Below are 55,890 nucleotides of genomic sequence, written 5' to 3' on the forward strand. Positions count from 1 at the left end.
ACGGCACGACATCCTCCGATGCGCTTTCGTCAAACGCTACAAGGACGGCGACCTGATCGCCGCACGCGGCGACCCACCAGAACACTGGATTGCCTGCGCCAGGGGCGCGGTGCGGGTCAGCTCGACGGCCGTCTCGGGCAAGCAGGTGACACTGACCTACGTGGAGCCGGGCATCTGGTTCGGCGACGTGGCGATGTTCGACGGGGACCGGCGCACGCACGACGCCTATGCGCATGGGGACAGCACCATCCTTTGCGTGGCGCGAGCCGACTTCCAGAAGATTCTTGCCGCGCACGTGGAGTTGTACGAAGCGCTCATGCGGCTGCAGGCGCGCCGCATCCGCACGCTGTTCGGGCTGGTGGAAGACCTCAACACCCTGCCCTTGCGCGCACGCCTTGCCAAGCAACTGATTCACCTCGTGCGCAGCTACGGCGTGCCCAACCTGGACGATGGCAGCCAGATGCGCATCGGCCTGCAACTGGCGCAGGAAGAGCTGGCGCAACTGCTCGGTGCATCGCGCCAGCGCGTGAACCAGGAACTCAAGACCATGGAACGCGAGGGCAGCATCCGGATCGAGCCGGGCGGCCTGGTGGTCCTCGACCGTGCGGCGCTGCGGCGCATTTCCGAAGCGGATATCTGACATGAGCCAGGACTTCTCCAACTTCGTCGGCACCCGCGCGGTGTCGCAGCAGCACGCCTTCGACATCGAGGTGCTCGCCGCCTGGCTCGAGAAGAACCTCGAGGGTTTCAAGGGTCCGTTGACGGTGGAGATGTTCAAGGGCGGGCAGTCGAACCCGACCTACAAGCTCGTCACGCCCACGCAAAGCTACGTGATGCGCGCCAAGCCCGGCCCGGTTGCCAAGCTGCTGCCCTCCGCCCATGCGGTGGAGCGCGAGTTCAAGGTCATGAGTGGCCTGCAAGGCACCGACGTGCCCGTGCCGCGCATGCACTGCCTCTGCGAGGACGAGTCCGTCATCGGCCGCGCCTTCTACGTGATGGAGTTCATGCAGGGCCGCGTGCTCTGGGACCAGTCGCTGCCCGGCTTCAGCAACGCCGAACGCGCGGCCTACTACGACGAGATGAACCGCGTCATTGCGGCGCTGCACACGGTCGACTTCGCCGCCCGGGGCCTGGCCGACTACGGCAAGCCCGGCAATTACTTCGAGCGCCAGATCGGCCGCTGGAGCAAGCAGTACAAGGCCTCGACCGATGGCGCGGGCGAACTGTCGCAGCCGATCGAGGCGATGGAGCGCCTCATCGACTGGTTCCCCGCCCACATGCCGGCGAGCGCGCGCGACGAGAGCAAGGTTTCCATCGTGCACGGCGACTACCGCCTGGATAACGTGATGTTCCACCCCACCGAGGCGCGGATCATCGCGGTGCTCGACTGGGAGCTCTCCACGCTGGGCCATCCGCTGGCGGACTTCAGCTACCACTGCATGTCGTGGCACATGCCGCCCACCACCGGCCGCGGCATAGGCGGCGTAGATGTCGCGGCGCTGGGCATTCCCACCGAGAGCGAATACATCCGCCGTTATTGCGAGCGCACGCGCATCAGCACACCCGAGGCGCTGGCGCCCGACTGGAACTTCTATCAGGCCTACAACCTGTTCCGCATGGCCGCGATTCTTCAAGGCATTGCGAAGCGGGTCGAGGCCGGTACCGCATCGAGCGAGCAAGCCGTGGCATCGGCCCGCGGCGCGCGGCCGATGGCCGAGATGGCCTGGCAGTTCGCCCAAAAGGCGTAACCGGCCCTCCCCCAAAAACCCACCAGGAGACGACATGGATTTCGAATATTCGGCCAAGACCAAGGAACTGCAGAAGCGCGTCAAGGCGTTCATGGATGAAAACATCTACCCGGCAGAGGCCGAGTACAGCGCCGAGCTGGCTGCGAACACGGCGGCCGGCAAGCGCTGGACCGCATTGAAGACGGTGGAAAAGGTCAAGGAAAAAGCCAAGGCCCAGGGCCTGTGGAACCTCTTCCTTCCGGTCGACAGCGCCTCGGCCTCCGGCTACGCAGGTGCCGGCCTCACGAACCAGGAATACGCGCCGCTGGCCGAAATCATGGGTGCGGTGCCTTGGGCAAGCGAAGCCTTCAACTGCTCGGCGCCTGACACCGGCAACATGGAAACCATCGCCCGCTACGGCTCGGAAGAGATCAAGGCGCGCTGGCTCAAGCCGCTGCTCGAAGGTCAGATCCGCTCGGCCTTCGCGATGACCGAGCCCGACGTGGCATCGAGCGACGCCACCAACATCTCGACCCGCATCGAACGCCAGGGCGACGAGTACGTGATCAACGGCCACAAGTGGTGGATTTCGGGCGCGGCCGATCCGCGCTGCGCCGTCTTCATCACCATGGGCAAGAGCGATCCGGACGCACCGCGCCACTCGCAGCAGAGCATGGTGATCGTGCCGGCCGATGCCAAGGGCATCCGCATCGTGCGCCCGCTCAACGTGATGGGTTACGACGACGCGCCGCACGGCCACGTCGAGATGTATTTCGAGAACGTGCGCGTGCCTGTCGACAACATCCTGCTTGGCGAAGGCCGCGGTTTCGAAATCGCCCAAGGCCGCCTTGGCCCGGGACGCATCCACCACTGCATGCGCCTGATCGGCTTGGCCGAGCGCGCGCTCGAGCTGATGTGCAAGCGCGCCTCCTCGCGCGTCGCCTTCGGCAAGACCGTCGCGTCGCAGACCGTGACGCAGGAACGCATCGCCGAAGCGCGCTGCAAGATCGACATGGCCCGCCTGCTCACGCTGAAGGCCGCATGGCTCATGGACGTGGCGGGCAACAAGGTCGCCAAGAACGAGATCGCGATGATCAAGGTGGTCGCGCCGAGCATGGCCTGCCAGGTGATCGACTGGGCCATGCAGGTCCACGGCGGCGGCGGCATGTGCGACGACTTCCCCCTCGCCTACGCCTATGCCGGCGCGCGCACGCTGCGCTTTGCGGACGGCCCGGACGAAGTGCACCGCAATGCGATCGCGAAGTGGGAACTGGGCAAGTACGCGCCCAGCAAGACCGACGCCGAGGCGCCCGTCACGCGCTTCTGATTCTGTTGTCTTGCGCCCTTTCCCCTCGGGGAGGGGGTTGGGTAAGGGCCGACGGCGATCCAATCGCCCCGGCCCTTTTCCTTTTCAGAGCTTCTTCTGCAAAAAGATCGCGTGCCCGAAGGCCGGATCGAGCTGGTAGCCGATGAAGCCTTCGCGCTCATACGAGCGCAGCGCCGGCACATTGCCCGACAGCACTTCGAGCGTGAGCTTGCAGGCGCCGCGCTTGCGTGCCTCCCGCTCCACCAGCGCGAACATCTGCTGCGCAACGCGCTGGCCGCGGTGGCTGGGCAGCACGACCACGTCGTGCACGTTGACCAGCGGCTTGCAGGCAAAGGTCGAAAAGCCCTCGATGCAATTGATCAGGCCTACGGGCGTGTCGCCATCGAAGGCCAGCACGCTGAAGGCCTGCGGACGCGCTGCCAGCGCCGCAGGCAAGCCTTCGCGCACGGCGGCGTCGAGCGGCGTGCCGCCACCGGCCGGATCGCGGGCGTAAGCGTCGAGCAGATCGACCAGCGCCGCGGCCTGCGCGGCGTCGTGGTAATCCGCGACGAAGGTCCGGATGCTCATTGCGCCGGCTGCAGCGTCGCTGCCAAGCGCTGTGCGCACGAGCGCGACTGCTTGGCATCGCGCGCCTCGACCATCACCCGCACCAGCGGCTCGGTGCCGCTCGCGCGGATCAGTACGCGGCCGCCGTCGCCCAGTTCGGCCTCGATGCGCTGCGTTTCGCTGGCCAGCGCCTGGTTGTCCTTCCAGTTCTGTCCAGGCGCCAAGCGCACGTTGATCAGCGTCTGCGGGAAAAGCGTGACGCCTTCGAGCAACTGCGCCACCGTCTTGCCGCTGCGGACGCACGCCTGCAGCACCTGCAGCGCGCTCACGATGCCGTCGCCGGTGGTGTGGCGGTCGAGTGCCAGCAGGTGGCCCGAGCCCTCGCCGCCCAGAAGCCAGCCGCGCTTGTCGAGCTCTTCGAGCACGTAGCGGTCGCCGACCTTGGCACGCACGAATTCAATGTCCTGCCCGCGCAGCGCGACTTCCACCGCCTTGTTGGTCATGAGTGTGCCGACCACGCCCACCGGCTTCTCGCCGCGTGCGATGCGCTCGGCCACCATCAGGTAAAGCAGTTCGTCGCCGTTGAAGAGGCGCCCGCTGGCGTCGACCAACTGCAGGCGGTCGGCATCGCCGTCGAGCGCGATGCCGTAGTCGGCCTTCTGCGCCGTCACCGTGGCGACCAATGCCTCGGGATGTGTGGCGCCGAAGTCCTTGTTGATGTTGAGCCCGTCGGGCGCGCAGCCGATGCTGGTCACTTCCGCGCCCAGTTCGTGGAACACGTTGGGCGCCACCTGGTAGGCCGCACCGTGCGCTGCATCGACCACGAGCTTCATGCCGCGCAGCGTGAGGTCGTTGGCGAAGGTGCTCTTGCAGAACTCGATGTAGCGGCCGGACGCATCATCGAGGCGGCGGGCCTTGCCGAGGTTGACGGAATCCACCCAGACCGGCGCTTCTTCCAGAGCAGCCTCGACGGCCAGCTCCCATGCATCGTCGAGCTTGGTGCCCTGCGCGCTGAAGAACTTGATGCCGTTGTCGGGAAAGGCGTTGTGGCTGGCGCTGATCACCACGCCGAGGCTCGCGCGCTGGGCACGCGTGAGATACGCCACGCCGGGCGTGGGCAGCGGGCCCAGCAGCACGACGTCGACGCCGGCCGAATTGAAGCCCGACTCAAGTGCCGATTCGAGCATGTAGCCCGAAATGCGGGTGTCCTTGCCGATCAGCACACGGGGGCGGGCTTCGGTTTTCTTGAGCACACGGCCCACGGCGTGCGCGAGACGCAACACGAAGTCGGGTGTGATGGGTGCCTGGCCAACGGTGCCGCGGATGCCGTCGGTGCCGAAATATTTGCGGGTCATGCGAGTTCCTCTTTTGTTTGTCTTTGTTGTGCTGCTGCCTTCATGGCGCGCCACACCGCGAGGGCGGCCACTGTGTCGCGCACATCGTGCACGCGCACGATGGCGGCGCCGCGGTCCACGGCCAGCACCGCGGCCGCGACGCTGGGCACGATGCGCTCGCCCGCCGCCTCGATGCCAGTGGCGGTGCCGATCGACGACTTGCGCGACCAGCCCAGGAGCAGCGGGTAGCCGGCACCGAGCAATTCGCGCTGCCGGCCCAGCAGGGCGAAATTCTGCGTCACGGTTTTCCCGAAGCCAACGCCCGGGTCGAGCGTGATGCGCGACGGATCGATCTGCAGCGCGTGGAGTTGCGCCAGCTGCGCGGCCCAGAACGACAGCACCTCGGGGATCACGTCGCCCTGCATCGGCACGACCTGCATGGTCTGCGGATCGCGGTGCATGTGCATCAGGCAGATGCCGCACGACGGATGCGCCGCCACGGCTTCACGCGCACCCGGCTGGCGCAGCGCCCAGATGTCGTTGACGATGTCCGCGCCCAGGTCGAGCACAGCGCGCATGACCTCGGGCTTGTAGGTGTCGATGGAGAGCGGCACGTTCAGCTTCACCGCCTCGCGCACAACCGGCAGCACGCGCGCCAGTTCGGCGTCGAGCGGAACGGCCGGGCTGCCCGGGCGGGTGGATTCCCCGCCGATGTCCAGGATGTCCGCGCCCTCCTTCAACAACTGCTCGCAGTGCCGCAGCGCGGTGTCGGTGGACGCGTGCGCGCCGCCATCGGAGAAGGAATCGGGCGTGACGTTGACGATGCCCATGACGCGCGGCTGCGCGAGGTCGATCCTGAAACGCGAGGTCTGCCAGACCGAGCCGCCCGGCTCACCATGGAAAACGGGGCCAGAGGCCCCGTTGTTGCTTGATTTCAAGCCCACCTCAAGCGGCGGTCGGCGCCGGGTCAGTGTTGACCGCCGGCGTGCCGCCGCTACCGCCGCTGCCCGAAGGAGGGGTTCGCGGCGTCCAGTCCTTGGGCGGACGCGGTGCACGGCCGGCCATGATGTCGTCGAGCTGCTCGGAATCGATGGTTTCCCATTCGAGCAACGCCTTCGCCATCGCGTGCATCTTGTCGCTGTTCTCTTCGATCAAGTGGCGCGCAAGGGCGTACTGCTCGTCGATGATGCGGCGCACTTCGCCGTCGACCTTTTCCATGGTCTGCTCGCTCATGTTCGTGGTCTTGGTGACCGAGCGGCCGAGGAACACTTCGCCTTCGTTTTCGGCATAGACCATCGGGCCCAGCGCATCGGTCATGCCGTAGCGCGTGACCATGTCGCGGGCAATGGAGGTCGCACGCTCGAAGTCGTTGCTGGCACCCGTCGTCATCTGGTGCATGAAGACTTCTTCAGCGATGCGGCCACCGAACAGCATGCTGATCTGGTTCAGCATGTATTCGCGGTCGTAGCTGTAGCGGTCTTGCGCCGGCAGGCTCATGGTCACGCCCAGGGCGCGGCCACGCGGAATGATCGTGACCTTGTGGACCGGGTCGCACTTGGGCAGCAGCTTGCCGATGAGGGCGTGGCCGGACTCGTGGTAGGCCGTGTTGCGGCGCTCTTCCTCGGGCATGACCATGCTCTTGCGCTCGGGGCCCATGAAGATCTTGTCCTTGGCCTTCTCGAAGTCCTGCATCTCGACGACGCGCGCATTGCGGCGAGCGGCCATGAGAGCGGCTTCATTGCAGAGGTTGGCCAGGTCGGCGCCGGACATGCCGGGCGTACCGCGGGCGATGACGCTCGGGTTTACATCCTGGCCCAGCGGAACCTTGCGCATGTGCACGCCGAGGATCTGTTCGCGGCCGCGAATGTCGGGCAGCGTCACGTACACCTGGCGGTCGAAACGACCCGGGCGCAGCAGCGCGGCGTCCAGGATGTCCGGGCGGTTGGTGGCAGCCACCACGATCACCCCGAGGTTGGTTTCGAAGCCGTCCATCTCGACCAGCATCTGGTTCAGGGTTTGTTCGCGCTCGTCGTTGCCGCCGCCGAGGCCGGCGCCGCGTTGACGACCCACCGCATCGATTTCGTCGATGAAGATGATGCAGGGGGCATTCTTCTTGGCGTTCTCGAACATGTCGCGGACACGGGCAGCGCCCACGCCGACGAACATTTCAACGAAGTCGGAGCCGGAGATCGAGAAGAAAGGGACCTTGGCTTCGCCGGCGATCGACTTGGCCAGGAGGGTCTTGCCGGTGCCGGGAGGGCCAACCAGCAGCAGACCGCGCGGAATGCGGCCGCCGAGTTTCTGGAAGCGCTGCGGGTCTTTGAGGAAGTCGACGACTTCGCGGACTTCTTCCTTGGCCTCATCGCAGCCTGCGACGTCGGCGAAGGTGACCGTGTTGTTGTTCTCGTCCATCATGCGGGCCTTGCTCTTGCCGAAGCTGAACGCCCCGCCCTTGCCGCCGCCCTGCATCTGTCGCATGAAGTAGATCCAGACGCCGATCAGCAGGAGCATCGGGCCCCAACTCACCAGGAGCGTCATGAGGAGCGAGCCCTCTTCGCGCGGCTTGACGTCGAACTTGACGTTGTGGTCGATCAGGTCGCCCACGAGGCCGCGGTCGAGGACCGTGGCGGTCGTGCGGATCTTGCGATCGTCGTTGGTGACTGCGACGATTTCGCCACCGCCGGCACCTTCAGGGATGACGGCGCTCTTGATCTGGTTGCCGCGAACCTGGTCGAGAAACTCGGAGTAACTCACTGCGCCAGAGCCGACGCCGCCGCGGGTGTCGAACTGCTTGAACACAGTGAACAACACCATGGCAATGACGAGCCATACGGCAACTTTGGAAAACCACTGATTGTTCAAACGAAGCTCCAGTCGAAAGCGCGTGACGAGGATGTGAAAAAACGCGCTATGGGTACGCAATTGCGCCCCATTTTAGGCTTTTCAAGCTGCGAAAAGCGGGCATTTCCCTAAAGCAGCCATAGCCTGACAAGGGTTTGCGCCCCCTGACCACCCGCAGCGGCAAGGTATCAAGGCGTATCCAGGGCCTTCAAGCCCATCCCAACCAGGAAAGTCTCGGCAGATTTATCCCGCGAAGCCTTGGGCTTGAACGGCTTGACGGTACGGAAACTGGCCTTGAACAGCTTGACCGATTCGTCATAGCCGCCTCCGTGGAAAAGCTTGGCCACCAGAGCGCCTTCGGGCTTCAGGTGGTGCTGCGCGAAGTCGACGGCAAGCTCGATCAGATGCGCAATGCGGGCGCCATCGGCCGAATGGATGCCCGAAATGTTGGGCGCCATGTCCGAGACCACCAGGTCGGCCTTGCGGCCAGCCAGCACACCCAGCACCTGCTCCAGCAGCTCCACCTCGCGGAAGTCTCCCTGGATGAAAGTGACGCCTTCGATGGGCTCCATGGCCAGCATGTCGAGCGCAATGATGGTGCCGTTCAGCGTGCCGATCGCGGCGCCCTCGGGCGACATGCGCCGCCGCAGGTACTGGCTCCAGGCCCCGGGCGTGGAGCCCAGGTCGACCACCAGTTGGCCCGGTTTGACCAATCCCAGCGATTCGTCGATCTCTTTGAGCTTGTAGGCGGCGCGTGCGCGATACCCCTCTCGCGTGGCCAATTTCACGTACGGATCATTGATGTGATCGTGAAGCCAGGCTTTGTTGACTTTTTTGCTTTTTGCTTTGGTGCTCATTGGGAACCTCCGTGCTCCGCACTGCGGTATTCGCCTTGGGAACAGCCCGGCGGCTCAGGAGGTGCTTTCTACCCTCGATAATACGGGGATGCCCGCCATTCAACTTACCCCTGCCGAGCGCAAGGTGCACCGCGCCGAAGCTCACCACCTGGATCCGATCGTCATGGTCGGTGGAGACGGGCTCACCCCTGCCGTGAAAAAAGAGGCGGACTCCGCCCTGAAGGCCCATGGCCTGATCAAGGTCCGCGTCTTCTCCGACGACCGCCTCGCCCGCGACGCCATGCTGCAAGAACTCGCCAACGAGCTCAACGCCGCCCCCATTCAGCACATCGGCAAGCTGCTGGTGCTCTGGCGCCCGATTCCCGAAAAAGAAAAAGTGGTCGATGAAGATCGCATGCCCGGCCCGCGCGACGTCAAGGTCCTGAAGTACAGCAAGCGCGGCGGCCAGCGCCCCGAAATCAAGACGCTGCGCGTGCTCGGCAACCAACGCCTCACCCCCGGCGGCACCATCAAGCGCGCCAAGGCCAAGCGGCCGCTGTCGGCCAAGAAGCGCAACCAGTCGGATTGAGCCGGGTGGGACGCCATATCCTCTGCATGAAGTGGGGCACGAAATACGGCCCTGAATACGTCAACCGCCTCTACGCGATGGTGCGCCGCAACCTGAGCGGCGACTTCAAGTTCGTCTGCTTGACCGATGACGGCACCGGCATCCGCCCCGAGGTGACCTGCCTTCCGATCCCCCCGCTGAACCTGCAACTGGCCCCCGGCCAGCGCGACGGCGCCTGGAAGAAGCTCACTACGCTCGAAGGCGACCTGCACGGCCTGCGCGGCACCGCCCTCTTCCTGGACGTCGACGTGGTCGTCGTGGGCAGCCTCGATGCCTTCTTCGAGCAGCCTGGCGAGTTCCTGATCATTCACGACTACGCCCGCCCTTGGCGCGGTCGGCGGATCACCGGGAATTCATCGGTCTACCGGTTCGAGCTGGGCGCCCATGCCGACGTGCTGGCGTATTTCCGGAACAACATGGACAAGGTCCAGGCCGAATACCGCAACGAGCAGACCTACCTGTCCGCCATGCTGCACAAGCAAGGCAAGCTCTCCTACTGGCCCGACGCCTGGTGCCCGAGCTTCAAGTACCACGGCATCCCGACCTGGCCAACGAACTACTGGGAAGCGCCCTTCGTCCCCGAAGGCGCACGCATCATGATTTTTCATGGCGAGTGCAATCCGCCCGATGCGCTGGCGGGCCGACGCAATCGGGCCTTCCGGTACATCCGGCCAGCGAACTGGGTCGCTGAGTTCTGGAAAGAGTGAGTGTGTAGATGGCGGCGAAAGCCGCCATCGCCGCTTTACCGGCGATAGGTCAGCGACCGGGCTGAGCGCCCATGCGCCAAAGCAGCACCAACGTGCACAGCCATTGCACGACGTACATGCCACTGCCGACGGTGTGCCAGAGCTTCAGGTTGTCCCGCGCCAGGATGCGCGGCGCCACGGCGTATTGCTGGAGCAGCGCCAGCAACAGCGCGCCGAGGACGAGACCGATGGAGGTCATCGTGGCCGCATCCATGCGCTCATCGGCCTTGCTCCGGAAATGAATCAGCAGGATCAGGCCGCACCCGATGGCAACCCAGCTCTGCGCCCCGAAAAGCTGGCCGGCGAAATTGCCCGCGACCGCCGGGTTGCCGAGCTTGGCGAACAGCATCGGAACGACGAGGAAGCCGATCGTCGTGAGGCTGCCCCACCAGAAGGCGGCGAGCAGCAGGGCCAGGCGGTCTTTCATCGAAGGCTCTATCGGCTGGACGATCAGAGGTAGCGAACAGCCACGATCTCGTAGCGCTTCAGGCCACCTGGGGCCTGCACTTCGGCGGTGTCGCCCTCTTCCTTGCCGATCAGCGCGCGAGCGATCGGACTGGAGATGTTGATGAGGCCCAGCTTCAGATCGGCTTCGTCTTCGCCCACGATCTGGTACTTGACGGCTTCGCCCGACTCTTCTTCCTCGAGCTCCACGGTCGAGCCGAACACCACCTTGCCGCCGGCGTCGAGCTCGGACGGATCGATGATCTGCGCGGCCGAAAGCTTGCCCTCGACCTCCTGGATGCGGCCTTCGATGAAGCCCTGGCGGTCCTTGGCGACCTCGTATTCGGCGTTCTCGCTCAGGTCGCCCTGCGCGCGGGCTTCGGAAATCGCGTTGATGACCCAGGGGCGCTCAACGGTCTTGAGTTGATGCAATTCGGCGCGCAGCTTTTCGGCACCGCGCTTGGTGATTGGAATGGTGGCCATGTTTGGTTCTCCATAAAGCGAAACCGCCGAACGATGCCGTTCGGCGGTCGATTGGGGGGACAGATCAGACGAGATTGCGTCCGGTCAGCCGGCTCAGGATGGCGAGCGGGCTCGAGTCGGGATTGTATTGCTTCGAAGCAGCCAGATGAAGGGTCTGCTCGAGCATGTACTGGCCCGCCATCACAGCGTGCGAGGTCTGGTCGGAAAAGCACACCCACACCGAGCCCGGCGGGAACTCGGCCTTCTCCTGGGGAGAGGTTTCCTGGTACGCCATGTCCGACTTCATGCCGTCGTGCAGCTGAAGCATCAGGTGGTCGTATTCGCTGCGGAACGACTTGGTCACGTGCAGCGCCTGCAGCAGCTTGGCCTGCCAGCGCACGTAGGGCTTGGCCCGAGGCAGGAAACGCCTGGCGATGTCCTCGAAAGGCTCGCCTACGCGCCACACGCGCGGCGCGCCTTCGGGATTCACGTTGGTGAACACGCGCAGGATGCGCTCGCCATAGTTGGGACGCGACGGAAACGCATCGACGTGCAGCCGACGGTCATCCGCGCGCCACGACTGCACGCGCGTCTCGACCTGCGCCGGCCGGTAGCTCGTGGGCGCGAGGCGCAGTGCCGGCGTGTAGTGCGGCAGCAGGCCATGAATAAGCTGCTGCGCCTGCGCGCGAAACCGCCCCACCATCGCCGCCGCCGTGCGCTGCACCGCCTCGTCGCCGACAGCGCCCTTGAGCTTGCCGTTGGCATCGAGACTGATGTTGCGCACATCAGGCGACAGCAGGCTGGGCGTGAGCAGGCTGCGCTCTTCGGGTAGCAGTTCGAAGCCCAGTCGCGGGAAATACAGCACCTTGCCCGCTTCCAGCGCCGCGATCCACGCCTCGTTGGGCGTGGCCGCATTCCAGTCCGTCAGGTCCAGTTCGACGAGCTGCGTTCCCATGATGTCGCTCAGGCCGCAGCCAGTTGCGCGTGCATCTCCTGCACCGAGATCACGCCCAGCTCGTCCATGAAGCCCATGCCCTCGACCGCGGCTTCGGCGCCGAAGATCGTGGTGAAGGTGGTCACGCGAGCCAGCAGCGCCGAGGTGCGGATCTGCCGCGAATCGGTGATCGCGTTGCGGCGCTCTTCCACCGTGTTGATGACCAGCGCAATCTCGTTGTTCTTGATCATGTCCACGATGTGCGGGCGGCCTTCGGTCACCTTGTTCACCGTCGCGCATTCGATGCCCGCGGTGGCGATGGCGGCGGCCGTGCCCTTGGTCGCGATCAATTCGAAGCCCAGCTTCGCCAAGCCGCGCGCCACTTCCACGGCACGCGCCTTGTCGTTGTTCTTCACCGAGATGAAGACCTTGCCCGACTTCGGCAGGTGCGTGCCGGCACCGATCTGCGACTTCACGAAGGCTTCGCCGAAGGTCTTGCCCACGCCCATCACTTCACCGGTCGACTTCATCTCGGGGCCGAGGATGGTGTCCACGCCCGGGAACTTGACGAACGGGAACACGGCTTCCTTCACGCTGAAGTACGGCGGCGTCACTTCCTTGGTCACGCCCTGCGATGCGAGCGACTGGCCGGCCATGCAGCGTGCGGCCACCTTGGCGAGCTGGATGCCGGTGGCCTTGCTCACGTAAGGCACGGTGCGCGACGCACGCGGGTTCACTTCGAGCACGTAGATGACGTCCTTGCCATCCTTCTGCTGGATTGCGAACTGCACGTTCATGAGGCCGACCACGTTCAGTGCCGCCGCCATGGCAGCGCTCTGGCGCTTGAGCTCGGCGATCGTTTCGGCGCTCAGGCTGTAGGGCGGCAGCGAGCAGGCGGAGTCGCCCGAGTGCACGCCGGCCTGTTCGATGTGCTCCATCACGCCGCCGATCAGCGTGCCGCCTTCGGCGTCGCGGATGCAGTCGACGTCGCACTCGACGGCGTCGTTCAGGAAGCGGTCGAGCAGCACCGGCGAGTCGTTGCTCACCTTGACCGCTTCACGCATGTAGCGCTCGAGGTCGCGCTGCTCGTGCACGATTTCCATCGCGCGGCCACCGAGCACATAGCTCGGACGCACCACCAGCGGATAACTGAGGGCCGCAGCCTTTTCGAGCGCTTCAGGTTCGGTGCGCGCGGTGGCGTTCGGCGGCTGGCGCAGGCCCAGCTCGTGCAGCAGCTTCTGAAAGCGCTCGCGGTCTTCGGCCGCGTCGATCATGTCGGGCGAGGTGCCGATGATCGGCACGCCGTTGGCTTCGAGGTCCAGCGCGAGCTTCAACGGCGTCTGGCCGCCGTACTGCACGATCACGCCGAGCGGCTTTTCCTTGTCGACGATCTCCAGCACGTCTTCGAGCGTGAGCGGCTCGAAGTACAGGCGGTCGGAGGTGTCGTAGTCGGTCGACACGGTCTCGGGATTGCAGTTGACCATGATGGTCTCGTAGCCGTCCTCGCGCATCGCGAGCGCGGCGTGCACGCAGCAGTAGTCGAACTCGATGCCCTGGCCGATGCGGTTGGGACCGCCGCCGAGCACCATGATCTTCTTCTTGTCCGTGGGGTCGGCTTCGCACTCGTCTTCATAGGTCGAATACATGTAGGCCGTGTTGGTCGCGAACTCGGCCGCGCAGGTGTCCACGCGCTTGTAGACCGGGCGTACACCGAGAGCCCGGCGCTTCTCGCGGATAGCCGTGTCAGTGGTCTTCAGTTGCTTGGCCAGGCGCCGATCGGAGAAGCCCTTCTTCTTGAGCGCGAGCAGCGTGTCCTTGTCGATGTCGTCCAGCGACTTGGTTTCCAGCTCGAGTTCGATCTTCACGATCTCCTCGATCTGCACCAGGAACCACGGGTCGATCTTGGTCAGCGCGAACACTTCATCCACGCTCAGGCCCATGGCGAAGGCATCGCCCACGTACCAGATGCGCTCGGGACCGGGCTCGCCCAATTCCTTTTCGAGCACTTCGCGGTCCTGCGTCTTCTCGTTCAGGCCATCGACGCCCACTTCGAGGCCGCGCAGGGCCTTCTGGAACGATTCCTGGAAGGTGCGGCCCATGGCCATCACCTCGCCCACCGACTTCATCTGCGTCGTGAGACGCGAATCAGCCTGCGGAAATTTCTCGAACGCGAAGCGCGGAATCTTGGTGACCACGTAATCGATCGACGGTTCGAACGACGCGGGCGTCGCGCCGCCGGTGATCTCGTTGCGCAGTTCGTCGAGCGTGTAGCCCACGGCCAGCTTGGCTGCGACCTTGGCGATCGGGAAGCCCGTGGCCTTGGAGGCCAGCGCCGAAGAACGCGAGACCCGCGGGTTCATCTCGATGACGACCATGCGGCCGTCCTTCGGATTGATGGAGAACTGCACGTTCGAGCCGCCGGTATCGACGCCGATCTCACGCAGCACGGCCAGTGAGGCGTTGCGCAGGATCTGGTATTCCTTGTCGGAGAGCGTCTGCGCGGGGGCCACGGTGATCGAGTCGCCGGTGTGCACGCCCATCGGGTCGAGGTTCTCGATCGAGCAGACGATGATGCAGTTGTCGGCCTTGTCGCGCACGACCTCCATCTCGTACTCTTTCCAGCCGAGCAGCGATTCTTCGATCAGCAGCTCGTTGGTGGGCGAGGCTTCGATGCCGCGCTTGCAGATGGTCTCGAATTCGTCGGGGTTGTAGGCGATGCCGCCGCCCGTGCCGCCGAGCGTGAAGCTGGGGCGGATCACGGTCGGAAAGCCCAGCGTCTTCTGCACGGCCCAGGCTTCGTCCATCGTGTGCGCGATGCCCGAGCGGGCCGAACCGAGACCGATCTTGGTCATCGCGTCCTTGAACTTCAAGCGGTCTTCGGCCTTGTCGATGGCTTCGGGCGTGGCGCCGATGAGCTCGACCGGCTTGTGGGTGGACGCGCCCGTGTACTTGTCGAGCACGCCGTTGCGCCACAGGTCGAGCGCGCAGTTCAGCGCGGTCTGGCCGCCCATGGTCGGCAGGATCGCGTCGGGGCGTTCCTTGGCGATGATCTTCTCAACCGTCTGCCAGGTGATCGGCTCGATGTAGGTGACGTCGGCGGTGGCCGGGTCGGTCATGATCGTCGCGGGGTTGCTGTTGATCAGGATGACCTTGTAGCCCTCTTCGCGCAGCGCCTTGCAGGCCTGCACGCCGGAGTAGTCGAACTCGCAGGCCTGGCCGATGATGATCGGGCCGGCGCCGATGATGAGGATCGATTTGAGGTCTGTGCGCTTAGGCATTCTTGCTCTCCGTCTTTTCTGTCTTGTTCTTTTCCATGAGTGCCGTGAAGCGGTCGAACAAATAGCCGATGTCGTGCGGGCCGGGCGAGGCTTCCGGGTGGCCCTGGAAGCAGAACGCCGGCTTGTCGGTGCGTGCCAGGCCCTGAAGCGTGTTGTCGAACAGGCTGATGTGGGTGGGACGCAGGTTGGCCGGCAGCGACTTCTCGTCGACTGCGAAACCGTGGTTCTGGCTGGTGATGCTCACGCGGCCGTTGTCCAGGTCCTTCACCGGATGATTCGCGCCGTGGTGGCCGAACTTCATCTTGAAGGTCTTGGCGCCCGAGGCGAGCGCCATGATCTGGTGGCCGAGGCAAATGCCGAAGGTGGGAATGCCGGTCTCGATCAGCTCCTTGACGGCGCTGATGGCGTAGTCGCAAGGCTCCGGGTCGCCGGGGCCGTTGGCCAGGAAGATGCCGTCGGGCTTGAGCTTGAGCACGTCGGCTGCGGGCGTCTGTGCCGGCACCACGGTGATGCGCGCGCCGCGCTGCGCGATCATGCGCAGGATGTTCTTCTTGACGCCGTAGTCGAAGGCGACAACGTGGAACTTGGGCGTGATCTGCACGCCGTAGCCCGGCTTGCCGTTCAGGTTCACGAGCTTCCACTCGGTCTCGGTCCACTCGTAGGTCTCGGTGACCGATACAACCTTGGCGAGGTCCAGACCCGCCATGCTCGGCGCGCCCTTGGCGGCGGCGATGGCCTTGTCGATCAGCGCCTGCGTCACCGCTTCTCCTTCGGCCAAGCCCAGGATGCAGCCGTTCTGCGCGCCATGGGTGCGCAGGTGCCGCGTGAGCTTGCGGGTGTCGATGTTCGCGATCGCGACCGTCTTGCCGGCCACGAGATATTCGCTCAGCGTGGCGGTCTGGCGGAAGTTGGAGGCGACGAGGGGCAGGTCCTTGATGATCAGGCCCGCGGCATGGATCTTGTCGGCTTCGATGTCTTCCCCGTTGACGCCGTAGTTGCCGATGTGCGGATACGTCAAGGTGACGATCTGCTGGCAGTAGCTCGGGTCGGTGAGGATTTCCTGGTAACCGGTCATGGCGGTGTTGAACACCACTTCACCGGTCGTGGAGCCGGCGGCTCCGATCGAATTGCCTTGAAAGACCGTGCCGTCTGCGAGCGCCAGGATGGCGGGCGGGAAATTTCCCTTGAGAGACAAAAGCACTGGGTTCTCCGGATGGTTACGGTCGCCCGGAGCCCCAGGCGCGTTGCCTGCGGACTTGCTTCAAGGGGATTTTGGCGTTAAAGGCGGCCGGGCGACGCTATTGCGAGTAAGCCCCCGATTGTAGCCCGGACTGAGGGCTTATCCGGCCTGAAGGGCCGCTCCGCTTGCGTGCAGGCAGATCGCGGCGGCGGCGGCCACGTTCAGCGATTCCTCGCCGCCGGGCTGTGCGATGCGGATATGGTGCGTCGCGCGGGCTTCCAATGCGGCGGAAACGCCCTGCCCTTCGTGGCCCATCAGCCAGGCGCAGGGGTGGGGCAGTCGGGCTTGGTGGAGCCATTCCCCACGGTGCGAACTGGTAGCGACAAGCGGAATCTTCAATGCGTCGAGCGCATCGGCCTCCACGCCTTCGATCAGCCGCAGCCCGAAATGAGCGCCCATGCCGGCGCGCAACACCTTCGGCGCCCAAAGCGCGGCCGTGCCCTTGAGGGCGATCACCTGGGTGAAACCAAAAGCCGCCGCGCTACGCAGGATGGACCCGGCATTGCCGGCGTCTTGTAGTCGGTCGAGCACCACGCTCGGGGCATCGGGGATCAACTCCGGCCGCACCGGCTGATCGAGCACGAAGCCCATCGGCGCCGGCGATTCAAGCCCGCTGACGCCACGCAGCAGATCGTCGGCGACGACTACAGTTTTGATAGCACTCGCACCCCATTCGGCTGGGGCAGTCGGCCAGAACGATTCGGCAAACACCGCGATCGCAGGCTTTACGCCGCGCGCCAAAGCAGCCCGGCAAAGGTGATCGCCTTCGAGCCAGATGCGTCCCAGCTTGCGATAGGCACCCGGATCCTGGGCAAGCTTGCGCAGGTCCTTGAGCAGCGGGTTGTCGCGCGAGCTGATGTGGCTCGCGCCGGCCTCGGTGGTCATCGGCGGATCAAAGCGCGGCGCGCAGGTCAAGGTGAACGGTCTCGACCGTTGCGATCACCATCGGCATCGGCGCTTCCGTTTCGATGACCAGGGCGCCAGCCGCCGTCCGCGTCAACGCCGCGGCTACCGGACTGAACGACCTGCGGTGATGCACGCAGGCACCGTGTTTCTGCAGCGCCTCGAGGTGCTCGGGCGTGCCATAGCCCTTGTGGCCGGCAAAGCCGTAATGCGGGAATTCGGTATGCAGTTGCTCGCACAGCCGGTCGCGATGGACCTTCGCCAGGATGGACGCGGCCGAAATCGCCTTGACCAGCGCATCGCCCTTGACCACGGCTTCGGCCAGCACGTCCAGCGTTGGCAGCCGGTTGCCGTCGACCAGCACCTTGGCTGGCTTCAGCCGCAGGCCCTCGACGGCGCGGCGCATGGCGATCATCGTGGCCTGCAGGATGTTGTGCGTGTCGATTTCCTCGACGCTCGCCTGGGCGATGGAGCAACACAGAGCCTTGGCCAGGATCTGGTCGTGCAGGCGTTCGCGCTGCAGAGCAGTGAGGGTCTTGGAATCGGCAAGGCCACGGATCGGCCGCGTGTCGTCGAGGATCACCGCCGCGGCTACCACGGGGCCCGCCAGCGGGCCGCGGCCGGCCTCGTCGACGCCCGCAAGCAGGCCCGGCGCGTCCCACACCAGGCGGGCCTGCTCAGCCTTCAAGAACTTTCTGGATCGCATCGGCGCAAAGTGTCGGCGTATCGCGCTGCAATTGCACGTGCAGCTCGGAAAATCTTTGTTGCAGGGCCTGCGTCTTTTCGGGTGCATCGAGCCAGGCCAGCGTGGCCTGGGCCAGCGCCTCGGGCGTGGCGGCTTCCTGCAGCAATTCGGGCACCACGAACTCGCGGCGCAGGATATTGGGCAATCCCACCCACGGCTGGAGTTGCTTGCGCTGCATCAGGCGCCATGACAGTCCGTTCATGTTGTAGGCGATGACCATCGGCCGCTTGAAGAGCGCCGCCTCGAGCGTGGCGGTTCCGCTCGCGATCAACGTGACGTCGCAAGCGGCGAGCGCGGCGTGCGACTGGCCATCGAGCAGCTTCACCCGACCGGCCATGCCACTGGCCTGGAGCAAGGCGTCGATCTCGGCGCGCAGGCTCGGGATGATGGGCGCCACGAACTGGAGGGGAGGCCGTGCCTTCTGCATCAGCGCGGCGGCGGCGAAAAATCGGGCGGCCAGGTAGCGGATTTCGGAGCGACGGCTGCCCGGCAGCAAGGCGACGACCTGCGCATCGGGCGCCAGGCCCAGCGAGGTGCGCGCTGCGGCGCGGTCAGGCGTCATCGGGATCACATTGGCAATCGGGTGGCCCACATAGCTCGCGGCAACGCCCTGCTTTTCGAGCAACTCGGGCTCGAACGGAAAGATACACAGCACATGGTCGGCGGCAGCACGGATCTTCTCGATACGCTTCGGTCGCCACGCCCAAATCGAGGGGCAGACAAAGTGAACCGTCTTGATGCCCTGGCTGCGCAGGCCCGCTTCGAGATCGAGGTTGAAATCCGGGGCGTCGACGCCGATGAAGAGCTCGGGACGCTCCTGCAGCAGCCGAGCCTTCAGTTGGCGGCGAATACCTGCGATTTCCGAGTAATGCCGCAGCACTTCGATGTAGCCCCGCACCGCGAGCTTTTCCTGCGGCCACCAGCTCTGGAACCCGTGCGCGAGCATGCGAGGACCGCCGATGCCGGCGGTCTCTAGGTCGGGCCAGCGGGCCTGAAGGCCATCGAGAAGAAGCCCCGCGAGCAAGTCGCCGGACGCTTCGCCCGCGACCAGCGCGAAGCGTCGCTGTTCGGTTGACTGCATCGCCGTCACTTCAACGCGCAATGCCGCGCGTGGAACTGGCGAGGAAGGATTCCATCAAGGCGACGTCATCCGCCGCCTCGGGCATTTCGGCGGTCAGCGCGGCGATGCCTGCACGCGCCTCTTCGAGCGTCTTGCCCTGGCGATAAAGAAGCTTGTGCATCTGCTTGACCGCAGCGAGCCGCTGCGCCGAGAAATCGCGCCGGCGCAGGCCCACGACATTGAAGCCGCGAACCGCCAGCGGATTGCCGTCGACCAGCATGAATGGGGGCACGTCCTGCGACACCGCGCTCGCAAAGCCGACCATGGCATGTGCGCCGATTGAGACGAACTGGTGGATGCCGGTGAGGCCGCCGACCGTGACCCAGTCCGCCAGATGCACGTGGCCTGCCAGCGTCGTCTGGTTGGCCAACGTGGTGTGGTTGTCGACATGGCAGTCGTGCGCGATGTGCGTGTACGCCATGATCCAGTTGTCGTTGCCGACAGTTGTCACGCCCCCTGCCCCCGGCACGCCGAGGTTGAAGGTGCAGAACTCGCGAATGACGTTCCGGTCGCCGATGACGAGCTTGGTCGGCTCGCCGGCGTATTTCTTGTCCTGCGGGATCGCGCCGAGCGAGGAGAACTGGAAGATCCGGTTGTCGCGCCCGATGGTCGTGCGCCCCTCGATCACGCAATGCGCGCCGATGGTGGTACCCGCCCCGATCTGCACGTGCGGGCCGATGACGGTATAAGGCCCGACCGACACCGAGGCGTCGAGTTGTGCCTGGGGGTCGACGAGCGCTGTCGAATGAACCTGAGTCATGCCTTGCTGATGACGAAGGCCGAGATCAGCTGATCTGGCGCATGGCGCACATCAGCGTGGCTTCGCAGGCGAGCTCGCTGCCCACCAATGCGCGGCCCTTGAACTTGGAGATGCCAGCCTTCATGCGCTCGATCTCGACTTCGAGCGTGAGCTGGTCGCCCGGCTCCACGGGACGCTTGAAGCGCGCGCCGTCGATGGCTGCAAAGTAGTAGACGGTGTTGTCGTCCGGCACGATGTCGAGCGAATGGAACGACAAGAGCGCCGCGGCCTGCGCCATGGCTTCGAGCATCAGCACGCCCGGCATCACCGGACGGTGCGGGAAGTGGCCGTTGAAGAATGGCTCATTCATCGTCACGTTCTTGAGCGCCGTGATGCGCTTGCCCTTTTCCATGTCCAGCACGCGGTCCACCAGCAGGAACGGGTAGCGGTGGGGAAGCAGCTTGAGGATTTGATGGATATCGAGCGTCGTCGTCATGATTTTCTGTTCCTGCATCGTCGTCATTTTTTCGGGAGGGCTTTCTCCAGCGCCTTCAGTCGTTCGCGCAGGCTGTGCAACTGCTTGAGCGTTGCCGCATTTTTTTCCCAGCTCGCATTGTCATCGATGGGAAACATGCCGGTGTACTGGCCGGCCTTGTGAATGGATCGTGTCACCACCGTCGCGGCGGAAACGTGCACGCCGTCGACCACCGTCAGATGGCCCAGCACGATGGCACCGCCGCCAAAGGTGCAGTTCGCACCGATGGTCGCGCTGCCGGCCACGCCGACGCAGCCCGCCATGGCGGTGTTCTTGCCGACGCGCACGTTGTGGCCGATCTGGATCAGGTTGTCGAGCTTCACGCCATCCTCGATGACGGTGTCGTCGAGCGCGCCGCGGTCGATGCAGGTGTTGGCGCCAATCTCCACGTCGTTGCCGATGCGCACCGCACCGAGTTGCTCGATCTTGACCCAGGCACCCTGGTGCAGCGCGAGGCCGAAGCCATCGGCACCGATCACCACGCCCGGGTGCAGCAGGCAGCGATCACCGATCGTGCAGTCTTCGCTGACCGTCACGCGCGACTTCAGCACGCTGCCCGCGCCGATGCGCGCACCTCGCTCCACGACACAGAGCGCACCAATGCGTGCCGTGGCGTCGACATGGGCTTCCGGGTGGATCAAGGCGGATCGATGAACAAGGTCAGCCTCCGGGCGCGCATGGTGCGACTTCCAGAGTTGCGTCAGGCGCGCAAAGTAGAGATATGGATCGGGCGTGACGATGAACGCCCCGCGCGCGGCGGCCGCGTCCTGCATGGCAGGCGACACGATCACGCAGGCGGCTTTCGACGCGGCGAGTTCCTGTTGGTACTTGGGATGGCTCAGGAAGCTGAGCGCATCGGGCTGTGCATTCTGAAGCGGCGAGAGCCGCTCGATGGACAGCGTGGCATCTCCATGAAGCTCGCCCCCGAGGGCGTCAACGATGGCTCCGAGCTGCAGAGACACGCCGGTTCGCGGCGTTACTTGCCGGCCGCGGGCGCTGTGGAGCCGACCGACGCGTTCAGCGCCTTGATCACCTTGTCGGTGATGTCGTGCTTCGGATTGATGTAGATCGCTTCCTGCAGGATGGCGTCGTACTTTTCAGCTTCAGCCACCTGCTTCACGACGCGGTTGGCGCGCTCGTAGACCTGCTGGAGCTCTTCGTTCTTGCGCGCATTCAGGTCCTCCTGGAATTCGCGGCGGCGGCGCTGGAACTCGCGATCTTGATCGATCAGCGCCTTCTGGCGCGTCGCCCGCTGGCTTTCGGAGATGGTCGGTGCTTCGCGCTCGAACTTCTCCGAGGCCGTCTTCAGTGCGTCGCCCTGCGAGGTCAGGTCCTTCTCGCGCTTGAGAAACTCCGCTTCGAGCTTCGCCTGCGCCGCCTTGGCTGGCTGCGCTTCGCGCAGCACGCGGTCCGGATTCACGAAGCCGATGCGAAAGGCCTCCTGCGCCTGGGCAGGCGCAGCGACGATCGCGAAAGCGGGAATCAACAACGCACCAACTGCGGCGCGAATCAAATGCTTCATTTAGAAAGACGTTCCGATCTGGAATTGCAAGCGCTGAATTCTATCCTTCGGGATCACGACGAAGCCGGTGGCCGGATCGAGCACTTCCTTTTGGGACTTGATGGGGAAGGCATAGGCAAGACGCAGCGGACCCAGCGGCGAGATCCAGCTGACCCCGAGGCCGACCGAGGCGCGCAACTTCTTCTGCGCCTTGTACTGCTCGTCAGTCAGGCCGGCAGCCCGCGAACCAAACACATTGCCCACATCGAAGAAGCCGTACAGGCGCAGCGTGCGATCGTTGCCTGCCCCAGGAAATGGCGTGCTGAGTTCGGCGTTGAAGACAGCTTTCTTGGTGCCACCCAGCGCGGCGCCTTCGGTCTGGCCGATCAGAGGCACGTCGCGAGGACCTAGCGAATTCTGCTCGAAGCCGCGGATCGAGCCCAAGCCGCCGGCATAGAAATTCTTGAAGATCGGATAGACCTTGCCGCCAAGCGGCTTGGCATAGCCCACATCGGCGTTGATCGCAAAGGTGTACTGCTTGTTGATCGCGAAGAACTGCTGATACTGATAGTTCGTCTTGAAGTACTTCATGTCGCCGGCGGCGCCGACTTCGAGGTTGGCACGCTGCAGGCGGCCGGTCGTCGGGACCAGCGCGCTGTCGCGGCTGTCGCGGCCCCAGCCCACGGTGAGCGGCACTCCCCAGACGCTCTTCTGGTCGCAGCCCGTCACGAACAGGCCCGTCGCATCCTTCTCGCACTGGAAGTAGCGCAGGTAGGACGCCGGCGTGAAGAGACCGGAGAACGAGGTCGAGGTGTTCGGATCGAAGGCGTAGCGCTCCAGGCCCACGCCGAAGAACACGGTATCGAGTTCGCTGAACGGGACGCCGAAACGGATGGACGCCCCCTGGTTCACCAGCTTGTAGTCGCCATCGATGTTGGTCGAGTAAGGGCGCGTGGTCGTGTGATAGACGCTGATCGTGCGCGAGATGCCGTCCTTCGTGAAGTACGGATCGGTAGTGGTCAGCGACAGGGTGCGGTTGTACTTGCTGGTATTGACCTGCACGCCCAGGAAATTGCCGGAGCCGAACACGTTTTCCTGCGAGATGCCAAAGGTCAGCGCAACCTTCTCGGCGCTCGAATAGCCAGCGCCCAGTTGCAGACTGCCAGTGGGCTTTTCGGCCACGTTGACGGTCAGGTCCACCTGGTCGGGCGAACCCGGCACCTCTTGGGTCTCGACGTTCACTTCGGTGAAGAAGCCCAGGCGGTCCACACGGTCGCGCGAGACCTTGATCTTGTCGCCGTCGTACCAGGAGGCTTCGAACTGGCGGAACTCGCGGCGAATGACTTCGTCGCGCGTCTTGTTGTTGCCGCCGACCGACACACGGCGCACGTACACACGGCGCGAAGGCTCTGCCTGCAGCGTGAGCGTGACGCGGTTGTTGACCCGGTCGATGTCCGGGACGGCCTGCACACGGGCGAAGGCGTAGCCGAAGGTGCCGAAATAGTCGCTGAAAGCCTTTGTGGTTTCGGTGACCAGTTCGCCGTTGTAGGGCTCGCCGGGCTTGATGGTGATCAGCGACTTGAACTCGTCGTCGCGGCCCAGGTAGTTGCCGTTGAGCTTCACGCCCGCCACCACGAACTTCTCGCCTTCGGTGATGTTGACCGTGACCGTCAGGTCCTTGCGGTCCGGCGAGATGGCGACCTGGGTCGAATCGATGCGGAACTCGAGGTAGCCGCGCGTGATGTAGTACGAGCGAAGCGTTTCGAGATCGGCGTTGAGCTTGGCACGCGAATACTGGTTGGACTTGGTGTACCAGCTCATGAAGCCGCCGCTGTCCTGGTCGAACAGGCTCAACAGCGTCGATTCGCTGAAGGCCTTGCTGCCGACGATGTGGACTTCGCGGATGCGTGCGGAATCGCCTTCGGTGACGGTGAACGTCAGGTTGACGCGATTGCGCTCGATGGGCGTGACGGTGGTCACGACCTGCGCGTTGTAGAGGCTGCGGCTCACGTACTGGCGCTTGAGCTCCTGCTCCGCGCGATCGGCCAGCGCCTTGTCATAGGGACGGCCATCGGTCAGGCCGATTTCGCGCAATGCTTTCTGCAGCGCCGCCTTGTCGAACTCCTTGGTGCCGACGAAGTCGACGTCTGCAATGGTCGGGCGCTCTTCGACGATCACCACCAGCACATTGCCGTTGACGTCGATGCGCACGTCCTTGAACAACCCCAGGTCGAACAGCGCACGAATGGCGGCCGAACCGCGTTCGTCACTGTAGGTATCGCCCACGCGCAACGGCAACGACGCGAAGATCGTGCCGGCCTCGACGCGTTGCAGGCCTTCGACGCGAATGTCGCGCACCGTGAAAGGCTCGACGGCCCAGGCTGCCGTGGCTGCAAGCGCACTGGCAACTACCGCGACAACGCTACGCAGGCGAAAGCGATTGGAGTTTTTGTTCATCTGTGAATTGAGCCGGCACGGAAAGGGCCGGCAGAAAGTTAACCAAAGAGCCGCGTGACGTCGTTGAAGAGTGCGACCGACATCATGACCAGCAGCAAGGCGACACCGCCGCGCTGAAGCCGTTCCATCCAGGCGTCAGAGACGCTTTTGCCGGTCAGGCCCTCCCAAAGATAATACATCAGGTGTCCTCCATCGAGGACCGGGAGCGGCATGAGATTGAGCACGCCCAGGCTCACGCTGATGACCGCGAGGAAGATCAGGTACTGGGTCAGGCCGAGGCTCGCGGACTTGCCTGCATAGTCGGCAATGGTCAGCGGACCGCTCAGGTTCTTCAGCGATGCTTGGCCGGTCACCATCTTGACCATCATGCGCACCGTCAATGCGGACATCTCCCACGTGCGCACCACGCCGCGCCAGACACCGTCGACCGGGCCCTGGCGCACCGTCACCATGTCGGGCGGCGCACCAACGTAAGCGCCGATACGGCCGACCTTGACGGCGCCCTCCTCGCGCACCTCGGGCTTCACCTCGAGCATGAGCGACTGGCCACCGCGTTGAATCTGCCAGGCTTGGCTGCGCGGCTGGTCGCCGTCGACCGAAGCGCGGATCACCTCGCGCAGCTGTTGTCCGTCGTAGATGGGCGTCTCGCCGATGGCGCGCACCAGATCGCCTTTTTTCAAGCCCGACTGCTCGCCGGCGCCGCCGGCCATGACATCGCCGATCTCCGGCCGGGTCAGGGGGGCGAGCACGCCGATCTTGCGGAACATCTGCGGATCGGCGTCCTTTGCCTCCATCTGGCTCAGTGGCAGCACCAACTGGCGTGCGGGCTTGCCGTCCTCGCCGGCCACTTCGAGCGTGAGGTCCCGGGCGTCGAGCGCGCCCTGCGTCATGCGCCAGCGCAGATCTTCAAAGGACTGGACCGGCGTCAGATCGCCGTCAAAGCCGGCGCGCGTGACATGCTCCCCACCGCGCAGGCCCGTGGCCTCCGCCAGCGAAGCTGCCACCGGTCGCGCCAGCTTGGCAACCGGCTCTTCGACGCCGATCCAATTGACGGCCGTGTAAAGCGCGATCGCCAGCAACAGGTTGGCGATGGGTCCGGCCGCCACGATGGCCGCGCGCGAACGCAGGGGCTGGGTGTTGAAGGCCCGATGCCGCTCCTCGGGCGCCACGGGGCCCTCGCGCTCGTCGAGCATCTTGACGTAGCCGCCCAGCGGGAAGGCGGCGATGACGAATTCGGTCTGCTGCCCCGGATGCTGGCGCTGGGGCTGCCAGCGGAACAGTGCCTTGCCGAACCCGACCGAGAAGCGCTCCACCTTGACGCCGCAGGCAACAGCGACGCGGTAGTGGCCGTATTCATGCACCGCGATCAGGACGCCGAGTGCAACCACGAAGGCTATGACAGTGAGCATCGGATCCTCAACGATTGGGGGAATCAGGCTGCGAAGCGCAGCGCTGCGGCCTTGGCCGCCGCACGGGCGCTGGCATCGAGCGCCAGCAGATCGGCCAGCGACGCCGGCTTGGAGGGGGCAACGGCTTCCAAAGTTTCCATGTTGACCGCATGAATGCGATCGAAACGCAGGCGCCGGTCCAGAAAGGCCTCGACGGCGACCTCGTTGGCCGCGTTGAGCACTGCCGTAGTGCCGGGCGCCGCACGCAATGCGTGCCACGCAAGACCCAGGCCGGGGAAGAGCGCCGCGTCGGGCGCATCGAAAGTCAGCGAAGCCATCTGCCGGAAATCGAGCCGTGCCGCCCCGCTCTCGATGCGCTCGGGCCAAGCCAGGCCGACCGCGATCGGCACCCGCATGTCGGGCGTGCCGAGCTGGGCGATGACCGAGGCATCGGTGAACTGCACCATCGAATGCACCACGCTCTGCGGGTGGATGACGACCTCGATCTGCTCGGGCAACACGCCGAACAGGTGGCGCGCCTCGATCACCTCCAGCGCCTTGTTCATCATCGTGGCCGAATCGACCGAGATCTTGCGGCCCATGACCCAGTTGGGATGGGCGCAGGCCTGCTCGGGCGTGACGGTGCCCAGGGTCTCAGGCGCGCGGGTACGGAACGGGCCGCCCGACGCGGTCAGGATGATCTTGTCGATGCGCCGCGCCCAGGTGGATGGATCCTCTGGCAGCGACTGGAAGATCGCCGAATGCTCGCTGTCGATCGGCAGCAGCGTCGCGCCGCCCTCGCGCACCGTGCGCATGAACAGTTCGCCGCCGACGACCAGGGCTTCCTTATTGGCCAGCAGCAGGCGCTTGCCGGCGCGCGCGGCGGCCAAGCACGGGCCGAGCCCGGCGGCGCCGACGATGGCAGCCATGACGGCGTCTACCTCTTCGTGCGAGGCTATCTTTTCAATAGCATCCTCGCCTGTCAGTACATGGGTGCTCAGGCTGTTTTGCTTGAGCTTCTCGGCCAGTAACGCCGCATGCGGCGGGCTCGCCATGACGGCGAACCGGGGCGAGAACTGCGCGCACTGCGCCAGCATCTCATCGACCTTGGTGGCCGCGGACAGCGCAAACACCTCGTAGCGCTCAGGATGCCGCGCAATGACGTCGAGCGTGCTCACGCCGACCGACCCGGTCGACCCCAGCACTGTGACGCGTTGTTTGGGAGTGTTCACAGGAAGGCCAGCATCATGGCAATGGGAAGTGCGGGCAAGAGGGCATCCACGCGATCGAGCACGCCGCCGTGGCCGGGGAGCAGGCGGCTACTGTCCTTGGCGCCGGCGCTGCGCTTGATCAGCGATTCGACCAGGTCGCCCACGACGCTCATCGCGGCGAGAAATACAGCGCCGATCAGGAGCAGCCACCAGCCGCGCTCGAACAGGCGGGTGTAGAGGCTCGGCACCGTGGCGCCGAAATAGCTGTCGGCCCAGACCCATGCAAAGGCCAGCACGATGACACCGATCATTCCGCCCCAGACACCTTCCCAGCTCTTGCCGGGGCTGATCGCCGGGGCAAGCTTGCCGCGGGTGAACTTCAGGCCGAAGGCGCGGCCCGCGAAATAGGCGAACACGTCTGCCACCCAGACCAGCACGAGGATCGACAGCAGAAAGTTGATGCCGACCATGCGCGCCTGCACAGCGGCGAGCCACGCGACCCAGAGTGCCAGCAAGCCGCCGACAAGGCGCAGCCCGCGCGGAATGCGGGGCCAGCCCGGCACCGCCACGCGCAGCAGCGCCGCGCCGCCGAGTACCCAGGCCGCGCTGGCCAGCATCCACATCAGAACCAGCGGTTGTTCGAGCAGGCCGAGCCACCACGAGAGCCCGCAGAGCACGACCATCTCGGCACCTAGGAACAGCGACATGCCCTGGCCATAGCCGTTCAGGCGCCCCCACTCCCACGCGGCCGCGCCGATCAGCACAAGCATCACGCAGGCAAATGGAATGTAGTTTCGGTAGAACAGCGCCGGCAGCAGGATCGCGAGCAGCACGATCGCCGTGAGGATGCGTTGTTTGAGCATGCGGGAGGTTGTGAGGCCTTCTCAGGCCGCAGCCGTCGAGACCTGTGCCGAGGTTTGGCCGAAGCGGCGCTCGCGACCCTGGAACGCGGCGATGGCCTCGTCCAGCGCGGCCTCGTCGAATTCGGGCCAGAGCTTGTCGCTGAAGAAGAGCTCGGCGTATGCGCTTTGCCAGAGCAGGAAATTCGACAACCGCTGCTCGCCGCCGGTGCGGATGAACAGGTCGGGGTCAGGCACATGGGCCAGCGCCATGGCGCGGTCCATGTTCATCTCGGTCATCGGAAGGCCCTGCTCGGCGAGCTTGGCTGCGGCCTGGGCGATGTCCCAGCGCCCACCGTAGTTGAAGCAGATGTTGAGCACGAGCCGCGTGTTGTGCGCGGTCGCCTCTTCGGCACTGACCAACCCGGCCACCAACTTGGCGGAGAGGCCGCCGCGTTCGCCGACGAAATGCAGCCGAACGCCGTCGCGGCTCAGGCGCGGCACCTCGCGCGCCAGCGCACCCACCATCAGCGACATCAGGCCGGAGACCTCGTCGGGAGGACGATTCCAGTTCTCCGAGGAGAACGCGAACACGGTGAGAACACCCACCCCGCGGTCGGCGCAAGCCTTGACGCAGCGACGCAGCGATTCGACGCCCTGCTTGTGCCCCGCCACGCGGGGAAGGAATCGCTTCGTCGCCCAACGACCGTTGCCATCCATGACGACGGCAACGTGGTGGGGAATGGGCGGCGGCGAAGAGGCCATGGCGGGCCTCAAACGGCCATGATCTCCGCTTCTTTCGCTGCGACCAGGCGATCGATTTCAGCGATATGGCGGTCGGTGACCTTCTGGATCTCGGCTTCGGCGCGCTTCTGGTCGTCCTCGGACGCCAGCTTGTCCTTGACCAGCTTCTTGACCGACTCGTTCGCGTCACGGCGCAGGTTGCGCGTGGCGACCTTGGCGGTTTCGCCTTCGTTGCGGACCAGCTTGGTCATTTCCTTGCGGCGCTCTTCGCTCATGGCGGGCAGCGGCACGCGGATCAGGTCGCCCATCGACGCGGGGTTCAGGCCCAAGTCGCTTTCGCGGATGGCCTTCTCGATCTTGGCGCCCATGCCCTTTTCCCAGGGCTGGACGCTGATCGTGCGCGAGTCGAGCACCGACACGTTGGCCACCTGGCTCAGCGGCACTTGGGAGCCGTAGTACTCGACATGGATCGAGTCGAGCAGCGCCGAGTTGGCGCGACCCGTGCGGATCTTGGTGAGGTTGTTCTGGAATGCGGCGAGCGATTGATTCATCTTCGCGTCGGTCGCACTGCGGATATCTGCAATGGTCATCTCAAATACTCCTAGGCATGCACCAGCGTGCCCTCGTCCTCGCCCATCACGACGCGCTTGAGCGCGCCGCTCTTGAGGATCGAGAACACCTTGATCGGCAGCTTCTGGTCGCGGCACAGCGCGAAGGCCGTGGCGTCCATGATGCCGAGATTCTTTGCGATCGCCTCGTCGAAACTGAGCGAGACGTAACGCGTTGCGTGGGGGTCGAGCTTGGGGTCGGCGGAATACACACCGTCCACCTTCGTGGCCTTGAGCACCAGCTCGGCACCGATCTCGGCACCGCGCAGCGCAGCCGCCGTGTCGGTGGTGAAGAACGGGTTGCCGGTACCGGCCGCGAACACGACGACCTTGCCCTCTTCGAGGTACTGCAGGGCCTTGGGGCGCACATAGGGCTCGACCACCTGCTCGATCGCAATAGCGGACATCACGCGGGCCACGAGGCCCTGCTTGTCCATCGCGTCGGCCAGTGCCAGCGAGTTCATGACGGTGGCCAGCATGCCCATGTAGTCGGCGGTAGCGCGGTCCATGCCGACCGAGCCGCCGGCGACGCCGCGGAAGATGTTGCCGCCGCCGATCACGACCGCGACCTGCACGCCCATGTTCACGACCTCTGCCACGTCCTGCACCATGCGCACGATGGTCGCGCGGTTGATGCCGAAGGCGTCATCGCCCATCAGTGCCTCTCCCGACAGCTTCAACAAGATTCGCTTGTGGGCTGGGCGGGCATCAGACATGGGCAATTTCCTTTGAGTTGGCGGTGACGAGTGTAAAACGTAGCGATGAAAAAACGACGGCACGCGAGCACGCGCCGTCGTTGGAAGCCTTATGGCTTAAGCAGCGGCCTTGGCTGCTGCAACTTGCGCGGCCACTTCGGCAGCGAAGTCGTCGACCTTCTTTTCGATGCCTTCGCCGACCACGTACAGGGTGAAGCCCTTGATCGACGTGTTGGCGGCCTTGAGCATCTGCTCGACGGTCTGCTTGTCGTTCTTCACGAACGGCTGGTTGTGCAGCGAGACTTCCTTGAGGTACTTCTGCACGCCGCCTTCGATACGCTTGGCAACGATGTCGGCCGGCTGCGGCTTCTTGCCTTCGGCTTCGGCCGTCTTGCGGTCTTCTTCAGCCTTGCCAGCAGCAACAGCGCGCTCTTTTTCGATCAGGTCGGCGGGCACGTCCGATGCCTGAATGGCGACCGGCTTCATGGCGGCGATGTGCATCGCGACGTCCTTGGCCGACGTGTCGTCGCCCTCGAACTCGACCATCACGCCGATGCGCGTGCCGTGCAGGTACGAAGCCAGTTTGCCGTTGCCGGCGAAGTGCTTGAAGCGGCGGAAGCTCATGTTCTCGCCGATCTTGCCGATCAGACCCTTGCGCACGTCTTCGAGCGTGGGGCCGAAGCCGTCCTGCTCGTAGGGCAGCGAGCCCAGCGCGGCGATGTCGGCGGGGTTGTTCTTGGCGACCAGCATCGCGGCAGCGTTGGCTAGGGCCAGGAAGCTGTCGTTCTTGGTGACGAAGTCGGTTTCGCAGTTGATCTCGATCATGCCGCCGGCAGCGCCGTCGACGAAAGCCGTGACCACGCCTTCAGCCGTGATGCGGCCCGATGCCTTGCCGGCCTTGTTGCCGAGCTTAATGCGCAGCAACTCTTCGGCCTTTTCCATGTTGCCTTCGGCCTCGGTGAGGGCCTTCTTGCATTCCATCATCGGCGCGTCGGTCTTTGCGCGCAGTTCGCCGACCATGCTTGCGGTGATTGCAGCCATTTGTGTATCTCCGTAAATCCAAAAATCAGGTTAAAAAAAAGGGGCACCAAAGCCCCTTCTTCAGGCTCGCGAGAGCACCAATCAGGCCGAAGCGCTTTCTTCGACTTCGACGAATTCGTCGCTGCTGCCTTCGGCGATGGCCTTGACCACGTCACCGCCGGCGCTGTTGCGGCCTTCGATGATCGCGTCGGCGATGCCGCGTGCATACAGCGTGACGGCCTTGGACGAGTCGTCGTTGCCGGGGATCACGTAGTCGATGCCTTCGGGCGAGTGGTTGGAGTCCACCACGCCGATCAGCGGAATGCCGAGCTTCTTGGCTTCGGCCACGGCGATCTTGTGGAAGCCCACGTCGATCACGAAGATGGCGTCAGGCAATGCAGCCATGTCCTGGATGCCGCCAATGTCCTTTTCGAGCTTCGCGATTTCGCGCGAGAAGGTCAGCTGCTCCTTCTTGCTCAGGCTGTCGAGGCCGGCTTCTTGCTGGGCCTTCATGTCCTTCAGACGCTTGATCGAGGTCTTGACGGTCTTGAAGTTGGTCAGCATGCCGCCGAGCCAGCGGGTGTCGACGAAAGGCACGCCGGCGCGGCGAGCTTCTGCAGCGACGATTTCACGGGCCTGGCGCTTCGTGCCGACCATCAGGATCGTGCCGCGGTTGGCCGTGAGTTGCTTGGCGTACTTCATCGCGTCCTGGAACATCGGGAGCGACTTTTCCAGGTTGATGATGTGAATCTTGTTGCGATGGCCGAAGATGAACGGAGCCATCTTGGGGTTCCAGAAGCGGGTTTGGTGACCGAAATGGACACCGGCTTCCAGCATTTCGCGCATGGTGGTAGACATTAGAAATTACTCCAAAGGTTGGGTCTAAAATCCAGCCCGTTTTGCGCTCCTTTCGAATGGAGTCACAACACCTTGATTGGGCCGGTTTGCGGATGTGTTTGGCTGGATGCAACGGGAGCCGTCGCTCGACCAGCGAAACCCAAAGAGTATAGCACGGCCGCCGCCCCTCCTTCCCCCTTGAAACCGAGCCGCCCGCGGCACCTGCAGCCACCCATGAACGACCTTCACGCCGCCCGTCTCACCCTTCAGGCAGGTGGCTCCGATGCACGCACCGAAATAGAGCGCGCCATCGAAATCTCTCAGTCCCCGGCCTGCGCCCACGTTTTCACCCGCACGATGTTCGACGAGGCCCGCCAGGGCGCCGCCGAAGCGAATCCTGAAAGCAGGCTCGCCGGACTCGCCTTCACGTCCAAAGACTTGTTCGACATCGACGGCCAACCGACGCCTGCAGGGTCCGTCGTCCTGTCCCATGCACCGGCGGCCAAGGCTGACGCCATTGCAGTGGCACGACTCCGCGCTGCGGGCGGCGTGCTCACCGGCCGTACCAACATGAGCGAGTTCGCTTTCTCTGGCGTAGGCGTCAATCCGCACCACGGCACGCCGGTCAACGTCAGCGACAACGCCACCCCGCGCATCCCGGGCGGCTCCTCTTCCGGCGCGGCGATTTCGGTGGCCAGCGGCGCCGCCTTCATCGGCCTGGGCTCCGACACCGGCGGCTCGATCCGCATCCCGGCCGCGCTGAACGGCATCGTCGGCTTCAAGAACACGGCCCGCCTCGTGCCGGCCGATGGCGCGTTGCCCCTGTCGACCACGCTCGACACCGTCTGCGCCATGACGCGCTCGGTGCGCGATGCCATCACTGCGCACGAGATCCTCTCGGCCCGCCGCGTGACGGCCGGCACAGCGCCACTTGCCACCTACAGGCTGGCCGTCGTGAAGAACGTTTTCTTCGACGGCATCGAGCCGGCCGTGGCCGCCGCGTTCGAACGGGCGCTGAAAGCGCTTCGCAGCGCAGGCGCACGCATCGACGAAATCGAGTTACCCGAGCTGGCAGACCTGCAATCCATCAACGCCACGGGCGGCTTCTCGGCAGCCGAATCCCACGCCTGGCACCGCTTGCTGCTGGAGCGAAGCGGCGCAGGCTACGACCCGCGCGTGGCCCAGCGCATCGTGCGCGGCGCCACGATGAAGGCGCACGAATACATCGACCTCATCAACGCCCGCCGCGCCTGGATCGCCCGCGTTGAGACGGCGCTTGCGCCCTTCGACGCCGTGCTCTCACCGACCGTGCCAATCACCGCGCCGTCGATCGCCAGCGTGGCGCCGGGCGCCGAGCGCGACGACGAATTCTTCCGCGTCAACGCACTGCTGCTGCGCAACCCGTCGATCGTCAACATGCTCGACGGCTGCGCCCTCTCGTTGCCCTGCCACGCCGCCGGCCAATTGCCGGTCGGCCTGATGCTGTGGCACGCCGCGCTGCATGATGACGCCGTGCTCGCCATCGCTCTGCAGGTGGAGCGGGCGCTGCAGAACCAATAGCCAATAGCTGTCCACGCCGCCTCACGGGCGTCAGCCATCTCTTTTACCTCTGAAAATTCAATGAAAATCGCGATAGTTGGCGCCGGCATCATCGGCGTCACCACCGCCTGGGAACTGGTCTCCGACGGCCATGAAGTGACCGTGTTCGAGCGCCGCGGCGCCGCGGCCGAAGAAGCCAGTTTCGCCAATGCCGGCGTCGTTGCGCCGGGCTACGTCACGCCGTGGGCCGCTCCGGGCATGCGCATGAAAGTGCTGCGTTCGCTGATCTCCTCGCACGGCGCCATCAAGCTGCGTTGGCCACTGGGCGCACGCGACCTCGGGTGGATGTCGCGCTGGCAGAAGGCCTGCAAGCTCGAGACCTACCTCGCCAACCGTGCCCGCATGCAGCGCCTCGCCTTCTACAGCCGCACCCGGCTGCACGAAGTGAGCGAGGCCCGCGAGCTCAGCTACGAACGCAGCGACGGCTACCTCGTGCTGTTGCGCTCCAAGCGCGAGAAAAAGCTGATCCAGCCCGGCCTCGAAGTGCTGCGCACAGCCGGCAGCGTATTCCGCGAAGTCGATGCCGACGAAGCCCGCCGGATCGAACCCGCACTCAACGCCGACACGCCGTTGGCAGGCGCTATCCACCTGCCGGAGGACGAAGTCGCCAACTGCCGCCAGTTCGCGTTGCTGCTCAAGTGGGAGGCCGAGGCGCTCGGCGCGCAGTTTCATTTCAACTGCGACATCGCGCCGCTCAGCCGTGCGGCCCCCACCTCGCTGTCGCTTGCCAGCGGCTCGGAGGCGTTGCGTTTCGATGCCGTCATCGTGTGCGCGGGCCTCGCCTCGGCGACGCTCTTGCGCCCGCTGGGCCTGCGAATTCCGCTCGCGCCGGTCTATGGTCACTCGGTCAGCGCGCCGGTGCGGGAGCCGCTCAATGCACCGCGCAGCGCGGTGATGGACGAGCGCTACAAGGTCGCCATCTCGCGCCTGGGCCAGCGCGTGCGCGTGGCTGGCAGCGCCGAGATCGGCGGCTCGCTCGACACGATGAATCCGGCCGCGATCCAGATGCTTTACAAGGTGCTGCACGACTGGTTTCCGGGCGCCGCGACGCTGCAATCGGGCGTGCAGCAGTGGAAAGGCGCACGGCCGATGCTCCCCGACGGTCCGCCGGTGCTGGGCGCCAGCGGCATCCCCGGCGTGTGGCTCAACCTCGGGCACGGTTCGAGCGGCTGGGCGTTGTCGTGCGGCAGCGCGCGCGTGCTGGGCGACCTGATCGGCGGACGCGACCCGGGCGTCGATCTCGAAGGCCTGGGCGTCGAACGGCTCAGTCTTTAGGACCCCACCGCCGAAGCATTTCAGGGCTCGGCGGCGGCTCGACCGGCAGGTCGGGCTCCGCTGGCGGCCTGAGCTTCTCGGCGATCCACGCCAGCAGCGCAGGCGCCACGAGCGCAAAGAAAACAAGGCACAGCAGATCGGCGCCCATCATCAGCCAACGCTGCATGGTGGAAAGCCCGTCGACCGGCAGATCGAACCAGCGGATCACGCCAACGCCATAGGCGACACCTGCAACCCAGGCCACGTCGCGCAGCGGCACCCAACGCTTCTTTTCGGCCAGTAGGAAAGTGCCCCACACGAGGCCCAACAGGCCGAGCGACCACGCCACGCCGGCGACCCACGCCACCGTCGCGGCCAGGAAAAAGACGATTCCCGCAAGCAGCAGGACCAGTAGCCAGCCAAGGCTCTTGAGCTTCATCCGTCGATCATAGGACGGCAAAATGCCTCGATGCACCGCATCACCTCCGCCACCATCGCCGACCTGTTCGACATCGCGGCAACGCGCCGCATCGAGCAGGTTGCAGCAGCCGCCCTGCCCGCCCACACGCTGATGCAGCGCGCCGGCCTTGCCGTGGCGCGGCTCGCGATGTCGATCGCGCCGCATGCGCGCACGATATGGATCGCCTGCGGTCCGGGCAACAACGGCGGCGATGGCTTCGAGGCCGCGGCGCAATTGCAGCATCGCGGCTTCATGCCGATCGTCACATTCGTGGGCGACGAGCACCGCCTGCCGCCCGATGCAAAGGCATCGCTGCAGCGTGCCCGCGACGCCAGCGTCATCTTTGCGCAGAAGCCGCCCGCCGAATACGAGCTGGCGATCGATGCGCTGCTGGGCATCGGATCGACCCGGCCGCCCGAAGGCGTGATGGCCGAGTGGCTGCGGGAGATGGACACAAAGGGCCAGCCGGTGCTCAGCGTCGATGTGCCGTCCGGGCTGAACGCGGACACGGGCGTGCTGTCCGGCAGCACCGGCGCCCATGCAGACACGGCCCGTTTCTGCGTGACCTTCCTGACCCTGAAGCCCGGCCTCTTCACGGCGCATGGCCGCGATGCCGCAGGCACGGTGTGGTTCGCCGACCTGGGTTGCGGCGACACCGCCGAGCCGCCGACCGCCCGCCTGGTAGGCGTCCCCAAAGCGCAGGCCCGCACCCACGCATCGCACAAGGGCAGCTACGGCGATGTCGCAGTGATTGGCGGAGCGTCGGGCATGGCGGGCGCCGCGTTGCTGGCCGGATCGGCCGCGCTGCATGCAGGAGCCGGCCGCGTTTTCGTCGGGCTGCTCGATCCGAGCGCTGCGCCGGTGGACACAGCGCAACCCGAGTTGATGCTTCGCGACGCGAGCGCACTCGACCTCTCGGGCATGACCGCAGTCTGCGGCTGCGGCGGTGGCACGGACGTTCGCTCGGCGCTGCCGCGCGTGCTGGCAACGGCGGCTGCACTGGTGCTCGATGCCGACGCGCTCAACGCCATCGCCACCGACAGCGCATTGCAGACGCAACTGGCATCACGCGGCCGGCGCGGAAGGCCGACCGTGATCACGCCTCATCCACTGGAAGCAGCGCGTCTGCTGGGTTGCACTGCCGGCGACGTTCAGGCGGATCGGCTGGCGGCGGCGCGCCAACTCGCGTCGCGCTTCGGCGTCGTCGCCGTGCTCAAGGGCTCAGGTACGGTGATCGCCGACGACAGCGACGCACCGCCGGTGGTCAACCTGACCGGCAACGCCCGGCTTGCAACAGCCGGAACCGGCGACGTGCTCGCCGGCATGATCGGCGCCGCGCTGGCAGCGCAGCAACCGGCATTCGAGGCGGCATGCGAAGCCGTCTGGCGGCATGGCCACGTCGCCGACACCTGGCCAACGAATGCGGCTCCGCTCACGGCTGGCACGCTGGCCCGCCAGGCGCCCTTCTGACAGCTTTTTAGCCGCGCCCGACGAAGGGCATCTTCGTCGCCATGATCGTGTGGAACAGCACGTTGGCTTCCAGCGGCAGGTTCGCCATGTAGAGCACCGACTGGCCCACGATCTTCACGTCGATCAGCGGCTCGATCGCGAGTTCGCCATTCGCTTGTGGCACACCCGTGGCCATACGGGAAGCCAGCTCTGTCATCGCATTGCCAACGTCGACCTGGCCCACGGCGATGTCGTACTTGCGGCCATCGAGTGACGCGGTCTTGGTCAGCCCCTCGACTGCATGCTTGGTCGCCGTATATGCAATCGAATTTGGACGCGGCGCGGTGGCCGAGATGGAACCGTTGTTGATGATGCGGCCGCCCATCGGCACCTGCGCCTTCATCGTGCGGAACGCCTGCTGGATGCAGAAGAACATGCCGGTGAGATTGATGTCGACCACACCCTGCCACTGCGCGGGCGTCCAATCCTCGAACGGGCCCGGCGGATTGCCCACGCCGGCGTTGTTGAACAGCAGGTCGACGCGGCCGTAGCGCTCCACCGTGGCGGCGAAGAGCGACTGCACCGATTCCGCATTCGACACATCGGTCGGCACCGCGAAGGCACGCGCTCCGGCGCCCGACTCCTCGGCCACCTGCTCCAGCGGTTCGAGGCGGCGGCCCGCAAGGACCACGCTCCATCCATCGCTCAGCAGCGCCAGCGCAGCGGCCCGGCCGATGCCGGAACCCGCGCCCGTGACGATCGCGATGCGGCCCTTGTTGTTGCTTTCAACGCTCATGCTCAATGTCTCCTTCTAGGCTTGTCTGTCGTACCGATTTTTGGAGGGTCATCCGCGGCGCGGCTTGCGCCCCTTCATCTTGTTGGCGGCCTTCTTGACCGCCGACTTGAAGGCCTGCATCGCCGACTGCGGCCCGGCGGCAACGGCAGCGGTGCTGCGCTCCACCCGCTGGTCGCTGGTGGCCGCCTCCGCCTTGTGGCGCGAACCGCGCTTGGCCGACGCCTTGACCGGCACGCCGCCAGAGGTGGCCCCCTTGTCCTTCATGGCCCGCGCCGTCAGGTCTTCGCCTTCGCGCACCAGGCGGAAGTCGATCTTGCGGCCGTCCAGGTCGACGCGGCTCACCTGCACCCGCACCCGCGTGCCGATGGCGTAGCGGATGCCGGTGCGCTCGCCGCGCAATTCCTGGCGCATCTCGTCGAACTTGAAGTATTCGCCGCCGAGCTCGGTGATGTGCACCAGGCCCTCGACGTACATCGCGTCGAGGGTGACAAAGATGCCGAAGGTCGTGGCCGCGCTGACCACGCCACCGTATTCCTCGCCCAGATGCTCACGCATGTACTTGCATTTGAGCCAGGCCTCGACGTCACGGCTGGCCTCGTCGGCGCGGCGTTCGTTGGCGCTGCAATGCAGGCCCGCGGCTTCCCACGCGAGCACTTCCTTGGTCGGCGCGATGGTCGCCTTCTGCGGCTTGTTCGTCGGCGCCTTCACGCGCGAAGCGAGGCGCTTGGCCAGCTTGGCATGCGCCTCGCCCGGCGTCGGCAACATCGGCAGCTGGTAGCGCGTCTTCGTGAGGATCGCCTTGATCACGCGGTGCACCAGCAGGTCGGGGTAGCGACGGATCGGGCTGGTGAAATGCGTGTACGCCTCGTAGGCCAAGCCGAAGTGGCCGCTGTTGAACGGCGTGTAGATCGCCTGCTGCATCGAACGCAGCAGCATGGTGTGGATCTGCTGCGCGTCGGGACGCTCCTTGGTGGCTTCGGCAATCGCCTGGAACTCACCGGGCTTCGGATCGTCGGTGATGCTGAGGCCCACGCCCATGGCCTTCAGATAGCCGCGCAGGATTTCCTTTTTCTCCGGAGTCGGACCTTCGTGCACGCGGAACAGGCCCGGGTGCTTGCCTTCGGCGATGAAGTCGGCGCTGCAGACGTTGGCCGCGAGCATCGCTTCTTCGATGAGCCGATGCGCTTCGTTGCGCGTGCGCGGCACGATCTTCTCGATGCGACCGGCGTCGTCGCAGATGATCTGCGTCTCGGTGGTTTCGAAGTCGACCGCGCCACGCTTGCCGCGCTGCTTGAGCAGCGCCTTGTAGACGTCGGCGAGGTTCAGCAGGTCCTTGACGCGGTCCTTGCGCTTGGCGGCTTCAGGGCCGCGCGTGTTGCCGAGGATCGCGGCCACTTCGGTGTACGTGAAGCGCGCGTGGCTGAACATCACGGCCGGATAGAACTGGTAGGCGTAGATCTCGCCATCAGCGGCCACGAGCATGTCGCACACCATGCACAGGCGCTCGACCTCGGGGTTCAGCGAGCACAGGCCGTTCGAGAGCTTCTCGGGCAGCATCGGGATGACACGGCGCGGAAAGTAGACGCTGGTGGCGCGATCGTAGGCATCGATGTCGATCGAAGAGCCGGTCTGCACATAGGCGCTGACGTCGGCAATCGCAACCAGCAATCGCCAGCCCTTGCCGCGGCCCACCTTGGCGGGCTCGCAGTACACGGCATCGTCGAAGTCGCGGGCGTCTTCGCCATCAATGGTGACGAGCGGGATGTCGGTGAGATCGACGCGCCCCTTCTTGTCGGCGGGGCGAACCTTCTCGGGCAATGCCTTGGCGTCGGCCAGGCATTCCGCGGAAAACTCATGCGGCACGCCGTACTTGCGCACGGCGATCTCGATCTCCATGCCGGGGTCGTCGATCTCGCCCAGCACTTCTCTCACACGGCCGACGGGTTGACCGAACAGGGCTGGCGGCTCGGTGAGTTGCACAACGACCACCTGGCCCACCTTGGCGGGACCGGTCGCGCCCTTGGGAATCAGGACGTCCTGCCCATAGCGCTTGTCTTCAGGGGCTACGAGCCAGATTCCGCCCTCGTGCAACAGGCGGCCGATGATCGGTTGCTCGGGACGCTCGACGATCTCGACCACGCGTCCTTCGGGACGACCGCGGCGGTCTTGGCGCACGACGCGCGCCTTGACGCGATCCTTGTGCAACACCGCGCGCATCTCGTTCGGGGGCAGGTAGATGTCTGCCTCGCCGTCATCGCGTTGCACGAAGCCGTGACCGTCGCGATGTCCTTGAACAGTGCCTTCGAATTCGTCCAGCAAGCCGCTGGAATTGACATTATTTTTGATATGATCTCCTTCTTTCCTGAAATTCAAAACGTACTTGCTTTTGCAGGTATGTGGGCCCAGATGGCGGAATTGGTAGACGCACTAGTTTCAGGTACTAGCGAGTAACATCGTGGAGGTTCGAGTCCTCTTCTGGGCACCAAGTTTAAACAGACCCTCATCGGGTCTTTCGATTCAAGCCACCGGTCTCCGGTGGCTTTTTTCTTGCCCGCTCGAGTTAGAGCCGGCATCGAGCGACCCACGAATTCCTTCGTTGCTGCGAAATTGCAGCATTCGATTTGGTATACTCGTGGGCTTTCCTGAAATGCCCAGATGGCGGAATTGGTAGACGCACTAGTTTCAGGTACTAGCGAGTAACATCGTGGAGGTTCGAGTCCTCTTCTGGGCACCAGAGTCAAGCAGACCCCTACCAGGTCTTTCGAATGAAGCCACCGGCATCCGGTGGCTTTTTTCTTGCCTGTTCGAATCATCAAATCGGCAGCGCAATCAGGTCATGCCCTTCGGCGCCAACGATGCGCGCGCGGGTGAACTCACCAACCTTCAGCGTCTTGCTGATCTTCTCGGGCGGCAGTAGCCGCACAGTGCCGTCGATCTCCGGTGCGTCGGCGTAGGTGCGCCCAACACCGCCCTTGCGGCCCATGCCCGGCGCGGAATCGACCAGCACCTGCATCGTTGCGCCGATGCGGCGTTGCAGCTTGGCGATCGACACGGCTTCGGCCACTTCCATGAAGCGGGCGCGCCGCGCTTCGCGCTCGGCCTCCGGCAGCATGCCGGGAATGTCGTTGGCGGTTGCACCTTCAACCGGGCTGTAAGCAAAGCAACCGGCGCGATCGATTTCGGCCTCGCGGATGAAGTCGAGCAGATGCCCGAACTCTTGCTCCGTTTCGCCAGGGAAGCCCGCGATGAAGGTGCTGCGGATCACGAGCTCCGGGCACACCTCGCGCCAACGCGCGAGCCGCTCCAGGTTCTTCTCGCCGCTCGCGGGACGCTTCATGCGTTTGAGCACATCGGGATGGCTGTGCTGCAGCGGCACGTCGAGGTACGGCAGCACTTGGCCGCTCGCCATCAAGGGGATGATTTCGTCGACGCTCGGGTACGGGTACACATAGTGCAGGCGAACCCAGGCGCCGTAAGGCTCGGCGATTTCGCCAAGCGTGCGCACCAGTTCGAGCATGCGGGTCTTGACCGGCTTGCCGTCCCAGAAACCGGTGCGGTACTTCACGTCGACGCCGTAGGCGGACGTGTCCTGACTGATCACCAGCAGTTCTTTCACGCCACCCTCGAACAGGGCCTTGGCCTCGCCGAGCACATCACCCACCGGCCGCGACACGAGGTCGCCGCGCATCGACGGGATGATGCAGAAAGTGCAGCGGTGGTTGCAGCCTTCGCTGATCTTCAGATACGCGTAATGGCGCGGCGTCAGCTTGAGGCCGGCAATGCCGAAGGTGTTCGGCACCAGGTCGATGAACGGATCGTGCGGCTTGGGCAGGTTGGCATGCACCGCATCCATCACCTCCTGCGTGGCATGTGGACCGGTCACGGCCAGCACGCTCGGATGCATCTGCCGCACCAGGTTGCCGCCCTGATCGCCGGTCTTGGCGCCCAGGCAGCCGGTGACGATCACGCGGCCGTTCTCGGCCAGCGCTTCACCAATGGTGTCGAGGCTTTCCTTCACGGCGTCGTCGATGAAGCCGCAGGTGTTGACGATCACCAGATCGGCACCTTCGAAAGTCTTGGAGGTTTGGTAACCCTCAGCGCTCAGCCGGGTCAGGATCAATTCGGAATCGGTCAGTGCCTTGGGGCAGCCAAGGCTCACAAAGCCGACCTTGGGGGCGGTCGACGTGGTCGTTCGTTCGGGGGAGGCAACTTCGCTCATATGCCTCTATTGTCCCAGCTATCGGTGACAACCGGGCAATCATTGGGCAAGCCCCGCCTCGGTGCAGTCCGAAGGCGCTCAGGGGCGCTTGATGCCAAAGGCCCCCAGCACCTGTTCGGTGTTTTTCTGCATCTGCTCCTGCATCTGCAGGAAGACATTCTTCGATTGCTCGACGTAGTTGCCCATGAGGCCCTGGAGCATCGGCGACTGCATGGTCATGAATTTCGACCACATCTCGGGCGTCAGGCCCTCGGCCTTGTCGGCGAGCTGCGCTTGGACTTCAGTCATCGCCTGGATGTTCTTCTCGAGGTACGGCCCCATGTAGCCCTGCATCGCCTGACCATAGAAACGGATGATGTTGGCCAGCACCTGCTCGGTGAACATCGGCGCCCCACCCGCTTCTTCTTCCAGAATGATCTGCAGCAGGATGCTGCGCGTGAGATCGTCGCCGGTCTTGGCATCGCGCACCACAAACTGAGCGTTCTGGATGACCAGCTGCTTCACCTCGGTCAGCGTGATGTACGTGGATGTCTCGGTGTCGTAGAGCCTTCGGTTGGGGTACTTCTTGATCACACGCTGTACCGGTTTGACCCCGGACTTCTTGCTCTGCACTGCGGACTCCTTCACATGGACGCCCATGTCATCGGATGATTCTAGGGAGCGGTTTTGCTGCATCGCGACAAGGTTTACCCTGACCGCGCGTCGCACTTCAGCCCCGCGATGTGGCGTACTCGGCGCCGCATGCGTGGCAGGCGGCTGTTTCGGGGCGTTCTTCGGTCGCCTCGCGAAAGCGAAGCGGACTCTTGTGACCATAGACCACCCAGCATCGTGGGCAGTGCTCTTGCCCCGCGGTCGGCAGATACGCGCGGGCGCGTTGTTCGGCACGCTCCTCGGTCACCGCCACGCCTTGCCGAAGGGCTCGCGCCACTTCGCGCGCGGCCATGGTGTCGGTACGGCCGCCCGCGTGGTCGTTGATGCCGTAGACCGCACGCGCAAACTCAATGGGCGCCTGCCGCAACAATGCGGCAATGCGTGCGCCAGCATGAGCCCGATCAACCAATGTTGATCGCGTATTCATCGAATCGCTTGTCAAGAAATTTGAGATGGGATTGCAGAGCGACCAACGTAGCACAACAACATGGCCATGGTCTTTTTCTGCATCACCAAAAGGGACAATTGCAACACCGGGGAACCCGGTGAAAGCTCTGTTCAACAGACCCGGTGGTTGGCCGGAAGTTGAACAGAAATTGGTAGGCGCGATTGGACTCGAACCAACGACCCCCACCATGTCAAGGTGGTGCTCTAACCAGCTGAGCTACGCGCCTAAGGATGTGTCCGAGAAGCAGCTATTGTAGCAGGAGAAAACACGCTTTTTAGCGGCGACGTGCAGATCGCACACCAACAACTGCAGTGACGATGCCGAGCACCTGCGTCAGCCGTGCCGCATCGGCGATTTCCACAGTGAACGTCATCCATGCCGTGCCCTTCACGGACTGCGTCTGCACACCGATCACGTTCATCTTTTCTCGAGCAAACACATCGGAGATATCGCGCAGCAGGCCTTGACGGTCGGCTGCCTCGACAGCGACGTCGACCGCATACACCGGCGCATCGCCGCCCTTCTTCGTCGCGCCCCATTCGACATCGATCACACGCTCGCCATCGCGCGTGGCCATCGTGCGGAAGTTGCTGCAATCGCTGCGGTGCACGCTGACGCCATGGCCGCGCGTCACGAAGCCGCTGATGGCATCGGGCGGCGCGGGCTTGCAGCACTTGGCGAGCTGCGTCATCAGTGACGACACGCCCACCACCAGCACGCCGCCCTTGCCGGATTTCTCGCTGCCGCGCGCCTTCTTGATCTGCACGCCGTCGTCGGGGTTCGGTGCCGGCTCAGGCGGACGCAGCAGCGTCTCGATGTTGCGCAGGGAGAACTCGTCCTTGCCCACCACTTCGAACAGATGGTCCGCCGACTTGAAGCCGAGCTGCGAAGCCAGGTCCTCGAGCCGCATGGCCGTCTTGCCTTCACGCTGCAGCAGCTTCTCTACCGCTTCGCGTCCGCGTGCGACGGTCTCGTGCGTGATCTGTGCGTTGAACCATGCACGCACCTTGGCGCGCGCGCGGTGACTCGCCAGGTAACCCAGTTCGGCGTTGAGCCAATCGCGAGACGGACCGCCTTCTTTGGCCGCAATGATCTCGACCGTCTGCCCGTTCGACAGCGGCGTATTGAGCGGCACCATGGCGCCGTCGACGCGCGCACCGCGGCAGCGATGGCCCAGCGTGGTGTGCACCGTATAGGCAAAGTCCACCGGCGTCGCGCCCTGCGGCAACTCGACGATGGCCGCGTCGGGCGTCAGCACATAGATGCGGTCGTCGAAAAGGCCCTGCCCTTGCAAGCCACCGGAAAGATCGCGCTCCCACGCCAGCAGCTGACGCAACACCGCGATCTTCGCGTCGTACTCGCCGCTCGCCCAGACGCCCGCGTAGCCCTTGTGACCTGCTTCCTTGTAGGCCCAGTGCGCCGCCACGCCATGCTCGGCATGGTCGTGCATCTCTTCTGTGCGGATCTGGATCTCGATCGGCTTGCCCGGCTTGCCATCGACCAGCTCGCGCACCACCGTGTGCAGCGACTGGTAGCCGTTCGGCTTGGGCCGCGCGATGTAGTCGTCGAACTCCTCGTCGATCGGCTGGAAATGCGTGTGCACCCACGCCAGCGCCGCATAGCAGTCCTTCACGTCCGCCACCACCACACGCAGCGCGAGGATGTCGAACACCTGCGCAAAGTCCAGCGACTTGCCGCGCATCTTCTTGACGATGCTGTAGATGTTCTTGGGCCGCCCCTGCACCGTGGCGTGCACGCCCTCGGCCTGCAGTTCGCGTTCGAGTTCCGAGCGCAATTGCTCGATGTGGCCTTCACGCTCGATGCGTTTTTCGTCGAGCAGGCGCGCAATGAGCTTGTAGGTTTCAGGCTCGATGAACCGGAACGAAAGATCCTCGATCTCCCACTTCACCTGCCAGATGCCCAGGCGATTGGCCAGCGGCGCAAACACCTGCAGCGACTCGCGCGCCACGCTCTCGGGCGCCGGCTGCTTGCTGGCCGCCGCATGGCGCAAAGTCTGGAGGCGCGACGCAAGCCGCAGCATCACGACGCGCAGATCGCGCGAGAACGCCAGCAGCATCTTGCGCACGTTCTCGGTCTGCGCACCGGCGCCCTCGATGTGATGCCCCTGGGACGCCGATCGGGCCTGCTCCTGCACGCGCACCAGCTTGGTGGTTTCGACCGCGAGCGCCGCGAAGTTGTCGCCGAACACCTTGGCGATCACCTCCTGCGGCCGGTTCAGGTGCTGGCACGAATAAACGAGGTAGCTCGCCGCCTGCATGGCCTCGGAGCCGCCCATCTTCGCGACGATGGCGGCCACCGCATCGGCATGCGCCAGGGTGTTCTCGCCGGTGTCGAGTTTTTCATCGGCGATCAGCGGTTCGGCAAATGCGCGGGCGCGCGCGAGCATGTTCTCGATCACCGGCGTGCGGTCGGCCGTTGCAGCGGACAACGGATAGTCGACCACGGCGGTATCGGACAAGGGCGCCGTCTGCAGGCTCGATGACTCGCGCTTCACGCTTTCACCCCATCAATCGAACAGGAAGGAAGTGACGACGGCGACTTGCGCGGGATCGATGAAGGTCGGCGCATGGCCCACACCTTCGAACTCGACCAGCGCCGCCTTCGGGCCGCGCTGCGTCATGGCTTGTGCCGTCTCGCGCGAGAGCAAGTCCGATACGGCACCGCGTGTCACCAGCGTGCGCGCGGTGATGGCGTCGTACAGGCTCCACATGATCGCGCCGCCCTGTGCCGCCGCTTCGGGTGTGATGGCGCGTAGCGCCACGGCGATGGCCGGGTCGTAGTGCAGAAGCCACTGACCATTACCTGCTCCGCTGCCGGCTTCGATCTTGGCGGCGCCATCGGCTCCGCGCTGCGAAGCAGGCACCACCATGTGCTGCGAAAGCGCGAGCCATTGCTCGGGCGTGTGCGGACCGAAGCTGGTCGAGATCGCCCACATCGCATCGGCCGCTTCCTTCACGCTGCCGTAGCGACCGCCCTGCCCCACGTACGCGGCGATTCGCTGCAGTGCGACCGGCTCGATCGTCGGGCCTACATCGTTCGCGATGAAGCGACGCACTGGCCGCGCAAGCGGCAGCTCCTTGTGACCCGCCAACACGAAGCCGATCAGCCCGCCCATGCTGGTGCCGAAATAGTCGAGCGTGTCGATCGTCTGTTCGCGTTGCAACTGGGCAATCAGCGCCACCATGTCGGCCGCATAGACAGGCACCTGATAGAAGGCCGGATCGCGCAGCCAGTCGCTGCGCCCGCGCCCCACGACGTCGGGGCAGATCACCCGCACATCGCCACCCGCGCGCGCCACGATGGCCTGTGCCAGCACGTCGAAGTCCCGCCCTTGCCGTGTGAGCCCGTGCACGCAGACCACGACATGCGCGCTGCGCTCGTCGCCCCATTGCCAATAGGCCATGCGATGGCCGCCCTGGGCGTCGTCGCATGCCACGTAATGAAGCGTCGGTTCGGTCATGAAAACGGGGAGGTCGTGGTGCGGATAATGGTCTCGTTGCATCCTAATTCATCCGGAGATTGATCTTCATGCTCAAAGGCAAAACCGCGCTTGTCACGGGGTCCACCAGCGGCATTGGCTTCGCCATTGCCCAGTCGCTTGCCCAGCAAGGCGCACACATCGTGCTCAACGGCTTCGGCGATGCCGAAACACCCAAGTCCCAGATCGAAGCGCTCGGTGTTCGCGCCGAGTACCACAGCGCCGACATGAGCAAACCCGGCGAGATCGAGGACATGATGAAGTTCGCCGCGTCGAAGTTCGGCCGTGTCGACATCCTCGTCAACAACGCCGGCATCCAGCATGTCGCCAAGGTCGAGGACTTCCCGGTCGAACGTTGGGACGCGATCATCGCGATCAACCTCACGAGCGCATTCCATACGACACGCCTGGCGATCCCGGCGATGCGCGAAGCCAACTGGGGCCGCATCATCAACGTCGCATCGGCGCATGGCCTCGTGGCCTCGGCGCAGAAGTCAGCCTATGTCGCGGCGAAGCACGGCATCGTCGGCTTCACCAAATCGGTCGCGCTCGAAACCGCGACCACCGGCATCACCAGCAATGCGATCTGCCCCGGCTGGGTGCTCACGCAACTCGTACAGAAGCAGATCGACGACCGCGCGGCCCGCGAAGGCATCTCGGCCACACAGGCGCAAAACGATCTGCTGGGGGAGAAGCAGCCCTCGCTGCAGTTCACGACAGTCGAACAACTCGGCGGACTCGCGGTCTTCCTGTGCTCGCCGGCCGCCGACCAAGTGCGCGGCGTGGCCTGGCAAATGGACGGCGGCTGGACAGCGCAGTAAAGCGCCGTCCAGCGGGGCCTGCGCTCTTTACTTGAGCTGCACCGACCCCGACACGTTCACGATCACGCTGGTCTTGCCGGCTTCGACCGGCACGGCCGAATCGGCCGAGAACGACTTGGCCTGCATCGCCATCACCCGCGGACGCGGTCCACCGTCGTTCGCGTTCACCGACACCTCTCGCAGCGTGTAGCCGCCGAAGCCGAAGCCCTTGGCCAGCTCGTTGGCCTTCTGCTTGAAGTTCTCGATTGCGATGTTCTGGGCTTCGGTCTCGGTCTTGGCGCGCTGCTCGCGGCTCAGGCCGAAACCAACGTTGCCCACGCTGAGCGTGGTGATGCGGCCGGCGGTCTGCGTGATGCGCGGGAAGTCACGGCCTTCGAGCACCAGTTCGGTCGATCCCTGCCAGCCGTTGATCTTGCCGTCCTTGGTGTAGCGCGGCGAGAGGCTGAAGTTGCCGGTGCGCACGTCGAGCTGACCAGTTTGGGCGTTCTTCTTGGCTTCGGTCAGCGCGGCATCGAGTGCGGCCTTGAGCTGGGTCTGCACCGTGGCCGCATCGGTCGCGTCGCGGGTGGTCACGAGCGTCATGCTCAACAGGTCCTGCTGGACCTCGACCGTGCCGGAAGCGGTGAGTTGCAGCACGTTCTGCGGTGCCGGGGTGACCACGTTCTGGGCCAGCGCGGAACCGGCGGCGGCCAGGGCGGCGCAAACCGCGAGCAATTTGATTTTTTTCAAGACAAGGGACTCCCTAGATGGATGGCGAGAAACGCCGGCGCCAAGGCGCTCAGTGGCGCTGGCTGCGCGGCACGTTCAGCGCACGGGCGGCGGGCATCGGAGCCGGCGAGATTCGCTCGGCTGGCTGCGATTCTGCCGAATTCGCCATGGCGCCCACGCCCGGCGGCATCCACTGCCCCCGGATCTGCTGCCGCAACTCGAACAGCTCCCCGGCGGTCAGGCGTCGGCCGGCGGCGGCTTCCTCACGTCGGATTTCCTCTCGCTGCGCCGCCCGGTGGGCGGCCACGGCATCCCGCACTTCGCTGCGGCGCACCTCGCCGACCCTGAAAAAGTCACCGGAGACCGCCCATGTGGAACCACAGGCGCAGACAAGAAGCAATGGCAGTGCGGAAAAAGGAAGTCTCATCGAGTGTTGGTCATGAAGGCAGGGGAACTTTGCCACCGCTGCGCTAACGTCGGATGACCAGAGGGCGAGCTTCCGCAAGTTTTGTAACTTAGTGTCAAACCATAAGTAAATCCGGCTCGATGGGGTGCTAACGCCTTCAGAATCGGCGCTGTTACAAATTCAACGTTGTAGAAATGACTCAAGTTCCCGCTCGCACCGACAAGATCGTGATCGTCGACGACGACGCCCGCATCCGTGACCTGCTTCGCCGCTACCTGACCCAGGAAGGTTTCGAAGTGATCGTGGCCGAGGACGGCAAGGCGCTCAACCGCATCCTGTTGCGCGACACGGTCGACCTGATCGTGCTCGACCTGATGATGCCCGGCGAAGACGGCCTGTCCGTCTGCCGGCGCCTTCGCGCCGCCAACGACCGCACGCCGATCATCATGCTCACCGCCAAGGGCGAAGACGTGGACCGCATCGTCGGCCTCGAAGTCGGCGCCGACGACTACCTCGGCAAGCCCTTCAACCCCCGCGAACTGCTGGCCCGCGTGCACGCCGTGCTGCGCCGCCGTCCGCCGCTCGAGGCCCCCGGCGCTCCCTCCACCGAGAACGAGACCGTCACCTTCGGCCCGTTCGCCTTCGACCTCGGCTCGCGCACGCTCAAGAAGGACGGCGAGGAGCTCTCGCTGACCACCGGCGAATTCGCGATGCTGAAGGCGCTGGTGCGCCATCCGCGCCAGCCGCTGTCGCGCGAAAAACTCGCCCAGCTGGCCCGCGGCCGCGAGTTCGAGCCCTTCGACCGCAGCCTGGACGTGCAGATCTCGCGCCTGCGCAAGCTGGTCGAGTCCGACGCCGCGGCGCCGCGCTACATCCAGACCGTCTGGGGCGTGGGCTACGTGTTCGTGCCGGACGGCACGGCCTGAGCCGCCGCTGAGAGGTGGCCATCGGCCCATCTGCCAGACCTGCCAGACCCGGCCCGGCGCAGGAGGACGGCGCGCAGGTCACGATGCCGAGCCCGCTGGAGGCCAGCGCGGCGCGTGACCGTCGCCCCGGCCTCAAGCTGGGCTTCAGCCTTTTCTGGCGCACTTTCTTCCTGCTCGCGCTGCTGCTGATCGGCTGTACGGTCGCCTGGCTGCAGACGTTCCGCTCGCTCGAATACGAGCCGCGCGCCATTCAAACGGCCCACCAGATCGCCTCGCTCGTGAACCTCACGCGCGCGGCGCTGGTGTATTCGGACGCCATCACCCGGGTGTCACTGATCAAGACGCTGGCCGACCAGGAAGGCGTGCGCATCCTGCCGCGCGAGCCGAACGACCGCTTCCAGCCCTACACCAGCGGTGCGCTCGACCAGCGCGTGACCGAGGAGCTGATCGACCAGCTCGGCGAAGGCACGACCGTGGCCAGCCGCGTGAACGACGAGGCGGGCCTCTGGATTGGTTTCACCATCGAGAGCGACACCTATTGGCTGCTGCTCGACCCGACGCGCTTCAGCCGCGTGGGCGGACGCACCTGGCTGGTCTGGCTCAGCACCGCCATGGCGCTGTCGCTGGCCGGTGCGGCGCTGATCACGCGGCTCATCAACCTGCCGCTCAAGCAGCTGTCGCGCGCCACCATGCAGGTGCGCGAAGGCGAATACGAGGCGCACCGGCTCGACGAGCGCGCCCGCACCAACGAGATTCGCGCGGTCAATATCGGCTTCAACCGCATGGCCGACCAGCTCGCCAAGATCGAGCAGGACCGCGCCATCATGCTGGCCGGCATTTCGCACGACCTGCGCACGCCGCTCGCGCGCCTGCGCCTGGAAACCGAGATGAGCGTGGCCGACGAAGACGCGCGCGACCACATGGCCGCCGACATCGCCCAGCTCGACGCGATCATCGACAAGTTCCTCGACTACGCCCGGCCAGACCACGTCGATCCGCGCCCCGTGCTGCTGCGCGATGTGGTCGATGCCTGCACCTACGCCGTGCAGGACTACGAGGAGATGAACATCAAGGTCGAGGTCCCGCCCGATCTGCGAGTGCTGGGCGACGAGGTCGAACTCACCCGCGTGATCTCCAACCTGGTCGAGAACGCGCGACGCTACGGCAAGACGCCGGCCACCGGCGTCGCGGACGTCACGATCCAGGCGCAGGCGAACAATGATGCGGTGCTGATCAAGGTGCGCGACCACGGCGCGGGCGTCGAGCCCGCCCTGCTCTCGCAGCTGACCAAGCCCTTCTTTCGCGGCGACGCGGCACGCACGTCGGCAGCGGGCGCGGGCCTGGGCCTGTCGATCGTGGCGAAGAACATCGAGCGCATGGGCGGCACCTTCGCGCTCACCAGCACGCCGGGGCGCGGGCTCGCGGCCCACATCCGCATGCCGCGCGCCATGCCGACGCCCAAGCCCGGTGAAGTACCGGGCGGCGGCAAGAAGCCCGGCTGATCCGGCCTTTCCAGAGGCTCAGCGGTGGAGCAGAACGGCCGCGCGCGCTTCCATCGCGCGGCCCTCGCCCACCGGGCCGAGCTTCTCGGCCGTCTTGGCCTTCACGTTGACCTGATCTAGCGCGATGCCCAGGGTGTCCGCGATGCGCTGGCACATGAGCGGAATGTGCGGCGCCAGCTTCGGCGCCTGCGCGATCACGGTGCTGTCGACGTTGCCGATCTCCCAGCCGGCGGCCCGCACGCGGCGTGCCGCTTCGGCCAGCAGCACCGCTGAATCGGCCCCGCGGAACTGCACGTCGGTGTCGGGAAAGTGCCGGCCGATATCACCGAGTCCGGCACCGCCGAGCAGCGCATCGGTGATCGCGTGCAGCAGCACGTCTGCGTCCGAATGCCCCAGCAGGCCGGTCGTATGCGGTACCTCGATGCCGCCCAGGATGAGCTTGCGCCCCGCCACGAGCTGGTGAACGTCCCAGCCCTCGCCGACGCGAATGTTGAAGGGTGCAGATGACGTCATGCGATGGCCTTCTTGCGGCTGAGCAACACTGCCTCGGCCAGTGCGAAATCTTCGGGAAAGGTCACCTTGAAATTCTGGGCGTTGCCCGGCACCAGCAGCGGCGCGAGGCCGATGGCCTCGATGGCGCTGGCCTCGTCCGTCACCGCATCGCCCACGCGCTCCAGCGCATCGAGCAGCATGCCGATGCGGAACATCTGCGGCGTCTGCGCCAGCCATTTGTCGGCCCGCGACAAGGTCTGCGAGACGCGGCTGTCAGTCGAGGACACCTTCAGCGTGTCGGCCAGCCGGTGCGCCAGCAGGCCACCGACGGCGTCGTGCTCGCAGGCGGCGATCAGCGCTTCGATCTGACTGGAAGTGACGAGGCAGCGCGCCGCGTCGTGCACCAGCACCCAGTCGTGTGCCCCGGCGCCCTTCTGCCGCAACGCGGCAAGGCCGTTGCGCACCGTGGCCGCCCGCGTCAGCCCGCCGACCTGCAGCAGGTATTCGCCGTCGCCCGGAAAACGCGGCAGCGCGGCCTGCACTTCACGGTCGTCCGGCGACACCACCACGGCCAGCCCGGCGAAGCGGCCTGCCAGCGCGCGGAACGCCTCCACCGTATGGGCCACCATCGGCACGCCCGCGATCCGCTGGTACTGCTTGGGCTGGGCGCCACCCGCGCGATGGCCGGAGCCGGCGCAAGGGATCAGCACAAAAAATCGGGAAGAAGACATTGATGGGGGCGGCACGGGCCAATGGCCGACAAGCGAATAAAGGGCCGCCATTCTAGAATTGCCCTCCGCACACCCCTCGCCGCCCGGCGCGGGGTGTCTTGCATTTTTCGAAGCGTTCCATGGACCTCCCCCACCTTACGGCGGGCAAGCGTTTCACGCTGCCGCGCCCCCCTCTGTCGGCCGATGCCCTGCTGCTCGCGCAGCTGGGCATGCGCGAGAAGGCCGCCGGCCGCGCCACCGCGATGTTCACGGCCGACGCCAACGACGCGCAGCGCCTCATCGACGAGATCAAGTTCTTCGCGCCCGACCTGCGCTGCGCCCTCTTTCCCGACTGGGAAACGCTCCCCTACGACAGCTTCTCGCCGCACCAGGACCTGATCAGCGAACGCCTGGCGACCCTCTGGCGAATCAGCCAGAAAGAGGCCGACGTGGTGCTGGTGCCCGCCACCACCGCGCTCTACCGCCTCGCGCCGCCCGCGTTCCTGGCCGGCTACACCTTCCACTTCAAGGCCAAGCAGAAGCTCGAGGAATCCAAGCTCAAGGCCCAGCTCACGCTGGCCGGCTACAGCCATGTGACGCAGGTGGTGAGCCCGGGCGAGTACGCGGTGCGCGGCGGCTTGATCGACCTCTTCCCCATGGGTTCGCTGGTGCCGTTTCGCGTCGACCTGTTCGACGACGAGATCGACTCCATCCGCACTTTCGACCCCGACACCCAGCGCAGCCTCTACCCCGTGCCCGAAGTGCGCCTGCTGCCGGGCCGCGAGTTCCCGATGGACGACGACGCCCGCGCGCGCTTTCGCAGCCGCTGGCGCGAACTGCTTGAGGGCGACCCGACCAAGAGCCGCATCTACAAGGACATGGGCAATGGCGTGGCGACCGCCGGTATCGAGTACTACCTGCCCCTCTTCTTCGACGAGACGGCCACGGTGTTCGACTACCTCGGGCCCGATGCCACGGTCGTGCTGCACGGCGACCTCGAACCCGCATTCCAGCATTTCTGGCAGGACACGAACGAGCGCTACCGGCTGGTGCGCGGCGACCCCGAACGTCCCGCGCTGCCGCCCGAGGCGCTGTTCCTCAATGCCGAGCAGTTCTATCAGCGTGCCAAGCCGCACGCCCAATTGGCCATCCGTGGCAACATCGCCACCGACACGCCCTACGCCGAGTTCGACAAGCTCCCGCCTTTCGCGGTGGTGCGCGGCGCCGAAGACCCGCTGGTCGGCCTGAAGGCCCACATCGCCGCCACGCCGCACCGCGTGCTGATGATTGCGGAAAGCGACGGCCGGCGCGAAAGCCTGCTCGACTTCCTGCGCGCAAGTGGCGTGAGCCCACCGGCCTTCGACTCGCTGGCCGAGTTCGAGGCGTCCACCGACGAGAAGATCGGCATCGTCACCGCCGCGCTGGCCTCGGGCTTTGCGTGGCGCGAGCAAGGCATCGATCTCGTCACCGAGACCGAGCTGTTCGCCACCGCGCCCACCACGCGCCGCCGCAACAAGAAGCAGGAACAGGTCAGCGACGTCGAGGCGCTGATCAAGGATCTTTCGGAGCTCAACGTCGGCGACCCGGTGGTCCACACCGCGCACGGCATCGGCCGTTACCGCGGCCTCATGCACATGGACCTGGGCCAGGGCGTCGACGCCGAGGGCAAGCCGCTGTTGCAGGAAATGCTGCACCTGGAGTACGCCGACAAGGCCACGCTCTACGTACCCGTGTCGCAGCTGCACCAGATCAGCCGCTACACCGGCGTGAGCGCCGACGAGGCCCCGCTGCACCGGCTTGGCTCCGGCCAATGGGAGAAAGCCAAGCGCAAGGCCGCCGAGCAGGTGCGCGACTCGGCCGCCGAGCTGCTCAACATCTACGCCCGCCGCGCCGCGCGTGAAGGCCATGCCTTCCGCTACTCGGCTGCCGACTACGAGGTGTTCGCCAACGACTTCGGCTTCCAGGAAACCGCCGACCAGAAGGCGGCGATCCACGCCGTGGTGCAGGACATGATCTCGCCCCAGCCGATGGACCGCCTGGTCTGCGGTGACGTGGGCTTCGGCAAGACCGAGGTCGCGCTGCGCGCCGCCTTCATCGCGATCACCGGCGGCAAGCAGGTGGCGTTTCTTGCGCCCACCACGCTCCTGGCCGAGCAGCACTACCAGACGCTGGTCGACCGCTTCGCCAAGTGGCCGGTGAAGGTGGCGGAAATGAGCCGCTTCCGCTCGGCCAAGGAAATCACGGCCGCCGCGAAGGGGCTGGCCGAGGGCCAGATCGACATCGTGGTCGGCACGCACAAGCTGCTCTCGCAGTCGGTCAAGTTCAAGAACCTGGGCCTGCTCATCATCGACGAGGAGCACCGCTTCGGCGTGCGCCATAAAGAGGCGATGAAGGCGATGCGCGCAGAGGTCGACGTGCTCACGCTCACCGCCACGCCGATTCCGCGCACGCTGGGCATGGCGCTGGAAGGCCTGCGCGACCTGAGCGTGATCGCCACCGCGCCGCAGCGTCGCCTGGCGATCAAGACCTTCGTGCGCAACGAGGGAACCGGCGTGATCCGCGAAGCCGTGCTGCGCGAGTTGAAGCGTGGCGGACAGGTCTATTTTCTGCACAACGAGGTCGAAACCATCGAGAACCGCCGCCAGAAGCTCGAGGAAATACTGCCCGAGGCCCGCATCGCGGTGGCCCACGGCCAGATGCCAGAGCGCGAGCTGGAGCGCGTGATGCGCGACTTCGTGGCGCAGCGCTACAACCTCTTGCTGTGCTCGACCATCATCGAGACCGGCATCGACGTGCCCACCGCCAACACCATCGTGATGAGCCGCGCCGACAAGTTCGGCCTCGCGCAGTTGCACCAGCTGCGCGGCCGCGTCGGACGCTCGCACCACCAAGCCTATGCGTACCTGATGGTGCCGGACACCGAGGGCCTCACCAAGCAGGCGGCGCAGCGGCTCGATGCCATCCAGCAGATGGAAGAGTTGGGCTCCGGCTTCTACCTCGCGATGCACGACCTGGAAATCCGCGGCACGGGCGAAGTGCTCGGCGAGAACCAGAGCGGCAACATGATGGAGATCGGCTTCCAGCTCTACAACGAGATGCTGAGCGAAGCGGTGCGCGCGCTCAAGGCCGGGCAGGAGCCCGACCTGCTGTCGCCGCTGTCGGTCACGACCGAGATCAACCTGCACGCCCCAGCCCTTTTGCCCGACGACTACTGCGGCGACGTGCACCTGCGCCTGTCGTTCTACAAGAAGCTGGCCACCGCCAAGACGCCAGACCAGATCGACACGCTGCTTGAGGAAATCGTCGACCGCTTCGGCAAGCTGCCGCCGCAGGCGCAGACGCTCATCGACACGCACCGCCTGCGTGTGCTCGCGCGGCCCTACGGCGTGGTGAAGGTCGATGCGGCGCCGGGCATCATCAACATCACCTTCAAGAAGGATGCACCGGTCGACGGCATGGCCATCATCCAGCTGGTGCAGAAGAACAAGCACATCAAGCTCGCCGGCAACGAGAAGCTTCGCATCGAACGCGAACTCAAGGAGCCGAAGGACCGCGCGCAGATGGTGCGCGACGTGCTGCGCAGCCTCGGTCAACCCCTCGTCAAGGAACCCGCCCCCGCATGAGCGCTACAGAAGAAATTTCTCCCGGTCTCGTCCTCCAGCGCGTGAAGCCGCCGCTGGCGCTGGCCGACTTCAAGCTGATCGCGTTCGACATGGATTCGACGCTGATCAACATCGAATGCATCGACGAGATCGCCGATGCCGTCGGCAAGAAGGCCGAGGTGGCTGCGATCACCGAGGCCACGATGCGCGGAGAGATCAAGGACTTCAAGGAAAGCCTGCGCCGCCGCGTGGCGCTGCTGCAGGGAGTGCCGGTCGAAGCGCTGCAGCAGGTGTACGACGAGCGGCTGAAGCTCAACCCGGGCGCAACCGAACTGGTTGCAGCCTGCAAGAAGGCCGGCCTCAAGGTGCTGCTCGTATCGGGCGGCTTCACCTTCTTCGCGAACCGCGTGAAGGACCGGCTGGGCATCGACTTCGCGCGCTCGAACCTGCTCGATGAAGCCGACGGCAAGCTCACCGGCCAGGTCGTGACGCAAAGCTGGGGCGACATCTGCGACGGCGCCGAGAAGCGCCGCACGCTGCTCGAAGTGGCTTCGCTCATGGGCATTTCGCCGCAGGAAACCATTGCCGTGGGCGACGGCGCTAACGACCTGCCGATGATGGGCGAGGCCGGGCTCTCCGTGGCCTATCACGCGAAGCCGAAGG

The 55,890-nt window shown here is 65.2% G+C and carries 51 protein-coding genes and 3 tRNA genes (2 of these 54 running past the window's edge); 15 read left to right on the forward strand and 39 right to left on the reverse strand.

The window, feature by feature from the left end; all coding sequences use genetic code 11:
- The 3 genes in view from VARPA_RS16435 to VARPA_RS16445 are tightly spaced (at most 34 nt apart) and all read left to right on the forward strand, a layout consistent with a single transcriptional unit that may run on beyond the window.
- Positions 1-640, forward strand: partial view of a Crp/Fnr family transcriptional regulator gene (locus tag VARPA_RS16435; protein WP_013541710.1) — the 3' portion only. It extends 80 nt beyond the left edge of the window; only the last 640 of its 720 coding nucleotides appear in the window; its start codon lies beyond the left edge, outside the window; it ends in the stop codon at positions 638-640.
- Position 641: 1 nt separating this feature from the next.
- Positions 642-1,748: a phosphotransferase gene (locus tag VARPA_RS16440; protein ID WP_013541711.1), complete on the forward strand. Its 1,107-nt coding sequence runs from the start codon at positions 642-644 to the stop codon at positions 1,746-1,748.
- Between the two features lie 34 nt (positions 1,749-1,782).
- Positions 1,783-3,054, forward strand: a complete 1,272-nt coding sequence (locus VARPA_RS16445; protein WP_013541712.1) for an acyl-CoA dehydrogenase family protein — start codon at positions 1,783-1,785, stop codon at positions 3,052-3,054.
- A gap of 84 nt (positions 3,055-3,138) precedes the next feature.
- On the opposite strand, the gene VARPA_RS16450 is transcribed toward VARPA_RS16445, so the two are convergent.
- The 5 genes from VARPA_RS16450 to VARPA_RS16470 form a co-directional block, all read right to left on the reverse strand.
- On the reverse strand, positions 3,139-3,621 hold the full coding sequence (locus VARPA_RS16450; protein ID WP_013541713.1) for a GNAT family N-acetyltransferase: 483 nt from the start codon (positions 3,619-3,621) through the stop codon (positions 3,139-3,141).
- Complete coding sequence (glmM, locus tag VARPA_RS16455; protein ID WP_013541714.1) at positions 3,618-4,955, reverse strand: phosphoglucosamine mutase; 1,338 nt, start codon at positions 4,953-4,955, stop codon at positions 3,618-3,620. Before glmM ends, VARPA_RS16450 begins: the two co-directional genes overlap by 4 nt.
- Positions 4,952-5,764, reverse strand: a complete 813-nt coding sequence (gene folP / locus VARPA_RS16460) for a dihydropteroate synthase (RefSeq protein ID WP_049794523.1) — start codon at positions 5,762-5,764, stop codon at positions 4,952-4,954. Before folP ends, glmM begins: the two co-directional genes overlap by 4 nt.
- Before the next feature lie 115 nt (positions 5,765-5,879).
- Positions 5,880-7,796, reverse strand: a complete 1,917-nt coding sequence (gene ftsH, locus VARPA_RS16465) for an ATP-dependent zinc metalloprotease FtsH (protein WP_013541716.1) — start codon at positions 7,794-7,796, stop codon at positions 5,880-5,882.
- Positions 7,797-7,963: 167 nt separating this feature from the next.
- A complete protein-coding gene (locus VARPA_RS16470) occupies positions 7,964-8,632 on the reverse strand; it encodes an RlmE family RNA methyltransferase (RefSeq protein ID WP_013541717.1) in 669 nt (222 codons plus the stop codon).
- A gap of 88 nt (positions 8,633-8,720) precedes the next feature.
- Here VARPA_RS16470 and VARPA_RS16475 point away from each other — a divergent pair, with 88 nt between their 5' ends.
- On the forward strand, positions 8,721-9,200 hold the full coding sequence (locus VARPA_RS16475; protein WP_013541718.1) for a YhbY family RNA-binding protein: 480 nt from the start codon (positions 8,721-8,723) through the stop codon (positions 9,198-9,200).
- Between the two features lie 26 nt (positions 9,201-9,226).
- Positions 9,227-9,946: a hypothetical protein gene (locus VARPA_RS16480; protein WP_049794428.1), complete on the forward strand. Its 720-nt coding sequence runs from the start codon at positions 9,227-9,229 to the stop codon at positions 9,944-9,946.
- 49 nt (positions 9,947-9,995) lie between these two features.
- Here the strand turns inward: VARPA_RS16480 and VARPA_RS16485 are convergent, their stop codons facing one another.
- The 21 genes from VARPA_RS16485 to rpsB all read right to left on the reverse strand — a co-directional run bounded on the left by VARPA_RS16485 (position 9,996) and on the right by rpsB (position 31,706).
- A complete protein-coding gene (locus VARPA_RS16485) occupies positions 9,996-10,412 on the reverse strand; it encodes a DUF4149 domain-containing protein (RefSeq protein WP_013541720.1) in 417 nt (138 codons plus the stop codon).
- Positions 10,413-10,435: 23 nt separating this feature from the next.
- Positions 10,436-10,912 (reverse strand): transcription elongation factor GreA, encoded by a 477-nt coding sequence (greA, locus tag VARPA_RS16490; RefSeq protein ID WP_013541721.1) that lies wholly within the window; start codon positions 10,910-10,912, stop codon positions 10,436-10,438.
- Between the two features lie 64 nt (positions 10,913-10,976).
- On the reverse strand, positions 10,977-11,846 hold the full coding sequence (locus tag VARPA_RS16495; protein WP_013541722.1) for a Kdo hydroxylase family protein: 870 nt from the start codon (positions 11,844-11,846) through the stop codon (positions 10,977-10,979).
- Positions 11,847-11,854: 8 nt separating this feature from the next.
- Positions 11,855-15,103: a carbamoyl-phosphate synthase large subunit gene (carB, locus tag VARPA_RS16500; protein WP_013541723.1), complete on the reverse strand. Its 3,249-nt coding sequence runs from the start codon at positions 15,101-15,103 to the stop codon at positions 11,855-11,857.
- Positions 15,096-16,304: a glutamine-hydrolyzing carbamoyl-phosphate synthase small subunit gene (gene carA, locus VARPA_RS16505; RefSeq protein ID WP_013541724.1), complete on the reverse strand. Its 1,209-nt coding sequence runs from the start codon at positions 16,302-16,304 to the stop codon at positions 15,096-15,098. The genes carB and carA overlap by 8 nt, the downstream gene beginning before the upstream one ends.
- A gap of 138 nt (positions 16,305-16,442) precedes the next feature.
- A complete protein-coding gene (locus VARPA_RS16510) occupies positions 16,443-17,228 on the reverse strand; it encodes a TrmH family RNA methyltransferase (protein WP_013541725.1) in 786 nt (261 codons plus the stop codon).
- Between the two features lie 7 nt (positions 17,229-17,235).
- Positions 17,236-17,952, reverse strand: coding sequence for a ribonuclease HII (gene rnhB, locus VARPA_RS16515; protein WP_013541726.1), 717 nt, complete (start codon positions 17,950-17,952; stop codon positions 17,236-17,238).
- Positions 17,924-19,072, reverse strand: coding sequence for a lipid-A-disaccharide synthase (gene lpxB / locus VARPA_RS16520; protein ID WP_013541727.1), 1,149 nt, complete (start codon positions 19,070-19,072; stop codon positions 17,924-17,926). The genes rnhB and lpxB overlap by 29 nt, the downstream gene beginning before the upstream one ends.
- A 10-nt stretch (positions 19,073-19,082) precedes the next feature.
- Positions 19,083-19,871 (reverse strand): acyl-ACP--UDP-N-acetylglucosamine O-acyltransferase, encoded by a 789-nt coding sequence (lpxA, locus tag VARPA_RS16525; RefSeq protein ID WP_013541728.1) that lies wholly within the window; start codon positions 19,869-19,871, stop codon positions 19,083-19,085.
- A 25-nt stretch (positions 19,872-19,896) separates the two neighbouring features.
- The gene (gene fabZ, locus VARPA_RS16530; RefSeq protein ID WP_013541729.1) at positions 19,897-20,346 is read right to left on the reverse strand and encodes a 3-hydroxyacyl-ACP dehydratase FabZ; all 450 of its coding nucleotides are present in this window, start codon (positions 20,344-20,346) and stop codon (positions 19,897-19,899) included.
- Between the two features lie 23 nt (positions 20,347-20,369).
- Positions 20,370-21,347, reverse strand: coding sequence for a UDP-3-O-(3-hydroxymyristoyl)glucosamine N-acyltransferase (gene lpxD / locus VARPA_RS16535; protein ID WP_013541730.1), 978 nt, complete (start codon positions 21,345-21,347; stop codon positions 20,370-20,372).
- A gap of 14 nt (positions 21,348-21,361) precedes the next feature.
- Positions 21,362-21,907: an OmpH family outer membrane protein gene (locus tag VARPA_RS16540; protein WP_013541731.1), complete on the reverse strand. Its 546-nt coding sequence runs from the start codon at positions 21,905-21,907 to the stop codon at positions 21,362-21,364.
- Positions 21,908-24,343 carry an outer membrane protein assembly factor BamA gene (bamA, locus tag VARPA_RS16545; protein ID WP_013541732.1) on the reverse strand — a complete coding sequence of 812 codons (2,436 nt, stop codon included), beginning with the start codon at positions 24,341-24,343 and terminating at the stop codon, positions 21,908-21,910.
- 38 nt (positions 24,344-24,381) lie between these two features.
- Positions 24,382-25,752, reverse strand: coding sequence for an RIP metalloprotease RseP (gene rseP, locus VARPA_RS16550; RefSeq protein ID WP_013541733.1), 1,371 nt, complete (start codon positions 25,750-25,752; stop codon positions 24,382-24,384).
- A gap of 23 nt (positions 25,753-25,775) precedes the next feature.
- Positions 25,776-26,963 carry a 1-deoxy-D-xylulose-5-phosphate reductoisomerase gene (gene ispC / locus VARPA_RS16555; protein WP_013541734.1) on the reverse strand — a complete coding sequence of 396 codons (1,188 nt, stop codon included), beginning with the start codon at positions 26,961-26,963 and terminating at the stop codon, positions 25,776-25,778.
- A complete protein-coding gene (locus VARPA_RS16560; protein ID WP_013541735.1) occupies positions 26,960-27,805 on the reverse strand; it encodes a phosphatidate cytidylyltransferase in 846 nt (281 codons plus the stop codon). The genes ispC and VARPA_RS16560 overlap by 4 nt, the downstream gene beginning before the upstream one ends.
- 21 nt (positions 27,806-27,826) lie before the next feature.
- Positions 27,827-28,546 carry a polyprenyl diphosphate synthase gene (gene uppS, locus VARPA_RS16565; RefSeq protein WP_013541736.1) on the reverse strand — a complete coding sequence of 240 codons (720 nt, stop codon included), beginning with the start codon at positions 28,544-28,546 and terminating at the stop codon, positions 27,827-27,829.
- 8 nt (positions 28,547-28,554) lie between these two features.
- Positions 28,555-29,115: a ribosome recycling factor gene (frr, locus tag VARPA_RS16570; protein ID WP_013541737.1), complete on the reverse strand. Its 561-nt coding sequence runs from the start codon at positions 29,113-29,115 to the stop codon at positions 28,555-28,557.
- An 11-nt stretch (positions 29,116-29,126) separates the two neighbouring features.
- Positions 29,127-29,849, reverse strand: a complete 723-nt coding sequence (gene pyrH / locus VARPA_RS16575) for a UMP kinase (protein WP_013541738.1) — start codon at positions 29,847-29,849, stop codon at positions 29,127-29,129.
- Positions 29,850-29,945: 96 nt separating this feature from the next.
- Positions 29,946-30,869 (reverse strand): translation elongation factor Ts, encoded by a 924-nt coding sequence (gene tsf / locus VARPA_RS16580; RefSeq protein ID WP_013541739.1) that lies wholly within the window; start codon positions 30,867-30,869, stop codon positions 29,946-29,948.
- An 81-nt stretch (positions 30,870-30,950) separates the two neighbouring features.
- A complete protein-coding gene (gene rpsB, locus VARPA_RS16585; RefSeq protein ID WP_013541740.1) occupies positions 30,951-31,706 on the reverse strand; it encodes a 30S ribosomal protein S2 in 756 nt (251 codons plus the stop codon).
- A gap of 213 nt (positions 31,707-31,919) precedes the next feature.
- On the opposite strand from rpsB, the gene VARPA_RS16590 reads away from it, so the two are divergent.
- Both VARPA_RS16590 and VARPA_RS16595 read left to right on the forward strand, forming a co-directional pair.
- Entirely contained in the window at positions 31,920-33,245 is a 1,326-nt protein-coding gene (locus VARPA_RS16590; RefSeq protein WP_013541741.1) for an amidase, read from the forward strand.
- A 60-nt stretch (positions 33,246-33,305) separates the two neighbouring features.
- The gene (locus VARPA_RS16595) at positions 33,306-34,559 is read left to right on the forward strand and encodes a D-amino acid dehydrogenase (protein WP_013541742.1); all 1,254 of its coding nucleotides are present in this window, start codon (positions 33,306-33,308) and stop codon (positions 34,557-34,559) included.
- Here VARPA_RS16595 and VARPA_RS16600 read toward each other — a convergent pair.
- The gene (locus tag VARPA_RS16600; protein WP_013541743.1) at positions 34,549-34,977 is read right to left on the reverse strand and encodes a hypothetical protein; all 429 of its coding nucleotides are present in this window, start codon (positions 34,975-34,977) and stop codon (positions 34,549-34,551) included. The two genes, VARPA_RS16595 and VARPA_RS16600, sit on opposite strands and share 11 nt — an antisense overlap.
- A 30-nt stretch (positions 34,978-35,007) precedes the next feature.
- Here VARPA_RS16600 and VARPA_RS16605 point away from each other — a divergent pair, with 30 nt between their 5' ends.
- Positions 35,008-36,468 carry an NAD(P)H-hydrate dehydratase gene (locus VARPA_RS16605; protein WP_013541744.1) on the forward strand — a complete coding sequence of 487 codons (1,461 nt, stop codon included), beginning with the start codon at positions 35,008-35,010 and terminating at the stop codon, positions 36,466-36,468.
- A 7-nt stretch (positions 36,469-36,475) separates the two neighbouring features.
- On the opposite strand, the gene VARPA_RS16610 is transcribed toward VARPA_RS16605, so the two are convergent.
- A complete protein-coding gene (locus VARPA_RS16610; protein ID WP_013541745.1) occupies positions 36,476-37,243 on the reverse strand; it encodes an SDR family oxidoreductase in 768 nt (255 codons plus the stop codon).
- Positions 37,244-37,291: 48 nt separating this feature from the next.
- Positions 37,292-39,562 carry a ribonuclease R gene (rnr, locus tag VARPA_RS16615; RefSeq protein ID WP_013541746.1) on the reverse strand — a complete coding sequence of 757 codons (2,271 nt, stop codon included), beginning with the start codon at positions 39,560-39,562 and terminating at the stop codon, positions 37,292-37,294.
- Positions 39,563-39,643: 81 nt separating this feature from the next.
- On the opposite strand from rnr, the gene VARPA_RS16620 reads away from it, so the two are divergent.
- Positions 39,644-39,728: transfer RNA gene (locus tag VARPA_RS16620), tRNA-Leu, on the forward strand.
- A gap of 164 nt (positions 39,729-39,892) precedes the next feature.
- A tRNA-Leu gene (locus VARPA_RS16625) sits at positions 39,893-39,977 on the forward strand.
- A gap of 78 nt (positions 39,978-40,055) precedes the next feature.
- On the opposite strand, the gene rimO is transcribed toward VARPA_RS16625, so the two are convergent.
- The 6 genes from rimO to VARPA_RS16655 all read right to left on the reverse strand — a co-directional run bounded on the left by rimO (position 40,056) and on the right by VARPA_RS16655 (position 46,084).
- Positions 40,056-41,462, reverse strand: a complete 1,407-nt coding sequence (rimO, locus tag VARPA_RS16630; protein ID WP_013541747.1) for a 30S ribosomal protein S12 methylthiotransferase RimO — start codon at positions 41,460-41,462, stop codon at positions 40,056-40,058.
- 78 nt (positions 41,463-41,540) lie between these two features.
- Positions 41,541-42,101 carry a polyhydroxyalkanoate synthesis repressor PhaR gene (phaR, locus tag VARPA_RS16635; RefSeq protein ID WP_013541748.1) on the reverse strand — a complete coding sequence of 187 codons (561 nt, stop codon included), beginning with the start codon at positions 42,099-42,101 and terminating at the stop codon, positions 41,541-41,543.
- Positions 42,102-42,171: 70 nt separating this feature from the next.
- The gene (locus tag VARPA_RS16640) at positions 42,172-42,675 is read right to left on the reverse strand and encodes a hypothetical protein (protein ID WP_234974765.1); all 504 of its coding nucleotides are present in this window, start codon (positions 42,673-42,675) and stop codon (positions 42,172-42,174) included.
- Between the two features lie 35 nt (positions 42,676-42,710).
- Positions 42,711-42,787 (reverse strand) — tRNA-Val (locus tag VARPA_RS16645).
- A 48-nt stretch (positions 42,788-42,835) separates the two neighbouring features.
- Positions 42,836-45,025, reverse strand: coding sequence for a RelA/SpoT family protein (locus tag VARPA_RS16650; protein ID WP_234975087.1), 2,190 nt, complete (start codon positions 45,023-45,025; stop codon positions 42,836-42,838).
- Positions 45,026-45,088: 63 nt separating this feature from the next.
- Positions 45,089-46,084, reverse strand: coding sequence for an alpha/beta fold hydrolase (locus tag VARPA_RS16655; RefSeq protein ID WP_013541750.1), 996 nt, complete (start codon positions 46,082-46,084; stop codon positions 45,089-45,091).
- 26 nt (positions 46,085-46,110) lie between these two features.
- On the opposite strand from VARPA_RS16655, the gene VARPA_RS16660 reads away from it, so the two are divergent.
- Positions 46,111-46,881, forward strand: a complete 771-nt coding sequence (locus VARPA_RS16660; RefSeq protein ID WP_013541751.1) for a 3-hydroxybutyrate dehydrogenase — start codon at positions 46,111-46,113, stop codon at positions 46,879-46,881.
- A 27-nt stretch (positions 46,882-46,908) separates the two neighbouring features.
- On the opposite strand, the gene VARPA_RS16665 is transcribed toward VARPA_RS16660, so the two are convergent.
- Both VARPA_RS16665 and VARPA_RS16670 read right to left on the reverse strand, forming a co-directional pair.
- Positions 46,909-47,610: an SIMPL domain-containing protein gene (locus VARPA_RS16665; protein WP_013541752.1), complete on the reverse strand. Its 702-nt coding sequence runs from the start codon at positions 47,608-47,610 to the stop codon at positions 46,909-46,911.
- Positions 47,611-47,659: 49 nt separating this feature from the next.
- Complete coding sequence (locus VARPA_RS16670; protein WP_041943717.1) at positions 47,660-48,016, reverse strand: hypothetical protein; 357 nt, start codon at positions 48,014-48,016, stop codon at positions 47,660-47,662.
- A gap of 173 nt (positions 48,017-48,189) precedes the next feature.
- Between VARPA_RS16670 and ompR the strand changes: the two genes are divergently transcribed.
- Complete coding sequence (gene ompR, locus VARPA_RS16675) at positions 48,190-48,921, forward strand: two-component system response regulator OmpR (protein ID WP_007837017.1); 732 nt, start codon at positions 48,190-48,192, stop codon at positions 48,919-48,921.
- 83 nt (positions 48,922-49,004) lie between these two features.
- Positions 49,005-50,423 carry a sensor histidine kinase gene (locus tag VARPA_RS16680; RefSeq protein ID WP_013541753.1) on the forward strand — a complete coding sequence of 473 codons (1,419 nt, stop codon included), beginning with the start codon at positions 49,005-49,007 and terminating at the stop codon, positions 50,421-50,423.
- 18 nt (positions 50,424-50,441) lie between these two features.
- Here the strand turns inward: VARPA_RS16680 and ispF are convergent, their stop codons facing one another.
- Positions 50,442-50,936, reverse strand: a complete 495-nt coding sequence (gene ispF / locus VARPA_RS16685) for a 2-C-methyl-D-erythritol 2,4-cyclodiphosphate synthase (protein WP_013541754.1) — start codon at positions 50,934-50,936, stop codon at positions 50,442-50,444.
- Positions 50,933-51,646 (reverse strand): 2-C-methyl-D-erythritol 4-phosphate cytidylyltransferase, encoded by a 714-nt coding sequence (gene ispD, locus VARPA_RS16690; protein ID WP_013541755.1) that lies wholly within the window; start codon positions 51,644-51,646, stop codon positions 50,933-50,935. The genes ispF and ispD overlap by 4 nt, the downstream gene beginning before the upstream one ends.
- A gap of 119 nt (positions 51,647-51,765) precedes the next feature.
- Between ispD and mfd the strand changes: the two genes are divergently transcribed.
- Together mfd and serB are read left to right on the forward strand one after the other, a co-directional pair.
- Positions 51,766-55,248 (forward strand): transcription-repair coupling factor, encoded by a 3,483-nt coding sequence (mfd, locus tag VARPA_RS16695; RefSeq protein WP_013541756.1) that lies wholly within the window; start codon positions 51,766-51,768, stop codon positions 55,246-55,248.
- Positions 55,245-55,890, forward strand: partial view of a phosphoserine phosphatase SerB gene (gene serB, locus VARPA_RS16700; protein ID WP_013541757.1) — the 5' portion only. It continues 68 nt past the right edge of the window; 646 of the gene's 714 nt are visible here — the first part of the coding sequence; it begins with the start codon at positions 55,245-55,247; the stop codon falls past the right edge of the window. The genes mfd and serB overlap by 4 nt, the downstream gene beginning before the upstream one ends.

The organism is Variovorax paradoxus EPS (assembly GCF_000184745.1).
GTDB classification, from domain to species: Bacteria; Pseudomonadota; Gammaproteobacteria; order Burkholderiales; family Burkholderiaceae_C; genus Variovorax; species Variovorax paradoxus_C.

What these genes read in the sequence shown, in the direction of transcription:
- VARPA_RS16680 (WP_013541753.1), top strand. Translation starts at nt 49,005, where the DNA reads ATGCCGAGCCCGCTGGAGGCCAGCGCGGCGCGTGACCGTCGCCCCGGC.
- VARPA_RS16600 (WP_013541743.1), bottom strand. Translation starts at nt 34,977, where the DNA reads ATGAAGCTCAAGAGCCTTGGCTGGCTACTGGTCCTGCTGCTTGCGGGA.
- VARPA_RS16470 (WP_013541717.1), bottom strand. Translation starts at nt 8,632, where the DNA reads ATGAGCACCAAAGCAAAAAGCAAAAAAGTCAACAAAGCCTGGCTTCAC.
- frr (WP_013541737.1), bottom strand. Translation starts at nt 29,115, where the DNA reads ATGACCATTGCAGATATCCGCAGTGCGACCGACGCGAAGATGAATCAA.
- VARPA_RS16495 (WP_013541722.1), bottom strand. Translation starts at nt 11,846, where the DNA reads ATGGGAACGCAGCTCGTCGAACTGGACCTGACGGACTGGAATGCGGCC.
- VARPA_RS16560 (WP_013541735.1), bottom strand. Translation starts at nt 27,805, where the DNA reads ATGCTCAAACAACGCATCCTCACGGCGATCGTGCTGCTCGCGATCCTG.
- ispD (WP_013541755.1), bottom strand. Translation starts at nt 51,646, where the DNA reads ATGTCTTCTTCCCGATTTTTTGTGCTGATCCCTTGCGCCGGCTCCGGC.
- tsf (WP_013541739.1), bottom strand. Translation starts at nt 30,869, where the DNA reads ATGGCTGCAATCACCGCAAGCATGGTCGGCGAACTGCGCGCAAAGACC.
- VARPA_RS16590 (WP_013541741.1), top strand. Translation starts at nt 31,920, where the DNA reads ATGAACGACCTTCACGCCGCCCGTCTCACCCTTCAGGCAGGTGGCTCC.
- lpxA (WP_013541728.1), bottom strand. Translation starts at nt 19,871, where the DNA reads ATGACTCAGGTTCATTCGACAGCGCTCGTCGACCCCCAGGCACAACTC.
- VARPA_RS16610 (WP_013541745.1), bottom strand. Translation starts at nt 37,243, where the DNA reads ATGAGCGTTGAAAGCAACAACAAGGGCCGCATCGCGATCGTCACGGGC.
- VARPA_RS16485 (WP_013541720.1), bottom strand. Translation starts at nt 10,412, where the DNA reads ATGAAAGACCGCCTGGCCCTGCTGCTCGCCGCCTTCTGGTGGGGCAGC.
- ispF (WP_013541754.1), bottom strand. Translation starts at nt 50,936, where the DNA reads ATGACGTCATCTGCACCCTTCAACATTCGCGTCGGCGAGGGCTGGGAC.
- rnhB (WP_013541726.1), bottom strand. Translation starts at nt 17,952, where the DNA reads ATGCGATCCAGAAAGTTCTTGAAGGCTGAGCAGGCCCGCCTGGTGTGG.
- ompR (WP_007837017.1), top strand. Translation starts at nt 48,190, where the DNA reads ATGACTCAAGTTCCCGCTCGCACCGACAAGATCGTGATCGTCGACGAC.
- VARPA_RS16440 (WP_013541711.1), top strand. Translation starts at nt 642, where the DNA reads ATGAGCCAGGACTTCTCCAACTTCGTCGGCACCCGCGCGGTGTCGCAG.
- VARPA_RS16655 (WP_013541750.1), bottom strand. Translation starts at nt 46,084, where the DNA reads ATGCAACGAGACCATTATCCGCACCACGACCTCCCCGTTTTCATGACC.
- VARPA_RS16595 (WP_013541742.1), top strand. Translation starts at nt 33,306, where the DNA reads ATGAAAATCGCGATAGTTGGCGCCGGCATCATCGGCGTCACCACCGCC.
- carB (WP_013541723.1), bottom strand. Translation starts at nt 15,103, where the DNA reads ATGCCTAAGCGCACAGACCTCAAATCGATCCTCATCATCGGCGCCGGC.
- greA (WP_013541721.1), bottom strand. Translation starts at nt 10,912, where the DNA reads ATGGCCACCATTCCAATCACCAAGCGCGGTGCCGAAAAGCTGCGCGCC.
- mfd (WP_013541756.1), top strand. Translation starts at nt 51,766, where the DNA reads ATGGACCTCCCCCACCTTACGGCGGGCAAGCGTTTCACGCTGCCGCGC.
- VARPA_RS16480 (WP_049794428.1), top strand. Translation starts at nt 9,227, where the DNA reads ATGAAGTGGGGCACGAAATACGGCCCTGAATACGTCAACCGCCTCTAC.
- glmM (WP_013541714.1), bottom strand. Translation starts at nt 4,955, where the DNA reads ATGACCCGCAAATATTTCGGCACCGACGGCATCCGCGGCACCGTTGGC.
- lpxB (WP_013541727.1), bottom strand. Translation starts at nt 19,072, where the DNA reads ATGCAGTCAACCGAACAGCGACGCTTCGCGCTGGTCGCGGGCGAAGCG.
- VARPA_RS16450 (WP_013541713.1), bottom strand. Translation starts at nt 3,621, where the DNA reads ATGAGCATCCGGACCTTCGTCGCGGATTACCACGACGCCGCGCAGGCC.
- rimO (WP_013541747.1), bottom strand. Translation starts at nt 41,462, where the DNA reads ATGAGCGAAGTTGCCTCCCCCGAACGAACGACCACGTCGACCGCCCCC.
- uppS (WP_013541736.1), bottom strand. Translation starts at nt 28,546, where the DNA reads ATGGCCTCTTCGCCGCCGCCCATTCCCCACCACGTTGCCGTCGTCATG.
- VARPA_RS16670 (WP_041943717.1), bottom strand. Translation starts at nt 48,016, where the DNA reads ATGAGACTTCCTTTTTCCGCACTGCCATTGCTTCTTGTCTGCGCCTGT.
- VARPA_RS16540 (WP_013541731.1), bottom strand. Translation starts at nt 21,907, where the DNA reads ATGAAGCATTTGATTCGCGCCGCAGTTGGTGCGTTGTTGATTCCCGCT.
- VARPA_RS16510 (WP_013541725.1), bottom strand. Translation starts at nt 17,228, where the DNA reads ATGACCACCGAGGCCGGCGCGAGCCACATCAGCTCGCGCGACAACCCG.
- fabZ (WP_013541729.1), bottom strand. Translation starts at nt 20,346, where the DNA reads ATGACGACGACGCTCGATATCCATCAAATCCTCAAGCTGCTTCCCCAC.
- folP (WP_049794523.1), bottom strand. Translation starts at nt 5,764, where the DNA reads ATGGGCATCGTCAACGTCACGCCCGATTCCTTCTCCGATGGCGGCGCG.
- VARPA_RS16660 (WP_013541751.1), top strand. Translation starts at nt 46,111, where the DNA reads ATGCTCAAAGGCAAAACCGCGCTTGTCACGGGGTCCACCAGCGGCATT.
- bamA (WP_013541732.1), bottom strand. Translation starts at nt 24,343, where the DNA reads ATGAACAAAAACTCCAATCGCTTTCGCCTGCGTAGCGTTGTCGCGGTA.
- VARPA_RS16475 (WP_013541718.1), top strand. Translation starts at nt 8,721, where the DNA reads ATGCCCGCCATTCAACTTACCCCTGCCGAGCGCAAGGTGCACCGCGCC.
- rpsB (WP_013541740.1), bottom strand. Translation starts at nt 31,706, where the DNA reads ATGTCTACCACCATGCGCGAAATGCTGGAAGCCGGTGTCCATTTCGGT.
- phaR (WP_013541748.1), bottom strand. Translation starts at nt 42,101, where the DNA reads ATGGGCGTCCATGTGAAGGAGTCCGCAGTGCAGAGCAAGAAGTCCGGG.
- VARPA_RS16445 (WP_013541712.1), top strand. Translation starts at nt 1,783, where the DNA reads ATGGATTTCGAATATTCGGCCAAGACCAAGGAACTGCAGAAGCGCGTC.
- pyrH (WP_013541738.1), bottom strand. Translation starts at nt 29,849, where the DNA reads ATGTCTGATGCCCGCCCAGCCCACAAGCGAATCTTGTTGAAGCTGTCG.
- VARPA_RS16605 (WP_013541744.1), top strand. Translation starts at nt 35,008, where the DNA reads ATGCACCGCATCACCTCCGCCACCATCGCCGACCTGTTCGACATCGCG.
- rseP (WP_013541733.1), bottom strand. Translation starts at nt 25,752, where the DNA reads ATGCTCACTGTCATAGCCTTCGTGGTTGCACTCGGCGTCCTGATCGCG.